Source organism: Amycolatopsis sp. NPDC050768, from assembly GCF_040654155.1.
Taxonomy (GTDB): Bacteria; Actinomycetota; Actinomycetes; order Mycobacteriales; family Pseudonocardiaceae; genus Amycolatopsis.
The window spans coordinates 1-54773 of sequence record NZ_JBFAHL010000032.1; the positions used below are offsets into that span (position 1 = coordinate 1).

Annotated in this window: 59 protein-coding genes and 1 pseudogene (1 of these 60 running past the window's edge); 45 read left to right on the plus strand and 15 right to left on the minus strand. The window is 70.3% G+C overall.

The features are described 5' to 3' along the window. Positions 1-351, plus strand: a pseudogene (locus AB0H62_RS48470) (bifunctional 3,4-dihydroxy-2-butanone-4-phosphate synthase/GTP cyclohydrolase II); the annotation flags it as partial. 84 nt (positions 352-435) lie between these two features. Continuing rightward, positions 436-1098, plus strand: a complete 663-nt coding sequence (locus tag AB0H62_RS48475; RefSeq protein WP_360592710.1) for an acetate uptake transporter — start codon at positions 436-438, stop codon at positions 1096-1098. Between the two features lie 40 nt (positions 1099-1138). Here AB0H62_RS48475 and AB0H62_RS48480 read toward each other — a convergent pair whose 3' ends face one another. The 3 genes from AB0H62_RS48480 to AB0H62_RS48490 form a co-directional block, all read right to left on the minus strand. Beyond that, positions 1139-2011 carry a LuxR C-terminal-related transcriptional regulator gene (locus AB0H62_RS48480; RefSeq protein WP_220243295.1) on the minus strand — a complete coding sequence of 291 codons (873 nt, stop codon included), beginning with the start codon at positions 2009-2011 and terminating at the stop codon, positions 1139-1141. 16 nt (positions 2012-2027) lie between these two features. Then, positions 2028-2522 (minus strand): PaaI family thioesterase, encoded by a 495-nt coding sequence (locus tag AB0H62_RS48485; RefSeq protein ID WP_220243294.1) that lies wholly within the window; start codon positions 2520-2522, stop codon positions 2028-2030. A gap of 107 nt (positions 2523-2629) precedes the next feature. Continuing rightward, positions 2630-3781, minus strand: a complete 1152-nt coding sequence (locus AB0H62_RS48490) for an acyl-CoA dehydrogenase family protein (protein ID WP_360592711.1) — start codon at positions 3779-3781, stop codon at positions 2630-2632. A gap of 441 nt (positions 3782-4222) precedes the next feature. Between AB0H62_RS48490 and AB0H62_RS48495 the strand changes: the two genes are divergently transcribed. From AB0H62_RS48495 to AB0H62_RS48525, 7 genes are all read left to right on the plus strand, one after another. Continuing rightward, the gene (locus AB0H62_RS48495) at positions 4223-4861 is read left to right on the plus strand and encodes a TetR/AcrR family transcriptional regulator (protein ID WP_360592712.1); all 639 of its coding nucleotides are present in this window, start codon (positions 4223-4225) and stop codon (positions 4859-4861) included. Positions 4862-4939: 78 nt separating this feature from the next. Next, positions 4940-6082 (plus strand): acyl-CoA dehydrogenase family protein, encoded by a 1143-nt coding sequence (locus tag AB0H62_RS48500; RefSeq protein WP_360592713.1) that lies wholly within the window; start codon positions 4940-4942, stop codon positions 6080-6082. A 23-nt stretch (positions 6083-6105) separates the two neighbouring features. Beyond that, positions 6106-7281: an acyl-CoA dehydrogenase family protein gene (locus tag AB0H62_RS48505; RefSeq protein ID WP_360592714.1), complete on the plus strand. Its 1176-nt coding sequence runs from the start codon at positions 6106-6108 to the stop codon at positions 7279-7281. Positions 7282-7293: 12 nt separating this feature from the next. Then, complete coding sequence (locus AB0H62_RS48510) at positions 7294-8913, plus strand: AMP-binding protein (protein WP_360592715.1); 1620 nt, start codon at positions 7294-7296, stop codon at positions 8911-8913. 6 nt (positions 8914-8919) lie between these two features. After that, positions 8920-9414, plus strand: a complete 495-nt coding sequence (locus tag AB0H62_RS48515; RefSeq protein ID WP_220243288.1) for a GNAT family N-acetyltransferase — start codon at positions 8920-8922, stop codon at positions 9412-9414. A 112-nt stretch (positions 9415-9526) separates the two neighbouring features. Further along, positions 9527-10555 carry an alpha/beta hydrolase gene (locus AB0H62_RS48520; protein ID WP_360592716.1) on the plus strand — a complete coding sequence of 343 codons (1029 nt, stop codon included), beginning with the start codon at positions 9527-9529 and terminating at the stop codon, positions 10553-10555. A 455-nt stretch (positions 10556-11010) separates the two neighbouring features. Next, complete coding sequence (locus AB0H62_RS48525) at positions 11011-12225, plus strand: MFS transporter (RefSeq protein WP_360592717.1); 1215 nt, start codon at positions 11011-11013, stop codon at positions 12223-12225. A 276-nt stretch (positions 12226-12501) separates the two neighbouring features. Here the strand turns inward: AB0H62_RS48525 and AB0H62_RS48530 are convergent, their stop codons facing one another. Together AB0H62_RS48530 and AB0H62_RS48535 are read right to left on the minus strand one after the other, a co-directional pair. Next, positions 12502-13275, minus strand: coding sequence for a maleylpyruvate isomerase family mycothiol-dependent enzyme (locus tag AB0H62_RS48530; RefSeq protein ID WP_220243285.1), 774 nt, complete (start codon positions 13273-13275; stop codon positions 12502-12504). Between the two features lie 40 nt (positions 13276-13315). Further along, a complete protein-coding gene (locus tag AB0H62_RS48535; protein WP_220243284.1) occupies positions 13316-13900 on the minus strand; it encodes a CGNR zinc finger domain-containing protein in 585 nt (194 codons plus the stop codon). Positions 13901-14078: 178 nt separating this feature from the next. On the opposite strand from AB0H62_RS48535, the gene AB0H62_RS48540 reads away from it, so the two are divergent. Further along, positions 14079-14792, plus strand: coding sequence for a type 1 glutamine amidotransferase domain-containing protein (locus AB0H62_RS48540; protein WP_360592718.1), 714 nt, complete (start codon positions 14079-14081; stop codon positions 14790-14792). A gap of 160 nt (positions 14793-14952) precedes the next feature. Then, positions 14953-16365, plus strand: a complete 1413-nt coding sequence (locus AB0H62_RS48545; RefSeq protein WP_360592719.1) for a pyridoxal-dependent decarboxylase — start codon at positions 14953-14955, stop codon at positions 16363-16365. 3 nt (positions 16366-16368) lie between these two features. On the opposite strand, the gene AB0H62_RS48550 is transcribed toward AB0H62_RS48545, so the two are convergent. Continuing rightward, positions 16369-16968, minus strand: coding sequence for a TetR/AcrR family transcriptional regulator (locus AB0H62_RS48550; protein WP_360592720.1), 600 nt, complete (start codon positions 16966-16968; stop codon positions 16369-16371). 144 nt (positions 16969-17112) lie between these two features. Between AB0H62_RS48550 and AB0H62_RS48555 the strand changes: the two genes are divergently transcribed. From AB0H62_RS48555 to AB0H62_RS48580, 6 genes are all read left to right on the plus strand, one after another. Continuing rightward, positions 17113-17754 (plus strand): dienelactone hydrolase family protein, encoded by a 642-nt coding sequence (locus AB0H62_RS48555; protein ID WP_360592721.1) that lies wholly within the window; start codon positions 17113-17115, stop codon positions 17752-17754. Positions 17755-17800: 46 nt separating this feature from the next. Then, positions 17801-18712, plus strand: coding sequence for an alpha/beta hydrolase (locus AB0H62_RS48560; RefSeq protein ID WP_220243280.1), 912 nt, complete (start codon positions 17801-17803; stop codon positions 18710-18712). 100 nt (positions 18713-18812) lie between these two features. Next, complete coding sequence (locus AB0H62_RS48565; protein ID WP_360592722.1) at positions 18813-19661, plus strand: NAD-dependent epimerase/dehydratase family protein; 849 nt, start codon at positions 18813-18815, stop codon at positions 19659-19661. A 110-nt stretch (positions 19662-19771) separates the two neighbouring features. Beyond that, positions 19772-20674 (plus strand): AraC family transcriptional regulator, encoded by a 903-nt coding sequence (locus AB0H62_RS48570; protein WP_360592723.1) that lies wholly within the window; start codon positions 19772-19774, stop codon positions 20672-20674. A gap of 113 nt (positions 20675-20787) precedes the next feature. Beyond that, a complete protein-coding gene (locus tag AB0H62_RS48575; RefSeq protein ID WP_360592724.1) occupies positions 20788-21588 on the plus strand; it encodes an alpha/beta fold hydrolase in 801 nt (266 codons plus the stop codon). 69 nt (positions 21589-21657) lie between these two features. Further along, a complete protein-coding gene (locus AB0H62_RS48580) occupies positions 21658-22230 on the plus strand; it encodes a TetR/AcrR family transcriptional regulator (RefSeq protein WP_360592725.1) in 573 nt (190 codons plus the stop codon). Between the two features lie 35 nt (positions 22231-22265). Here AB0H62_RS48580 and AB0H62_RS48585 read toward each other — a convergent pair whose 3' ends face one another. Genes AB0H62_RS48585 through AB0H62_RS48595 form a run of 3 tightly spaced genes read right to left on the minus strand, consistent with a single transcriptional unit; the run spans position 22266 to position 25278 of the window. After that, complete coding sequence (locus AB0H62_RS48585; RefSeq protein WP_360592726.1) at positions 22266-23141, minus strand: alpha/beta hydrolase; 876 nt, start codon at positions 23139-23141, stop codon at positions 22266-22268. After that, positions 23141-24421 (minus strand): cystathionine gamma-synthase family protein, encoded by a 1281-nt coding sequence (locus AB0H62_RS48590; RefSeq protein ID WP_360592727.1) that lies wholly within the window; start codon positions 24419-24421, stop codon positions 23141-23143. Before AB0H62_RS48590 ends, AB0H62_RS48585 begins: the two co-directional genes overlap by 1 nt. Next, positions 24418-25278: a VOC family protein gene (locus AB0H62_RS48595; RefSeq protein ID WP_360592728.1), complete on the minus strand. Its 861-nt coding sequence runs from the start codon at positions 25276-25278 to the stop codon at positions 24418-24420. Before AB0H62_RS48595 ends, AB0H62_RS48590 begins: the two co-directional genes overlap by 4 nt. A 169-nt stretch (positions 25279-25447) precedes the next feature. Between AB0H62_RS48595 and AB0H62_RS48600 the strand changes: the two genes are divergently transcribed. Beyond that, the gene (locus tag AB0H62_RS48600) at positions 25448-26161 is read left to right on the plus strand and encodes a Crp/Fnr family transcriptional regulator (protein ID WP_360592729.1); all 714 of its coding nucleotides are present in this window, start codon (positions 25448-25450) and stop codon (positions 26159-26161) included. A 23-nt stretch (positions 26162-26184) separates the two neighbouring features. Here the strand turns inward: AB0H62_RS48600 and AB0H62_RS48605 are convergent, their stop codons facing one another. After that, positions 26185-27198 carry an NADP-dependent oxidoreductase gene (locus AB0H62_RS48605; protein WP_220243271.1) on the minus strand — a complete coding sequence of 338 codons (1014 nt, stop codon included), beginning with the start codon at positions 27196-27198 and terminating at the stop codon, positions 26185-26187. 236 nt (positions 27199-27434) lie between these two features. Between AB0H62_RS48605 and AB0H62_RS48610 the strand changes: the two genes are divergently transcribed. From AB0H62_RS48610 to AB0H62_RS48645, 8 genes are all read left to right on the plus strand, one after another. Continuing rightward, the gene (locus tag AB0H62_RS48610; RefSeq protein WP_360592730.1) at positions 27435-28301 is read left to right on the plus strand and encodes an alpha/beta hydrolase; all 867 of its coding nucleotides are present in this window, start codon (positions 27435-27437) and stop codon (positions 28299-28301) included. Between the two features lie 171 nt (positions 28302-28472). Next, a complete protein-coding gene (locus AB0H62_RS48615) occupies positions 28473-29864 on the plus strand; it encodes a Rieske 2Fe-2S domain-containing protein (protein WP_360592731.1) in 1392 nt (463 codons plus the stop codon). Then, on the plus strand, positions 29861-30442 hold the full coding sequence (locus AB0H62_RS48620; RefSeq protein ID WP_220243269.1) for a 3-phenylpropionate/cinnamic acid dioxygenase subunit beta: 582 nt from the start codon (positions 29861-29863) through the stop codon (positions 30440-30442). The genes AB0H62_RS48615 and AB0H62_RS48620 overlap by 4 nt, the downstream gene beginning before the upstream one ends. Next, positions 30439-30765 carry a hypothetical protein gene (locus tag AB0H62_RS48625; protein WP_360592732.1) on the plus strand — a complete coding sequence of 109 codons (327 nt, stop codon included), beginning with the start codon at positions 30439-30441 and terminating at the stop codon, positions 30763-30765. Before AB0H62_RS48620 ends, AB0H62_RS48625 begins: the two co-directional genes overlap by 4 nt. Further along, complete coding sequence (gene hcaB, locus AB0H62_RS48630; protein ID WP_360592733.1) at positions 30762-31565, plus strand: 3-(cis-5,6-dihydroxycyclohexa-1,3-dien-1-yl)propanoate dehydrogenase; 804 nt, start codon at positions 30762-30764, stop codon at positions 31563-31565. The genes AB0H62_RS48625 and hcaB overlap by 4 nt, the downstream gene beginning before the upstream one ends. 19 nt (positions 31566-31584) lie before the next feature. Beyond that, complete coding sequence (locus AB0H62_RS48635; RefSeq protein WP_354879801.1) at positions 31585-31782, plus strand: ferredoxin; 198 nt, start codon at positions 31585-31587, stop codon at positions 31780-31782. After that, positions 31779-33005: an FAD-dependent oxidoreductase gene (locus AB0H62_RS48640; protein WP_360592734.1), complete on the plus strand. Its 1227-nt coding sequence runs from the start codon at positions 31779-31781 to the stop codon at positions 33003-33005. The genes AB0H62_RS48635 and AB0H62_RS48640 overlap by 4 nt, the downstream gene beginning before the upstream one ends. After that, complete coding sequence (locus tag AB0H62_RS48645; RefSeq protein WP_360592735.1) at positions 33002-33733, plus strand: class II aldolase/adducin family protein; 732 nt, start codon at positions 33002-33004, stop codon at positions 33731-33733. The genes AB0H62_RS48640 and AB0H62_RS48645 overlap by 4 nt, the downstream gene beginning before the upstream one ends. On the opposite strand, the gene AB0H62_RS48650 is transcribed toward AB0H62_RS48645, so the two are convergent. Beyond that, the gene (locus tag AB0H62_RS48650) at positions 33730-34524 is read right to left on the minus strand and encodes an IclR family transcriptional regulator (RefSeq protein ID WP_220243263.1); all 795 of its coding nucleotides are present in this window, start codon (positions 34522-34524) and stop codon (positions 33730-33732) included. The two genes, AB0H62_RS48645 and AB0H62_RS48650, sit on opposite strands and share 4 nt — an antisense overlap. 246 nt (positions 34525-34770) lie before the next feature. Between AB0H62_RS48650 and AB0H62_RS48655 the strand changes: the two genes are divergently transcribed. Genes AB0H62_RS48655 through AB0H62_RS48685 form a run of 7 tightly spaced genes read left to right on the plus strand, consistent with a single transcriptional unit; the run spans position 34771 to position 41010 of the window. Beyond that, on the plus strand, positions 34771-35958 hold the full coding sequence (locus AB0H62_RS48655; protein WP_220243262.1) for an ABC transporter substrate-binding protein: 1188 nt from the start codon (positions 34771-34773) through the stop codon (positions 35956-35958). An 8-nt stretch (positions 35959-35966) separates the two neighbouring features. Then, positions 35967-36845 (plus strand): branched-chain amino acid ABC transporter permease, encoded by an 879-nt coding sequence (locus AB0H62_RS48660; RefSeq protein WP_220243261.1) that lies wholly within the window; start codon positions 35967-35969, stop codon positions 36843-36845. Then, the gene (locus AB0H62_RS48665; protein ID WP_360592736.1) at positions 36842-37825 is read left to right on the plus strand and encodes a branched-chain amino acid ABC transporter permease; all 984 of its coding nucleotides are present in this window, start codon (positions 36842-36844) and stop codon (positions 37823-37825) included. Before AB0H62_RS48660 ends, AB0H62_RS48665 begins: the two co-directional genes overlap by 4 nt. After that, positions 37822-38595 (plus strand): ABC transporter ATP-binding protein, encoded by a 774-nt coding sequence (locus AB0H62_RS48670; protein WP_360592737.1) that lies wholly within the window; start codon positions 37822-37824, stop codon positions 38593-38595. Before AB0H62_RS48665 ends, AB0H62_RS48670 begins: the two co-directional genes overlap by 4 nt. Further along, positions 38592-39374 carry an ABC transporter ATP-binding protein gene (locus tag AB0H62_RS48675; protein WP_360592738.1) on the plus strand — a complete coding sequence of 261 codons (783 nt, stop codon included), beginning with the start codon at positions 38592-38594 and terminating at the stop codon, positions 39372-39374. Before AB0H62_RS48670 ends, AB0H62_RS48675 begins: the two co-directional genes overlap by 4 nt. A 35-nt stretch (positions 39375-39409) precedes the next feature. Next, the gene (locus AB0H62_RS48680; protein ID WP_360592739.1) at positions 39410-40126 is read left to right on the plus strand and encodes an alpha/beta hydrolase; all 717 of its coding nucleotides are present in this window, start codon (positions 39410-39412) and stop codon (positions 40124-40126) included. Next, positions 40123-41010 carry an alpha/beta fold hydrolase gene (locus AB0H62_RS48685; RefSeq protein WP_360592740.1) on the plus strand — a complete coding sequence of 296 codons (888 nt, stop codon included), beginning with the start codon at positions 40123-40125 and terminating at the stop codon, positions 41008-41010. Before AB0H62_RS48680 ends, AB0H62_RS48685 begins: the two co-directional genes overlap by 4 nt. A gap of 12 nt (positions 41011-41022) precedes the next feature. Here the strand turns inward: AB0H62_RS48685 and AB0H62_RS48690 are convergent, their stop codons facing one another. Next, complete coding sequence (locus AB0H62_RS48690) at positions 41023-41712, minus strand: DUF169 domain-containing protein (RefSeq protein ID WP_360592741.1); 690 nt, start codon at positions 41710-41712, stop codon at positions 41023-41025. After that, positions 41630-43357 (minus strand): hypothetical protein, encoded by a 1728-nt coding sequence (locus AB0H62_RS48695; RefSeq protein WP_360592742.1) that lies wholly within the window; start codon positions 43355-43357, stop codon positions 41630-41632. Before AB0H62_RS48695 ends, AB0H62_RS48690 begins: the two co-directional genes overlap by 83 nt. Positions 43358-43455: 98 nt before the next feature. Here AB0H62_RS48695 and AB0H62_RS48700 point away from each other — a divergent pair, with 98 nt between their 5' ends. From AB0H62_RS48700 to AB0H62_RS48715, 4 genes are all read left to right on the plus strand, one after another. Then, the gene (locus tag AB0H62_RS48700; RefSeq protein ID WP_220247019.1) at positions 43456-43902 is read left to right on the plus strand and encodes a flavin reductase family protein; all 447 of its coding nucleotides are present in this window, start codon (positions 43456-43458) and stop codon (positions 43900-43902) included. A 14-nt stretch (positions 43903-43916) separates the two neighbouring features. Further along, entirely contained in the window at positions 43917-44252 is a 336-nt protein-coding gene (locus AB0H62_RS48705) for a VOC family protein (RefSeq protein WP_220243253.1), read from the plus strand. An 87-nt stretch (positions 44253-44339) separates the two neighbouring features. Beyond that, entirely contained in the window at positions 44340-44492 is a 153-nt protein-coding gene (locus AB0H62_RS48710) for an SDR family NAD(P)-dependent oxidoreductase (protein ID WP_360592743.1), read from the plus strand. Continuing rightward, complete coding sequence (locus tag AB0H62_RS48715; RefSeq protein WP_360592744.1) at positions 44489-45106, plus strand: SDR family NAD(P)-dependent oxidoreductase; 618 nt, start codon at positions 44489-44491, stop codon at positions 45104-45106. The genes AB0H62_RS48710 and AB0H62_RS48715 overlap by 4 nt, the downstream gene beginning before the upstream one ends. A 19-nt stretch (positions 45107-45125) precedes the next feature. Here AB0H62_RS48715 and AB0H62_RS48720 read toward each other — a convergent pair whose 3' ends face one another. Continuing rightward, positions 45126-45653: a helix-turn-helix domain-containing protein gene (locus AB0H62_RS48720; protein ID WP_360592745.1), complete on the minus strand. Its 528-nt coding sequence runs from the start codon at positions 45651-45653 to the stop codon at positions 45126-45128. Positions 45654-45789: 136 nt separating this feature from the next. Between AB0H62_RS48720 and AB0H62_RS48725 the strand changes: the two genes are divergently transcribed. From AB0H62_RS48725 to AB0H62_RS48750, 6 genes are read left to right on the plus strand one after another with little or no spacing between them, the layout of a single operon-like run. Beyond that, positions 45790-46095 (plus strand): putative quinol monooxygenase, encoded by a 306-nt coding sequence (locus AB0H62_RS48725; RefSeq protein WP_360592746.1) that lies wholly within the window; start codon positions 45790-45792, stop codon positions 46093-46095. Between the two features lie 34 nt (positions 46096-46129). Beyond that, the gene (locus AB0H62_RS48730; RefSeq protein WP_360592747.1) at positions 46130-46897 is read left to right on the plus strand and encodes a hypothetical protein; all 768 of its coding nucleotides are present in this window, start codon (positions 46130-46132) and stop codon (positions 46895-46897) included. After that, positions 46894-47775, plus strand: coding sequence for a haloalkane dehalogenase (locus tag AB0H62_RS48735; protein WP_360592748.1), 882 nt, complete (start codon positions 46894-46896; stop codon positions 47773-47775). Before AB0H62_RS48730 ends, AB0H62_RS48735 begins: the two co-directional genes overlap by 4 nt. A 26-nt stretch (positions 47776-47801) precedes the next feature. Beyond that, a complete protein-coding gene (locus AB0H62_RS48740; protein ID WP_360592749.1) occupies positions 47802-48710 on the plus strand; it encodes an NmrA family NAD(P)-binding protein in 909 nt (302 codons plus the stop codon). Positions 48711-48742: 32 nt separating this feature from the next. Further along, positions 48743-49228, plus strand: a complete 486-nt coding sequence (locus AB0H62_RS48745; protein ID WP_360592750.1) for an ABATE domain-containing protein — start codon at positions 48743-48745, stop codon at positions 49226-49228. Beyond that, a complete protein-coding gene (locus AB0H62_RS48750) occupies positions 49156-49368 on the plus strand; it encodes a CGNR zinc finger domain-containing protein (protein ID WP_360592751.1) in 213 nt (70 codons plus the stop codon). Before AB0H62_RS48745 ends, AB0H62_RS48750 begins: the two co-directional genes overlap by 73 nt. Positions 49369-49409: 41 nt before the next feature. Here AB0H62_RS48750 and AB0H62_RS48755 read toward each other — a convergent pair whose 3' ends face one another. Then, the gene (locus AB0H62_RS48755) at positions 49410-49937 is read right to left on the minus strand and encodes a helix-turn-helix domain-containing protein (RefSeq protein ID WP_220243246.1); all 528 of its coding nucleotides are present in this window, start codon (positions 49935-49937) and stop codon (positions 49410-49412) included. 83 nt (positions 49938-50020) lie between these two features. Between AB0H62_RS48755 and AB0H62_RS48760 the strand changes: the two genes are divergently transcribed. Together AB0H62_RS48760 and car are read left to right on the plus strand one after the other, a co-directional pair. Beyond that, the gene (locus tag AB0H62_RS48760) at positions 50021-51607 is read left to right on the plus strand and encodes an MFS transporter (protein ID WP_360592752.1); all 1587 of its coding nucleotides are present in this window, start codon (positions 50021-50023) and stop codon (positions 51605-51607) included. A gap of 313 nt (positions 51608-51920) precedes the next feature. Beyond that, positions 51921-54773: the 5' portion of a carboxylic acid reductase gene (gene car, locus AB0H62_RS48765; RefSeq protein WP_360592753.1), read on the plus strand. Its footprint extends 654 nt past the window's final position; only the first 2853 of its 3507 coding nucleotides appear in the window; the start codon lies at positions 51921-51923; its stop codon lies beyond the right edge, outside the window.

Below are 54773 nucleotides of genomic sequence, written 5' to 3' on the forward strand. Positions count from 1 at the left end.
CTGACCGGTGACGTCTTCGGCTCGCTGCGCTGCGACTGCGGTCCCCAGCTCGAAGCCGCGCTGCAGGCCGTGGCCGACGAAGGCCGCGGCGTCGTGCTCTACATCCGCGGCCACGAGGGCCGCGGGATCGGGCTGCTGCACAAACTCCAGGCCTACCAACTGCAAGACGCCGATCAGGACACTGTGGACGCCACCGTCTCGCTCGGCGTAGCGGCGGACGCACGGGATTACGGCACCGGCGCCCAGATCCTGCGTGATCTCGGCATCCGCAGCATGCGCCTGCTCTCCGACAACCCCGGCAAACGCGTCGGGCTGGAGGGCTACGGATTGCGTGTCACCGGACGGGTTCCCTACGGCGAAGTCACCCCCGGCCGGGGGTAGCCGCTCGGGCGTGCACGACCTTTACTGGTCGCCAACCCCCCAAGGAGAACTCGTATGACCAGTGTTGTTCAGCACGACTCTCTCATCCGCGAACAGACCTTCGACCAACCGGCCGAGCGGACCGTCCCGATCGCCGACCCCGGCGCGTGGGCGATCCTGGCCTTCTCCGCCACCTCGCTCATGCTCGGCCTCTACAACGGAAACTTCGTCAATCCAGCCGGTGCCGCCCTCGTGATCCCGGTGGCCTTCTTCTTCGGCGGCGCGATCCAGATCATCGTCGCCGTGCTAGAAGTGGTGCGCGGCAACGTGTTCGGCGCCGTGGTGTTCGGCAGCTTCGGGCCGTTCTGGGTCATCTACGGCTTCATCCAGACGACGTTCGAGGAGAAGGTCGTCGAAGCCGCGACCAAGGCGAACGTCGATCCCACCGCAGCGGTGTCGAGCGGGCTCACGGTGTTCCTCGCGATGTTCGCCGTGCTCACGTTCGTCTTCCTCGTCTCGGCGCTGCGGACGGACGCGGTGCTCGTCAGCGTGCTGGTGCTGCTGCTGGCGGCACTGGTGCTCCTCATGATCGGTGTCCACAGTGGAATCAAGGGCTTCGTGCAGGCTTCCGGGTACGTCACCGTGGTGTTCGCCGTCCTCGGGCTCTACCGGGGCACGGCCGACATCATGACCGCGACCTACGGCCGGCAGGTGCTGCCGGTCTTCAAGCTCAGCTAGTGCAGCCGGACGGGGCCACGGCAGTCGTGGCCCCGTCCCCTCACAACAGACCGTTCAGCCGCGCTTGATGAGCGGCCGCCGTTCTGTTGTGGACTTCCAGTTTGCGCATCGCCGATCGGAGGTAAGCCTTGACGGTCTCCAGGCTCAGCCCCAGCCGGGCGGCGATCTCCAGGTTGCTGGCCCCCACCTCCGCCAGCCGCAGCACGTCGATCTCCCGGGGCGCGAGCGACGCAGACGCCGCGATCTCGGCCCGCGCCGGTTCACTCGTCAGGTCCGCCTGGATCCGCTCCAGCCGCGCGCGCAGCTGCGGATCGCTCGTGTCGCGGATGAGTTCGGCGAGCTCGGCGAGCGCACCCCGCGAGCGGACGGCCGCGTGACCGGGATCGCGCCGCAGCTGTCCCTCCACATCGGACTGAAGCTGCTCGGCGACCACCACGGCACTGCGCACAGTCCGGTCGCCGATCGGGTTGCCTTCCCGCACCGCGCCGTACAGAACCCCGCGCACCTCACCCCGGACCAGCACGGGCACGGCGAAGACCGACGTCAATCCCTCCTGACGCACCACGACGTCGTACTCGTGAGTGATCGCCATCGTGGACGCGTAGTCGTTGACCCGGAACGGGGTCCGGCTGCGCAGCACGCACCCGCCGAGCCCTTTCCCGGGCTGCACGACGAGCCCCCGCAACGCATCGCCGGAGTTGCCCATCAGACGGTCGAGCACCAGGTGCAGGCCGCCGGCGCCGTGGCGGGTGGTGCCGCCGAGGGCGATCGGCAGGCCGGTCACCTTCCGCAGCCGCTCCAGCCGCTCGGGCAGCAGGTCGTCGATGATGTGCCGGATCGCGCTCCCGTCGTCCACTGTGGCCGGCGGGGTGGACCACAGTGGACGACGGGAGCGCAGGTCGGGTCCGTTCATGTCCGCCTCGTCACCGTCACGCGTCGGTGGTGAACACCATGCACGAGCTCGTCGCGTGCGCGAGCAGCCGACCCTTCGCGTCGCGGATCTCGGCGTGCGCCAGCGCGGTCCGCCGGCCCCGGTTGATCACGTTGCCGGTCGCGCGGAGCGTGCCGATGTCCGCGGTGAGCGGCCGCAGGTAGTGCACCGAAAGGTCCAATGTGGTGTAGCTGCTCCCGACCGGCACCGTCGTCTGCACGGCGTAACCGGCGGCGCTGTCGAGCAGCGTCGCGGCGACCCCGCCGTGGACGATGCCGATCGGGTTGTAGAGGTGCTCGCCGACCTCGCCCACCAGCACGGCGTGGCCGGACTCGATCTCGGCGAGCCGGAAGCCCAGTGTCGCGGCGATCGGCATGATCCCGGCCTCACCGGCGTCGAGCAGGTGCCGGCTGAACTCGAGCCCGTCCATCTCGCGGCTGAGTTTGGCCATCTCCTGGGGGTCCACCCAGCTGTATGTCCGAGTGCCTTCCATGGCGGGATCGTACCTCCGATTTACTAGGATGACCTACTGTTGGTCGTCATACCTTCTTTGCCGGGGCCCCGGGCGCACCCCGGGGCCCCGCCATTCGAGCGAAAGCGTCAGAGCCCGAGCTCGCGGGCGATGAGCATCTTCTGCACCTCGCTCGTGCCTTCGCCGACCTCGAGGATCTTGGCGTCGCGGTAGTACCGGGCGACCGGGGCTTCGTTGATGAACCCCATGCCGCCGAAGATCTGCGTGGCGTCGCGGGCGTTGTCCATCGCCGCGTTGGAAGAGATGAGCTTCGAGATGGCGGCCTCGCGCTTGAACGGCTCGCCGCGCAGCATCTTCGCGGCCGCCGCGTAGTAGGCCAGCCGCGCGGTGTGCGTGCGGGCCTCCATCTCGGCGATCTTGAACTGGATCGCCTGGTACTTGCCGATGGGCCGGCCGAAGGTCTCGCGCTCGTTGGCGTAGCGCACGCACTCGTCGACGCAGCCCTGCGCGAGCCCCGTGGCCAGCGCGGACACCGCGACCCGGCCCTCGGTGAGGATGGAGAGGAACTGCGCGTAGCCGCGGCCGAGGTCGCCGAGCAGGTTCGCGGCGGGCACGTGGACGTCGTCGAACCCGAGCTCATGCGTGTCGGAGGCGGCCCAGCCGACCTTCGAGTAGGGCTTGGACACGCTCAGCCCGGGCGTGCCCGACGGCGCCATGATCGTCGAGATCTCCTTGGCGCCCTTGTCGTCCGTGCCGGTCACCGCGGCGACGGTGATCACCCCGGTGATGTCCGTGCCGGAGTTGGTGATGTAGGCCTTCGAGCCGTTGATCACCCAGTCATCACCCTTGCGGACGGCTGTGGTCCGCGCGCCGCCGGCGTCGGAACCGGCGCCCGGCTCGGTGAGGCCGAACGCGCCGAGCATCTGCCCGGTGCACAGCTGAGGCAGCCATTCCTGCTTCTGCTCCTCGGTGCCGAACCGGTAGATCGGCATGGCGCCCAAGGACACGCCGGCTTCCAGCGTGACCGCGACCGATGAGTCGATGCGGGCCAGTTCCTCCACGGCCAGGCACATCGCGAAGTAATCGCCGCCCATGCCGCCGTACGCCTCGTCGAAGGGCAGGCCGAACAGGCCCATTTCGCCCATCTTGGCCACGATCTCGTAGGGGAACTCTTCGCGCATGTAGAACTCGCCGATCACCGGCGCGACCTCGTCGCGCGCGAACGCGGCGACCGTCTTGCGCAGTTCTTCGTATTCCTCGCTGAGCCTGTTGTCGATCACGATGACTCCCTCGAGTCCAAAGGACAGTTGTTCGTTCGGCGTCACCTGGTGGCCGAGGCGGACCGCTGAACCCGGCGATTCCCCGGGGCGGTGATCGTGTGTGCGGCACTCTCGTCGCTTCGGTCACGAGCCGCGCCTGACCGGCGCACACCTGCTCGTCGCGACCCGTTGTTAGCGGTCGTTAACACGGTCGATGTTAGCGCTCGCTAACCGAGCTGTCCAGGTGACGTACAACGCTCTCCTCGGCATTTTTCGTTGGCAGACAAGGGGAATGATCGCGATCGTGGCAGAGGTGCCGGAGGCCGACAACGCGGTTACCCCCATTCAAGGGTAGCGGCGAGGCGCGGGCCGATGCATAGTGGGAGCAAGCGTAACGTTGTTCCGTATCGACGTTCCGTAACGTCAGTTCACACCAGGGAGGCAGAGTGTTACGATCGTGCTGTGCCCCGGGTGAAGCAACGCACCGAAGCGCTGCGCGAGCGCGGGCTGGCCAGTGCGCTCGCGGTGCTCGCCGAGGAGGGCGTGGCGGGGCTGACCACGCGCACGGTCGCCCGCCGGGCCGAGGCCTCGGTCCCGGCCATCTACGAGGTGTTCGGCGACAAGGCGGGTCTCATCCGCGAGGTCTTCTTCGAGGGCTTCCGCCTGCTGGGCGACGACCTGGCGGCGCTGCCGGCCACCGACGATCCGCTGGACGCCCTGCGGCACCTCGCCGAGGCGTTCCGCCACTTCGTGGTCGCGAACCCGGTGCTGGCCGAGATCATGTTCTCGCGCCCGTTCACCGACTTCGACCCCACGCAGGACGAGGACAGGGCCGGCGTCAAGGTGCGCAAGATCTTCGTGCACCACATCCGCACCGCCGTCGACGCGGGCCTGTTCGCCGCGGACCCGACGGACATCGCGCACGTGTTCTTCGCCTACGTCCAGGGCATCGCGGCCGCCGAGAGCGCGCACCGGCTGGGCGGCTCGAAGCAGTCGGTGGACCGCCGCTGGCGCCTCGGGCTCGACGCGTTGATCGCGGGCCTCGGCCAGGCCCCCGCCCCCGCTCGTCGTCGCGCCGGGGCGCGCGCCAAGAAGGCCTGAGCACCGCCGCGCTGCCGGAGCCCGACCTCACTCTTTCCCTCGGGCCCAAGCCCGTTTCAGCACGTCAGGAGATTTGTCATGGCCAGCAGTGAACCCCGCCGGCCCGGGCTCGACACCCCGCCCGACCTGCTCGACTTCACCCCGAGCGAGGACCAGCGGCTGATCCGAGACACCGTGGCTGAGTTCGCCGCCGAGCACCTGCGCGCGCGGGCGGGTGAGGCCGACACGGCGTGCGCGGCGCCGGACGACCTGGTCACCAAGTCCGCCGAGCTCGGCCTCAGCCTGCTGGGCGTGCCCGAGGAGCTCGGCGGGGTCGCCACCGCGCGGTCGGCGGTCACGGCGACCTTGGTCACCGAGGCCCTGGCCGCCGGCGACATGGGGCTGGCCGTGGCGTGCCTCGCGTCATCCGCGGTCAGCACGGCGCTCGTGCTGTGGGGGAGTGGCGAGGCGCAGGCCGCGTACCTGCCCGCGTTCGTCGGCGACACCGTGCCGGCGGCGGCTCTCGCCATCCTCGAGCCGCGCGCCGTGTTCGACCCGTTCGAGCTGCGCACGGTGGCCCGCCGCACGCCGGGCGGGTTCGTCCTCGACGGCGCCAAGTCGCTGGTGCCGCGGGCCGCGCAGGCCGAGTTGTTCGTGGTCGCGGCCGAGCTGGACGGCCACGGCCCCGCGCTGTTCGTGGTCGAGGCGAATGCGCCGGGGATGAGCGTCGAGCCCGAGCCCGCGATGGGCCTGCGCGCGGCCGGCACGGGTCGGCTGGATCTGGCGACGGTGCACGTGCCCGAAACGGCCCTGCTGGGCGACGCCGACCCGGCCGCCTACGCGGAGTGCGTGCGGCTGTCGCGCCTGGCCTGGTGCGGGCTCGCGGTCGGCACCGCGCAGGCCGTGCTCGACTACGTGATCCCGTACCTCAACGAGCGCGTCGCCTTCGGGGAGCCGGTGAGCCACCGCCAGGGTGTCGCGTTCAAGGTCGCCGACGTCGCCATCGAGCTCGAAGGCATGCGGCTGGCCACCTACCGCGCGGCCGCTCGCGCGGACGCCGGCCTGCCGTTCGCTCGTGAGACGGAGCTCGCCCGCCGGCTGTGCGCGGCCAAGGGCATGCGCATCGGCAGCGACGGAGTGCAGCTGCTCGGCGGGCACGGCTACGTCAAGGAACACCCCGTCGAACGCTGGTACCGCGACCTGCGCGCGGTCGGCGTCGCCAGCGGTGTCGTGCTCGTCTGAACCGGTACGCAAGGAGCAAGCCAGTGATCCACCTCGAAGTGCCGGCCCGACTGTCCACAGTGGTCGACCAAGCCCATCTCACCGCGGAGAAGCTGCTCCGGCCGGGTTCCCGCCGCAACGACCGGGCCGAACACACGCGCCCGCCGGAGCTCGACGCGCTGGCGCCCCTCGCCGACGGCCTGAACGCGGCGGGTGGCGGGCAGGTGACAACCGGGGAAGTCCGCAATGGACGCAACCTCGCCAGCGTGCTCGGCATCATGGAGCTGTGCTGGGGTGACGCGGGAATGCTGTTGTCCCTGCCTCGCTTGGGTCTCGGCAACGCCGCCATCGCCTCGGTCGCGAAGGGCGAGCAGGCGAAGCGGTTCGCGGGCAAGTGGGCGGCCATGGCCATCACCGAGCCGGACACCGGTTCGGACTCGGCCGCCATCCGCACCACGGCCGTGCTCGACGGCGACGACTACGTGCTCAACGGCGAGAAGATCTTCGTCACTTCCGGCGAGCGCGCCGACGTCGTTGTGGTGTGGGCGACGCTCGACCGCGCGCTGGGCCGGGCGGCGATCAAGTCGTTCGTGGTGGAGAAGGGCACGCCGGGGTTCGAGCTCGTGCGGCTGGAGCACAAGCTCGGCATCCGCGCCTCCGACACCGCGCACCTGCGCCTGGACAACGTGCGGGTGCCGCGCGAAAACCTGCTCGGCGACCCGGAGATCGACGTCGAACGCAGCTTCGCCGGGGTGATGCAGACGTTCGACAACACCCGTCCGCTGGTCGCGGCGATGGCCGTCGGCGTGGCCCGGGCCGCGCTGGACGAGACGCGCACGCTGCTCGCCGAGGCCGGCCTGACCGTCGACTACGACCGTGCCGGCCCGCGGATACCCGCGGCCGTCGCGACGTTCCTGGACCTGGAGGCCGACTACGAGGCGGCCTACCTGCTCACCCTGGAAGCGGCGTGGCTGGCGGACAACGCCCGGCCGAACTCGATGCACGCGTCGATGGCCAAGGCGAAGGCCGGCCACAGCGCCACGGACATCGCGCTGGGCTGCGTCGTGCTCGCCGGCAGCCTCGGCTATTCGGAGGACTCACTGCTGGAGAAGTGGGCGCGCGACGCGAAGATCATGGACATCTTCGAAGGCACGCAACAGATCCAGCAGCTCATCGTGGCGCGCCGGCTGCTCGGCAAGTCGTCCGCCGAACTCAAGTGATCGGAGTGGATCATGCTCTCCTACGCCCGCGGCGCCGACAGCCCGGCCCTGCTCGAAGAGACGATCGGCGCGAACTTCGAACGCACCGTCGCCGCACACGGTGACCGCGAGGGCCTCGTCGAGTTCGCGACCGGACGGCGCTGGACCTACGCCGAGCTCAACGCGGACGTCGACGCGCTCGCCAGGGCGTTGATGGCGGTCGGGGTCGAAAAGGGCGACCGCATCGGCATCTGGGCACCGAACTGTGCCGAGTGGACGATCACGCAGTACGCCACCGCGAAGATCGGCGCGATCCTGGTCAACATCAACCCGGCGTACCGCACACACGAGCTGGCGTACGCGCTCGAACAGTCCGGCGTCACGCTCTTGATCTCGGCGAGCACGTTCAAGACCAGCGACTACGGGGCCATGATCGACGAAGTCCGCGCCGGCACCGCGCTGCGCACCGTCGTGTACCTCGACACCGACGACTGGCAGCAGCTGCTCGACTGCGCGACGGGTGAGGAAGACCTGGCCGGACGCCTGGCCTCGCTCAGCCCGCACGACCCGATCAACATCCAGTACACGTCGGGCACCACGGGCTTTCCCAAGGGCGCCACGCTGAGCCACCGCAACATCCTGAACAACGGCTTCTTCGTCACCGAGACGATCGGCTTCACCCACGTTGACCGGCTGGCGATCCCGGTGCCTTTCTACCACTGCTTCGGCATGGTGATGGCCAACCTCGGCTGTACCACGCACGGCGCCGCGATGGTCATCCCGGGCCCGGCGTTCGACCCGGCGACCACGCTGCGGTCCATTCAGGACGAACGCTGCACCGCGGTGTACGGCGTGCCCACGATGTTCATCGGCATGCAGGCGCTGCCCGCGTTCGCGGAGTACGACCTGAGCACGCTGCGCACGGGGATCATGGCGGGCGCGCCGTGTCCCGTCGAGGTCATGAAGCGCTGTGTCACCGAGATGCACCTGGCAGAAGTGTCCATTGCGTACGGGATGACGGAGACCTCGCCGGTCTCCTGCCAGACGCTCGCCGACGACGACCTCGACCGGCGCACCGCGACGATCGGGCGTGTGCACCCGCACGTCGAGATCAAGATCGTCGACCCGGAGACCGGCGAGACCGTGGAACGCGGGACGCCGGGCGAGTTCTGCACGCGCGGCTATTCGGTGATGATCGGGTACTGGAACGACCCGGAGCGCACGGCGGACGCGCTCGACGCCGACGGCTGGATGCACACCGGCGACCTCGCCGTGATGCGTGAGGACGGTTACGCGCTGATCGTCGGCCGGATCAAGGACATGGTGATCCGGGGCGGGGAGAACGTGTACCCGCGGGAGATCGAGGAGTTCCTCTACACGCATCCGGACATCGAGGACGTGCAGGTGGTCGGGGTGCCCGACGAGCGGTTCGGCGAGGAGCTGTGCGCCTGCATCAAGGTGCGGGCCGGCGCGGCTCCGCTCGACGCCGACGCGATCCGCGCCTTCGCGACAGGAAAGCTGGCGCACTACAAGATCCCGCGGTACGTGCGTCTGGTGGAGCAGTTCCCCACGACCGTGACCGGCAAGATCCGCAAGGTCGAGATGCGGGCGGAATCGGCCGAGGCGCTGGGGCTTCCGGTGCCGACGCTGTGAGGTTCCATGGCGCCTGAAGCCGACCTCGCGGCGCGGATCGTCGTGCGCCGACCCGGTGCCGACGACGGTGAGCCGGTCGGAAGATTCCTCATCGGACTGTCGCTCGCCAGCCGGTACCACCGGTTCTTCTCCGGCATACGGCACATCTCGCCGGGTCTGCTCACGACGCTGACCACGGTCGCGCCCGGCCAGGTCGTCCTCCTCGCTCTCGACGGCGAGACCGTGGTCGGGCACCTGATGGCGACCGACCACGACGGTGACGGTGTGGACATCGGCATCGTCGTCGCCGAGGACTACCAGTTCCGGGGCATCGGCCGGAAACTCCTGCGGGAGATGGCGAACGCCCTCTCGGACGGCGGTTCGACGCGGGTGCGGTGCGATGTGCTCGGCGCCAACTACTTCGTCCTCGACTGGCTTCGGCGCCGGCTCCCGGACATCCGGTTCGTGCGGCACGGGGAGACGATCACCGTCCACGGAACCCTTGCCGCGCCCGAAAAATGACGACCTCAGAGGTGACGTACACCGACAGCGTCACCTGACGCTCGCGCCGAAGATCACTGTCCACATAGGTTTGCGGAGTCAACGAAAACGCGCGATCCACCAAGGAGTTCCGATGATCAACCGGAGGCAGTTCGGCCAGGCCTTCGCCGCGACAGCGGCGGCCGCGTCGCTGGCCGCGTGTTCCACCGGACAGGGCGCGCCGGTCGCCGCGCCCGGCGACGACCTCAGGGCGGGCTCCGGCAAGAACACCTCGCTCGGCCCGATCAAACAGGTCAAGGCCGGGCTGCTCGACGTCGGGTACGCCGAGTGGGGCCCGGCCACGGGCAAGCCGGTGGTCCTGCTCCACGGCTGGCCGTACGACCCGCGCAGCTACGTCGACGTCGGCCCGCTGCTCGCCGCGGCCGGCTACCACGTCTTCGCGCCGTTCCTGCGCGGCTACGGTCCGACGACGTTCCTGTCCAAGGAAACTGTCCGCAATGGACAGCAGGCGGCGGTCGCACTCGACATCGTGGCCATGATGGACGCCCTGCACCTCGACAAGGTGATCCTCGGCGGCTACGACTGGGGTGTGCGCACCGCGGACGTCATCGCGGCGCTGTGGCCGGAGCGCGTCAAGGCGATGGTCGCGGTGAGCGGCTACGGCATCAACAACCTGGCGGCCAACAAGGAGCCGCTGGCTCCGCTGGCCGAATACGGCTGGTGGTACCAGTACTACCTCGCCACGGATCGCGGCGAGCTGGGCTACGCGAAGTACCGGCACGACTTCAACAAGCTGATCTGGCAGAACGTCTCTCCGAAGTGGCACTTCGACGACGCGACCTACGATCGCACGGCGCAGTCGTTCGACAACCCCGACCACGTGGCCATCGTCGTGCACAACTACCGCTGGCGTCAAAGCCTCGCGCCGGGTGAACCGCAGTACGACGTCTACGAACAGAAACTTCAGGCCTCGCCGAAGATCGGCGTCCCGACGATCACCATCGGCAGCGACTTCGACGCCGCCGCGGCCGACGGCAAGGCCTATCGCGACAAGTTCACGGGCAAGTACGAGCACCGCACGTTCACCGGGATCGGCCACAACGTTCCGCAGGAAGCCCCGCAGCCGTTCGCCAAGGCCATTGTGGACGTCGACAAGTTCTGACCGGCCCTGTCAGAAGACGGGCTGGTGGCGTTCGATCACCGCGGCGGTGGCGGGCTCGTCGGTGTCGTTCCAGAAGGCGTGGCACTCGCCGCGGGGTTTGACGATCCACTCGGCGTCCGTCGGCGTAGATCTCGGTGCCGTTGGAGATCGCGCCGATCCGGCCGCGGACGACGTAGCTCCACTCGTCCTCGTCGGCGTGGCGGGCAGGGGGTCCCGGAAAGTCCGTTGAAGGAGAATTGTGTAGTTCTGCAGCGGGAGTTGTACTCCAGACGGTCGGCGACTGGTGTGGGACTCGCCACGAGCGAGCCGGTGAGTGGGCCGGGCTTGCGAAGATCGGCCCGTGAGCACAGGACTTCTCGCTGCCGAAATACCAAGTCGCCTCGCTCTGTGGCACTCCTGCGCTCGGAGAGCGGACGGTCCTGACCGCGACCTGGTGATCGCGGTGGTGGCCGGGCATGGCTGAGGAGTTCCGGCTGCGGTCGGTGGCGGTCGCGGTGTACGGGCCCGCCGCGTTGTTCGGGCTGGCGGAGGGCTCGATGTTGCCGGTCGTCGCGCTGAGTGCGATCGACCGCGGGGCCACGACGTCGGTGGCGGCGTTGATCGGGGCGTTGCTCGGGATCGGCTCGCTCATCACGAACATCCCGGCGGGCATCCTCGCGACCCGGGTCGGTGAGCGGAAGTCGATGTTGGTGGCGGCCGGGGTCACGGCCGTCGGGTTGGCGCTGTGCCTGGTCAACATCGGTGCGGGGCAGTCCGCGTTGCTGGTCTACGGCGCCGGCGTGCTGCTGATCGGCGCCGCGAGCGCGGTGTACGGCCTGGCGCGGCAGTCGTACCTGACCGAGGCGGTGCCGCTGCACATGCGGGCGCGGGCGTTGTCGACGCTCGGCGGGACGATGCGCGTGGGGCTGTTCCTGGGTCCGTTCGCCGGGGCCGCGGCGATGCTGGTCTGGGGGCAGGCCGGCGCGTACTACCTGAGCCTCGTCGCGGTGCTCGCCGCCGGGATCGTCGTGTACCGGGTGCCGGATCTGGAGACGACCGACGAGCACCGCGCGGCCGCGGCGGCGATCACGACGTGGGGGATGGTCAAGCAGAAGTGGCGGGTGTACGCGACGCTCGGTGTCGGCATCCTGCTGCTGTCGGGGATCCGGCAGACGCGCCAGACCGTCGTTCCCCTGTGGGCGGCCCACCTCGGCCTGTCGCCCACGGTCAGCTCGGTGATCTACGGTTTCGCCGGCGCGATCGACGCGCTGGTCTTCTACCCGGCGGGCAAGGTGATGGACCGCCGTGGCCGCCGGTGGGTCGCGGTCCCTTGCACGTTCGTGCTCGGTGCTTCCTTCGTCCTCATGCCGTTGACGCACGGGCCGGTTCTGCTTGCCCTCGTGGCCATGGTGATGGGTTTCGGCAACGGCCTGGGCTCGGGCATCGTGATGACGCTCGGCGCCGACGTCTCGCCGACCGTCGGCCGCCCGACGCACATCGGCATCTGGAACGAGCTGGCCGACGTCGGTTCCGGCCTCGGCCCGCTGCTGCTGGCGGGGGTGACCGCGCTGGCCGGGCTCGGGCTGGGGATCGTCGTCAGTGGACTGGTCGGCTTCGCCGCGGCCGGGGCGTTGTGGACGTGGATCCCGAGGACGGTGCACGGGGTGCGAAGAGTCGCCGAGCGGACGTGATCGCGGCGGGGCTCAGGCGTCGAACCACTCCTCGGCGCCGTGACCGCAGGACGCGGATCGTCGGTGGTTCGTCGACAGCCACTGTCCTCAACCGATCATGAAGTGGGGCAACGGCACCAGCGCCCGTCCGAATTCGCACAGCCAGTGCGGCACACCGCACATCCCAGAACCGCTCACGTGCGAAGGTTATCGCCGGAATGACAGAAAACGGGCTGACCGTGAGCGAAACCGGTCAGCCCGCTGTCCATTCCGTCCCAAGTCGGGGAACACCCCGCGTCAGAAGCCGGGGAACACCCGGCGCAGGTCGTCGAGCGAGAGGGCGCCGTCGACGGTCACGTCGTTGTCGTACGGAGGCTTCAAACGGCCGCTGACCAGACGGATGAACGCTTCGGCCGGGCCGTTGAACGTGGCCGAAGGCGACTCGAGGTGGTCCACCACTGTGACGGCTTCGTCGATCACCAGGCCGGCACCCGGGATGGCGACGGACCCCGGCTTCCCGAGCTCGGCCGGCTTCGCGAGGAAGTTCAGCATGAAGCCGACCGGGCCGGCCAGCAGGTCGACGAGCACCTCGGCCGAGGCGGCTTCCACACCGGCGTCGGGGTCGAAGGCCACGCGCACGTCCCACGAGTGGTTGGCCACCTCGTTGAGGCGCATGCCCAGGGCGGTCAGCAGCGAGACCGGCTCGGGCAGGAAGCCGAGATCGACGGTCAGCGCCGAGCGCTGCTCGGGCGTGAGGGCTTCGACGGTCTCGAGCCATCGGGCGTTGTGCTCCAGGAAACCTTCGGCCTGCGCGCGCGGCGCGGACGCGTCCCAGCGAGCCCAGATTGTCGGGTTGTCTTCGGCCTCCACGGTCTCGCCGGCGGCCCGGGCGATCGGCGCGCGGCCGATTTCCGCGCCACTGCCGAGGTGGGACAGGGCTTGCGCGACGGTCCATTCGGCAGCGCCGCTGGTGGTGGCCAGCTGCTCGTCGGTGAGGGTGCGGACGAGGGCGGCGAGCGTGTCGTGCTCGGTGCGCAAGGCGGTGATCGTGCGGTCCACGAGTTGGCTCATGCCACGCTCAACTCCTGAGTGGACGGCTGTGTTCCGCTGATCACCGAGCGGCGCACTCCTTTTTTCGCTCGCGGTACGCGCGCGTCGCCATCTGGCCGCTGCACGTCGTGCTGCAGTACAGCGCAGAAGAGTTGCGCGTCTTGTCGAAGAACGCCGTGTAGCACGTGTCGTTCTTGCACACCTTCACCCGCGGCCAAGCGCCCCGCGAGGCGAGGTCGGCGACCGCGCTGAGCAGGTGCGAGAACGACCGGTCGACGCCGGTGCCCGTCGGGTGCAGCTCGCACCCCTCCGCCGTGACGACCGTGGTCACAGGGAAACGCAGGGCGGCCCGCTGCAGGTGGGCTTCGGATTCGGCCACCATCGCCACGCCCTCGTCGCAGCCGACGTGCGCGCGCAGGATGCCCAGCAACGCGTCGCGCAGTTCGCGGGCGGTGGCCGCGTCGGCGTCGGTCGCGTCGGCGGAGTCACCCGCGTCGACGGCCTGGAACCACTTCGCGACCGCGGCGCCGTCGGTCAGCTGCTCCTTGGCCTGTTTGCCGTGCACGCGCGTGTTCACGTACCCGACCAGCAGGTTCGAGCTCAAACACTCGTCACCGGCGCGCGCGGGACCCAGCGTCACCTTCACAGCCGCCACCTCCGACGTCGAGTGTAGCCGACGGTGATGTCATGACCTAAGTTGTTAAGCAAGTCACACGCAAGCTCAAATCATCGTCAAGTGATATGTGTCAAGGATTAGCCTATGACACGTGATCAAGCCTGCCGCTCACTTCGGAGCGCGGGAAATCCCCAAGGAGAACGAAGACATGACCAAGCTGTTGGTGATCCTCACGTCGGCCACGAAGTGGAGCCAGAAGGACGGCACTCAGCGTCCGACCGGGTTCTGGGCCGAGGAGTTCGTGGTGCCGCACCGCATCCTGTCCGCGGCGGGCGTGGAGCTGACCATCGCGACGCCGGGCGGACGCCCCGCCCCGGCCGACGAGATGAGCCTCAGCCCGAAGGTCAACGGCGACGACCCGGCCCGCGCCGACGAGATGCGCGCGTACCTCGAAGCCCACTGCGAGCTGCTGCAGTCGCCGGCGCGGCTCGAGGACGTGGACCCGGCCGAGTTCGACGGGGTGCTGATTCCCGGCGGCCACGGCCCGATGCAGGACCTGGCCGTGAACGCCGACGTCGCCCGCGTGCTGGCCGCGCTGCTGCCGGACGAGTCCAAGGTCGTCGCGTCGCTGTGCCACGGCCCGGCGAGCTTCTTCTCCGCCGGCGACCCCGAGGGCGCCTGGCTGTTCAAGGGCCGCAAGCTCACCGCGTTCACCGACGATGAGGAGCAGCAGGTCGGCCTCGCGCAGAACGCGCCGTGGCTGCTGGAGGAGCGACTGCGTGGCGCCGGCGCCGAGTATTCCTCGGGCCCGGCTTGGGGTCCGTACGTGGTGGTCGACGGCAACCTGATCACCGGCCAGAACCCGGCCTCGGGTGAGCAGGCAGCCGAAGCGCTGCTGAAGGCGCTGGCCGAGCGCGGCTGAAACCGTGCGGGCGGCCCGCGCGCTGCCCGGGGGCCTTGACAGTTCTGAGTGCGCCAACGCAGAATGACCGCAATCTGAGTCGGGCGACTCAGATCGCGGTGCCGGCTGTCCTGCGTGGACGTCGTCGGTCCTCGACGTGCCGACGACCGCAGGAGGAACCGTGCAGGAGTCAGACTGGAAATCCGTGCTCGACGCGGCGAGCACGGCCGCGCTGGAGTACCTCGGCTCGCTGCCGGACCGGCCCGTGTTCCCGACCGCGGACCACGCGACGATCCGCGCGGCGCTCGACCACCCGCCGACGGCGCGCGGGGTCGACGCGGTGCGGGTCGTCGACGAGCTCGCTCGTGATCTCGAGCCCTACGTGGCCGCGCAGGCGAGCGGGCGCTACTTCGGTTACGTCGTCGGCGGCCTGCACCCGGCGGCGCTCGGCGCGGACCTGCTGCTCACGGCGTGGGATCAGAACGCTTCGCTCTACCCGTCGACGCCGGGTGTCTCCGTGGCCGAGGAACTCGCGGCCGAGTGGCTGGTCGACCTGCTGGGGTTGCCCGGCGAGAGTTCGGTCGGGTTCGTCACCGGCGGGCAGATGGCCACGTTCACCTGCCTCGCGGCGGCCCGACACCAGGTGCTGCGCGACGTCGGGTGGAACGTCGAGGCCGACGGTCTCGCCGGCGCGCCGCGGATCACGGTCGTGGTGAAGTCCGGGGCGCACTCGACCGTGCTGCGCGCGTTGCGGTTCCTCGGCCTCGGCGAGCGGGCGCTGGTCACCGTGGAGTGCGACGACGAGGACAACATGCGGCCCGACGCACTGGAAAAGGTGCTGGCCTCCGTGCACGGGCCGACGATGATCGTCGTCGAGTGCGGCAATGTGAACACTGGCAGCTTCGACGACTTCGCCGCCGTGGCCGACCTCGCCGAGGCCCACCGTGCCGCCGGCAACCCGACGTGGGTCCACGTCGACGGCGCCGTGATGCTGCTGGCCGCCGCGGCGCCGGCCATGGCGGCGCGCACCGCGGGCCTCGACCGCCTCGACTCCTGGTCGACCGACGGGCACAAGCTGCTCAACGTCTCCTACGACTGCGGAATCGCCATCTGCGCCAACGCGTCCGCGCACCGGGCGGCCATGAGCGTGCAGGCGGCCTACCTCGAACAGGGCGAAGGCGGTCGCGACCCGATGGACTGGGGGCCCGACTTTTCCCGCCGGGCCCGCGGGGTCGGTGTCTACGCGACGCTGCGCGCGCTCGGCCGCGACGGCGTCGCCGGACTCGTCGAGCGGACCATCGGGCTGGCCCGCCGCTTCGCCGACCAGCTCGGCGCGAGTGGTCAGGCCGAGATCGTGAACGACGTCGTGTCCAACCAGGTCCTCGTGCGCTGGCTCGCGCCCGACGGCGACCACGGCCGGCTCGCCGACGCCGTCATGGCCGGGGTTCGCGCCGAGGGCAAGGCGTTCTTCAGCGGCACGACCTACCGCGGCGAGCGGCTCATGCGCATCTCGGTTTCGGACTGGGCGAGCGACGAGGCGGACGTGGACCAGGCCGTCGAAGCCCTGCTGCGGCACGCGCGACTGGCTGTCTGAAGCTCAGGCGCGGCTGCTCTCCACGAACGCGCGCACCGACTTCAGCTGGGCGGCCAGCTCGCGGCCGTCGGGGTCGGCGCGTGCGATGGTGAGCGTGCCGAGCACGGTGGCGGTGAGCAGATCCGCGAGCACGGCCGGGTCGGCGGTGGACTCGCCCAGCTCGCGGCCGCGTTCGAGGGCGGCCAGGAACCCCGAGCGGAGCTGCTCGCGGTAGCGCCGGGTGGCGGTGGCGACGTGCTCGTCGACCGGCTTGGACATCGCCGTGGTGGCCAGGCAGCCGAAGCCCGCGTTCGGGCCGTCGAGCACGGATTCCAGGCGGGACAACGCTTCGAGCACGTCTTCGCTGCCGCGCTCGCCCTGCTGCAGTGGTGCGAGGACGTCCTGCATGAGCACGAGGTACTCGTCGACGGCTTCGCGGTAGATCTCGATCTTCGTGCCGAACGAGTTGTACAGGCTCGACGTGGACAGTCCCGTCGCCGCGGCCATCTGCTGCTGGGTGACGCCGTCGAAGCCGACGTGCCAGAACAGGGTCATCAGGCTGTTCAGGGCTTCGTGGCGGTCGAAGCCGAGCGGCCGGCCCGCGCGCGGCGATTCTGAGTTCACCCACTCAGTGTTCGTCGCCGGCGGGGGATTTTCAAGCTCACGGACCTGCGGTGGTACCCGTTGGGTATCACAGAGCGCGGAACAGGTCTTGGACGCGGCTCACGTGCCCGGCGCACAGTCGAGGTGATCGACGACGGGAGCGAGATGAGCAGGGAACCCGGGATGGACCGCGCCGCGGTGCTGTGGTCCGAAGTGGAGAGTGCGCGCGGGTCGCGGCCGCTGCTGGTGATGCTGCACGGCTGGAGCTACGACGAGACGCACTTGCACCGGCTGATCACGCCGCTGCTGCCGGCGGAGGTCGTGGTCGCGTCGGTGCGGGCGCGCATTCCGGAGGCCGGCGGGTACGCGTGGTTTCCCAGCCAGGGCAACCCGATCGGCGACCCTCAGCCGCGGGTGGCCAACGCGGCGGCGCTCGATGTCCTGGCGTGGCTGGAGGCGGTCGACGCGCCGTCGATCGGGCTGCTCGGCTTCTCCCAGGGTGGCGCCATGGTCCACCAGCTCATGCGGCAGGCGCCTGCGCGCTTCGCGTACGGCGTGAACCTGGCGGGTTTCGTCGTGCGCGACGAGCAACCCGGTGACGAGCTCTTGAGCACCACGCGGTCGCCCGTCTTTTGGGGCCGGGGAAGGGAAGACGGTGTCATCCCGGCTGCGGTGCTCGCCCGGACGGACCGGTGGCTGGCGCGGCACGCCACCGTCGAGAGCCACGTCTACCCCGGTCTGGGCCATGACGTCCGGGGCCGGGAGATCGAGGACGTCGCGGCTTTCGTCGGCAAGCAGATCCGTTAGACATCAGGGCTTTCCCTGTACCACCAGTGTTCGAGGAGGCACACCCATGCGTCACGACATCGAGTTCGATGCCGAAGGAGCGTTGCTGCGCGGCTGGTTCTACGAGGCAGAGGGGGTCGCCGGGCCCGCGCCGTGTGTGGTGATGGCCCACGGCTGGAGCTCGACCAAGCGCATGTACCTCGACCGGTTCGCCGAGGTCTTCGCCGCCGGCGGCCTGTCGGTGCTGCTGTACGACAACCGCGGCTGGGGCGATTCGGAGGCGGCGCCGGGACAGCCCCGGCACGAGATCGACCCGTGGGTGCAGGTCGGCGACTACCGGCACGCGATCACCCACGCGCAGAACCGGTCCGATGTGGACCCCGGCCGCGTGGGGGTGTGGGGCACCAGTTTCTCGGGCGCGCACGCCTATGTCGTCGCGGCGATGGACCGGCGCGTGAAGGCCGTGGTCACGCAGGCGCCGTTCGTCAGCGGCCGCGCGACCTACGCGAACCTCGCGCGGGTCGACAACCAGGTCGTCGGACCGGACGTGTTCACGGCCGACCGCCGGGCCCGCGCTCGCGGGGAAGCCGCCGCGACGATCCCGGTCATCGGCACCGACCCCGGACAGCTCGTGGGGCTGCCGACGCGCGACTCGCACGAGTGGTTCACCCGCGCGCGTGCGGAGCTGGATCCCAGCTGGCCCAACGAGGTCACGCTGCGCAGCCTCGACAACTTCTATTGCTACGAGCCGGCGAAGTACCTGCCGGAGGTGACGCCGACGCCGCTGCTGATGATCGTCGGCAGCGAAGACGGCCTGACGGGCGGCAACCTCGCGGCCGTCGCCTATTCCGGCGCGGCCGAGCCGAAGGACATCGTTTTCCTGCCGGGCGGCCATTTCGACGCGTACACGGGTGAGGGCTTCAAGGTCGCTTCGCAGGCGGCGCGGGACTGGTTCGTGCGGCACCTCGCCGCGCGGTGATATCCGGAAGGTATCACAGCGACCGAAAGAGGTCTTGGACGTACACCTCGGCCTCGACGCACAGTTGTTCTGTATCCATTGTGAGCAAAAGGGAGTTGTCATGAGGGTCTTCTTGACCGGCGGATCCGGCTACATCGGACAGGCCACGATCGGCGAGCTGGTGAAGCAGGGGCACGCCGTGGAGGCGCTCGCTCGCAGCGACCGCGCGGAGGCGACCGTGGTCGCGGCCGGCGCCATCGCGGTCCGCGGGGGTCTCACCGATCTGGCCGTGCTGAAGGACTCCGCGGCCCGCGCCGACGCCGTGATCCACCTGGCGCAGGCCGAATCGGGCGACGAGGACCTCGCCGCCGCCACGGCGATGCAGGAAGGCGTCGGCGCCGGCACCTACGTGCACACCGGCGGCACCTGGGTCTACGGCGACACCGACGGCGTCGCCGACGAGACCGCGCCCTGGAACCCGCCCGCCGCGGTCGCGTGGCGCAAGCCGGTGGAGGACGCCGTGCTGGCCCACGGCGGGCGCCCCGTCATCGTACAGCCCGGCCTGCTCTACGGCGGCGACAACCGCCTGATCGACGTCTTCATCGTCCAGCCCGGCAAGAAGAACGGCGCCATCCCCTACATCGGCGACGGCGCGAACCACTGGGCGCTCGTGCACATCGACGATCTCGCCCCGCTCTACGTCGCCGCCCTCTCCGCGCCGGCCGGCTCGGTCTACGTGGGCGTCGGCGGCGTCAACCCGACCGCCAAGCAGGTCGCCGAGGCATGCGCTCACGCCGCGGGCCTCGCCGGCAAGACCACGTCGATCCCGCTGGAACAGGCGCAGGCCGAGATGGGCCCGATCGCCGACGCGTTCGCGCTCGACCAGCAGCTCACGCCGGCCAAGGCGCAGCGCGAGCTGGGCTGGCAGCCGCGGCACACCGACCCGCTGGCGGTCTTCGCCCAGGGCTGATCCCGGCAACGCCGGCGGTGGTCTTGCCCAGCCCGATCACCGCCGGGCTCGACGTGATCGGCTTAGCATGGGCCCAGCGCGTCGACGGGAATGGCGGAGGTGGGCGGGCCGTGGGGTCGTACGAGGTGCGGGTGACGGACGCGGCCGCGGGCGCGCCGGAGGATCCGACAGGGTTCTGGGTCGAGCACGTGCGGGACAACCACGGTGCGTTGCACGTGCGGTTCGCCGAGCCGGCGGGGTTCCGCGGGGGCACGGTCGTACAGCGCGCGGGGGAGCAGCAGCTGGTCGAGTTCTGGTCCGACGCTGTGGAGTACTCGCGGACGCGCGCGGATATCCGGGCCGACGACGACAGCGGGCTGGTGCTCGTGCTCGCGGGGGCCGGTGAGCTCGTGGTGGATCAGGACGGGGCGGACGTCCGGTTGCGGCCGGGGCAGGGCGTGGTCGCCGGGAAGAGCCGGCCGCTGGTCCTGCGGCACGCGGGTCGGGCGCGGGGGTGGGTGCTGAATCTGGGCGCGGGCCGGGCCGCGGGGGTGGTCGACTGCAGCCAGGGGCTGGGGGCGGTGGTGCGCACGATGGTGCGGACGCTCAGCGCCCAGCGTTCGACGCTCGACCGGGTGGAGTTCGTCCGGGCGGCGGAGTCGATCGCCGGGCTGGTTCCGTTGTGTGTGCGGCCGGATGGCCGGACCGGGTCGTTGGCGGCGGTGGAGGGCGCGGTCCGGGTGTACGTGGCCGAGCACGCGACGGACCCGGATCTCACGCCGGCGGGGGTCGCGCACGCGCTGGGGTGGTCGTTGCGGCAGGTGCAGCTGGCGTTGGCGCGCGCGGGGACGAGCCCCGGCCGGTTGATCCGGGAGGCGCGGCTGGGGCGGGCGATGGAGGTGCTGCGCCGGGCGCCTGGAGCCACGGTCGGCAGCGTGGCGTTCGCGTGTGGCTTTCGGTCGGCGACCAGTTTCGGGGTGGCGTTCAAGCAGCGCTACGGAATGACGCCGGGTGAGGCGCGCGAGTCCGGCTGAGGCAGACGGGGTTTGCGTGTTCGGAGAGCGGTTGTGCGCGAATGCGAGATCCGGGCTGACGGAGTGCTCCTAGCGTCGGGAAGTCACGCCACCGCAGCCAGGGAGACCGCGCCATGCCGACCATCGACGTCAACGGGACCAGCCTCGCCTACACCGCGGCCGGCCCCGAGTCCGGGACCGCGGTCGTGTTGAGCCACTCGTTGTTCTTCGACCGCACCATGTTCGCGCCGCTGGCGGAGATCCTGGCCGGCGAGGGGTTCCGGACCGTCGCCTACGACCACCGCAACCAGGGCGGCAGCGCGCCGGACCGGCGGGACCGGCTGGACATGGACACGCTCGCCGCCGACGCCGCCGCGCTGATCGAGGCGCTGGGGCTGGGGCCGTGCCATTTCGTCGGCAACTCGATGGGCGGGTTCGTCGCGCTCCGGCTCGCCGCGCGCCGGCCGGATCTCCTGCTCACCGCGGCCGCGCTGGGATCGTCGGCGGAGGCGGAGAACCGGCTGGAGGAGTACCAGCAGCTCTTCGGCGTTGTCGAGGCGCACGGGCCCGGCGTCATCATCGACGTCCTCCTGCGGGTCATGTTCGGGGCGACCAGCCTCACCTCGCGCCCGCAGCTGTGCGATCCGTGGCGAACGTTCATGGCGCAGCTGCCGCCGGCGATCGCCGAGAGTGTGCACGGCGTGATCCACCGCTCGGGCATCGAGGCGGAGCTGGCCGGCTGCGCGACGCCGGTGCTGGCCGTCGCCGGCAGCGAGGACGAGACGTACCCGCAGCCGATCTCCGGCCGGGCCATCGCCGAGGCGAGCGGCGGGCAGTACATGGTGGTGGCGGCAGCCGGGCATTCGGTCGCCCTGGAGCAGCCTGAGCGGGTGGCCGAGCAGCTGCTCGGCCACTTCGCCACGGTGCGGCGGTGACCACAGTGGACCACACTCGCCGGTGGCGTAAGATACGGTTCGTAACTTACTGCGGGCTGGAGGGGTTTCGTGGCCGGACGGCGGATGTCGTACGACGAGCGGCACGGCCAGCTGCTCGACACGGCCGCGGCGGTGGTGCGCACGGAAGGGGCCGACGCGCTGACGTTGGCGCGCGTGGCCGAGCAGGCGGGCGTGACGAAGCCGATCGTCTACGGGCACTTCGAGACGCGCGCCGGGCTGGTGAAGGCGTTGTACCAGCGGGTCGACGAGCAGCAGTCCGAGGCGGTGCGGGTCGCGTTCGACGCGAAGGCGCGCACGCCGGAGGAAGCGGCCGCGCTGCTGGCCGAGGCGTACGTCGGGTGTGTGCTGCACATCGGACAGGAGTACGGCGCGATCACGGCGGCGTTGTCGACCAGTCCGGACATGGAGGAAGTGCTGCACGCCGGGCGTGAGCGATATGTGGATCTGTATCTCGAAGCGCTGCACCGGTTTGTGCCGGGCGAGCTGGACCGGACCGTGATGCTCGGGGTCATCGGCTCGGCGGAATCCCTGTCGCGGGAAGCGATCGCGGGCCGGCTGCCGGGGCCGCAGGCGATCGACGCGGTGGGGCGCATCATCCTGGCTGTGGTGCGGGACAGCTGAAGCCGCCCGCGCGAGTGAGGTGCGCGGGCGGCTGATCAGGCTGGGGTTGCGGCGAGTCGGGCGATCGCGTCGGCTACGCGGTCGTAGAGCTCGCGGGGCAGGTTGTGGCCCATGCCGGGGATGACGAGCAGTTCGGCGCCCGGGATGGTCGACGCGGTGTCCTCGGCGGCGGCTGAAGGAATGAGGGGGTCGTCGGCGCCGTGGATGACCAGCGTGGGCGCGGTGATGCGCAGGAGCTTCGCGCGGCGGTCGCCGTTGGCCAGGAGGGCGGCGAGCTGGCGTTGCAGGCCCGCCGGGTCGTGGTCGCGGTGCACTGTGGACAGCAGCGTGGCCCGGAGTTCGGCGTCGTCATACGGGTAGGCCGGGCTGCCCAAGGCTTGGGCTGCAGCCGCGACGTGGTTCAGGTAGACCTCCTCGTCCGAGGGGTCGGGCGCCGGGGCGGTGAGTGCGGTGATGGCTTCCGGTGTCGCGGGAGGCAGCGCGGGATTGCCCGTGGAAGACATGATGGACGTCAACGACCGTGTCCGATGTGGATGGTCGGCCGCGACGAGCTGTGCGATCATGCCGCCCATCGAGGCGCCGACGAGGTGCGCGCGGTCCACGCGCACCTCGTCCAGCACCGCCACGACGTCGGCGGCCATGTCCTCGAGACAGTAGGGCAGTTCCGCGGACCCGGCCGACACCGCGCCCAGGTCCGGGACGCCGGCGTCGGGGAAGTGGGTGGACAGGCCGGCGTCGCGGTTGTCGAAGCGGATCACGAAGAACCCGCGCGCGGCCAGGGCCTGGGGGAAGCCGTCGTCCCACTTGGTCAGCTGGTCGCCGAGGCCCTGGACGACTACGAGCGGCTCGCCGGAGTCCGGGCCGACGGTGTCGTACTCCAGCGCGCAGCCCTCGGCTGCGGCCCGCGGCATCAGAAGTCCAGCGCTTGCGTGAGGTCGGCGATGAGGTCGTCGACGTTCTCGATGCCCACCGAGATCCGCACGAGCGAGTCCGTCAGCCCGATCTCCTCGCGCAGTGGCGCCGGCACGCCCGAATGCGTCGTGGACGCGGGGTGGCAGATCAGCGTCTCGGTGCCGCCCAGGCTCACGGCCAGCTTGCACAGCTGCAGGCGGTCGAGGAACGCGAACGCCTCGGGCTCGCCGCCCTTGACGTAGAAGGAAAACGTGGATCCCGGCGAGGTGGACTGGCGGTCGAACACGGCTTTGCGCGGGTCGTCGGCGGTGAGGAAACCGAGATAGTCGACCTGGGTGATCTTGTCGTGGTCACGCAGGAACTCGGCCAGGCGGCGCGCGTTGGCGGCCGCTCGCTCAGCTCGGATCTGCAGTGTTTCCAATGACCGCAGCAGCATCCAGCACGTGTTCGGATCGAGCTGGGTGCCGAGGGCGCTGCGGGTCTGCACGATCCGGCCGACGTGTTCGGCGCTGCCGGTGACGCCGCCCGCGATGAGGTCGCTGTGGCCGCCGGCGTATTTGGTCAGCGAGTAGACGGCGAGATCGGCGCCGTGGCGCAGAGGTTGCTGGAACATGGGGCCCAGCAACGTGTTGTCGACGATCACCAGTGGCCGCTTGCCCTGCCGGGTGCCGACCAGGTCGGCGACGTCGGACAGCACCTTGAGGTCGATCAGTCCGCCTGTCGGGTTGGCGGGTGTTTCGGCGAAGAGCACGCTCACGGTGCCCTGCTCCATTGCCGCGTGGGCGGCGGCCTCGACGTGTTCCGGATCGGTGCCGTCGGTGAAGCCCGCGGAACCGATCCCGAACGCGGAAAGCGTGTTGCGGATCAGTGTTTCCGTGCCGCCGTAGAGGGGGCGCGAGTGCAACACGACGTCGCCGGGCTTGCAGAACGTGAGCAGCGTGGTAGCGATCGCCGCCATGCCAGAGGCGAAGACGGCGCCGCGCTCGGCGTCGTCCCAGACGGCGACCCGGTCTTCCAGGATCTCGAAGTTCGGGTTGTTGAAGCGGGAGTAGACGAGGCCGGCCTGCTCGCCGTCGCGGGCCTGGCGCCGGCCGGACGTGAGGTCGAACTGGTCCTTGCCCTGTTGCGCGGTTTCGAAAACGAACGTGGAGGTGAGGAAAACCGGTGGTTTGAGTGCGCCTTCGGACAACGCGGGTGAATATCCGAACCCCATCATGAGCGTTTCCGGACGCAGCGTGCGGTTGCCGACCGTGCGCTGCTTGTAGTTCGACGACTTCACGCGTCCTCCCCGGAGTGCGTGGCGGCGCGGAGCACCAGCAGGATCCCGTTCGCGTGTTCGGGTGCCACCACCAGACCGCGTTCGGTTGTCATGAAAGGAATACCGGATGTGCGAAGGTGCGCAGCCGCGGTGTTCTCGTCGAACACCTTGACCGCCAGCACTGTGAGGCCGGTCGGCGGCAGGTCGATACCGGGGTAGGTCTCTTCGAACGACGCCGGACTCAGGTAGACGATCGGGCTGCCGCCGGTCGGTACCTCGTAGGACCCGGCCATGTGCGCTTCGGGTTCGGTTTCGAACACGCGGGCAACATTCGCGGCGGACGTCTCGGCGTCCTCGGCGACGATCGCGACGTGGTCGATGCCCCAAGCCGTGTTGGGGTGCTTCATCAGCTCGGAGATCCACGTGTGCTCCGGCGTCAGGATCTGGCTGGAGAACAGCTGCAGGTATCCGGTGACGTCGGTGAGCCGTGCGATCGAGAACACCGCCTCGGTCTCGGTGCCGTCGGGCAGTTCGACCGGCCTTCGCACGGTCTGGGGTTCCGTCGTGGCAAGGCCCGTCGCCTGCCATTCGGCGGCCGCCGCCGCGGTGTCGTCCGTGCGCAGCGCGACGGCCGCGATGCCCTCGCGCACGCTCAGCGCGGCGCGGATGTCCTCGTTGTACTCGGTGGGTTCCCACACGCCGAGCAGCTCGAAGTAGTCCTGTTCGAACAGGACGTTGTGGTTGCCGGTGCCCATTTCGGTGGCGTGCCGGCCGAAGGGGGACACGGTGAACCCCAGGCGGGTGAACGTGTCACGCGCCCGGTCGAAATCCCGGACCAGCACGCAGCAGTGGTCGATGCCGTTGAGATGACTCCGCATGGCCTTCTTCCTGTCGGATCGCCGGCTCGAACCCGGCTAAGTTACGAAACGTAGCTTACCTTTCGTAACTTAGCTGTCAAGGCGGGCCGGCGACCGCGTTTGCCGTGGTCGCGGCGGCAGGTAAAGTCGAGTGGGTTCGAAGCCGACCGGCCGGCCAGGAGGTACCGGGATGCACGCGGTGCACAGCGGCGGGGCACTGGGCGGGTCGCTGGAGGCGTGGCGCCGCAGCCACCTCGCCGAGCTGCCGGCGGGCGTCCGCGACGCGATGCTCGCGGAGGCCTTCGTCGTCACCGTCCCGGCCGGCAACGTCATCGGCGAGAACAACCGCCCCACGCTCGCGTTGATCCACTCGGGACTCACCCGCGTGGTCCTCAGTGGACCCGACGGCCGCACGGCCACCGTGCGCTACGCCGGCGCGGGTCAGATCCTCGGCCTCACCTCGGCGATCGCCAACGGCTCGCCGTGGCTGGGCTACGCCATCACCGAATGCCGCATCACGTTCCTCAACCCCGAGACCCTGCGCCGCTTCGGCCAGACCGACGCGCGCGTCGCGTGGTCGCTGGCCCGCCAGATGGCGCGCGTCTGCTACGAGGTCATCGACACCCTGGGCGCCAACGTCTTCGGTACCATCGATCAACGCGTGAGCCGGCACCTGCTGGAGCTGGCCGTGCGGCAGCCGGAGGGCCTCGTGGTGATGGCCGACCAGCACGAGCTCGCCCAGTCGGTCGGCTCGGTCCGCGAGGTGGTGGCGCGCTCGCTGCGGTCCCTGCGCGAGCGCGGCGTGCTGCGCCGGCTGCCGAAAGGCGGGCTGTTGATCGTGCGGCCCGAGGTCCTCGAGGGTGTGGCCGCGGGGCTGGACACGTCGAAGACCTCGGGCGAATAGGCCGGGCGACTCGAGGGGATGGGTCAGTCGCCCAGTTTCACGAGGACCTTGCCGTTGTTGCTGCCGTTCAGCAGGACCTGAATGCCGTCGGGTGCGGCCTTCAGGCCGTCGATCACGTGTTCCTGGCAGCGCAGCTCGCCGGCGCGGACGCGGGGCAGGAGGTCGGCCTCGACTTCGTCGAAGCGGGCGGCGTGGTCCATGTAGATGAAGCCCTCCATGCGCACGCGGTTCGGCAGCAGGTGGAACCAGTTCCGCAGCGGGACGGGGCCGCCCTTGTCGTAGCGGGACACCGCGCCGCACAGGACGACGCGGGCGTTCACCGCGAGGTGGGGCAGCAGGGCGTCGAGGATCGCGCCGCCGACGTTGTCGAACACCACGTCCACGCGGTCGGGGGCGAGCTCGGTGATCGCGGCCTCGACGTCCTGCGTGCGGTAGTTCACGCAGTCGAGGGCGCCCAGTTCGCGCACGAGATCGCACTTCTCCGGCGTGCCCGCGACGCCGATCACGCGGGCGCCGGCGGCCACGGCGAGCTGCACCGCGATGGAACCGACTGCGCCGGCCGCGGCGGTGACGACCACCGTTTCACCGGCCCGAGGCCGGCCGATGTCGTGCAGGCCCAGCCACGCCGTCTGGCCGGAGATGCCGAGCACGTGCAGCGCGGCCTGCAGCGGCACGCCGTCGGGCACCTTCCGCAGGGTCGAGCCGTCGACCACGGCGTCCTCCTGCCAGCCCAGCAGTCCGGACACGCGGTCGCCGGTTACCAGGCCCGGGTACCGCGACTCGGTGACGACGCCGGCGCCCAGCGCACGCATCGCCTCGCCCAGAGGTGCGGGTGGCAGGTAGTTGCGCACGTCGTTCATCCAGCCGCGGGTGGCGACGTCCAGCGACAGCCACCCGACCTTCACCGACACCTGGCCGTCCCGCAACGCGGGCACGGGCGCGTGGTCCTCGTAGCGCAGCACCCCGTCTTCGAGCGGCCCGGTCGTGGTGGCGGGCCGGGCGGCGAGGACATAGCGCCGGGTGTGTGTCATCGACATGGGCTTCTCCTCAGAGCGCCCTCGCGTACGGGCGCGGATTTCAGCACGGCCAGCCCAGGGTTCACCGGCTTGATCGAAACCGCAGTGACCTGGGTCGGGTCGCGGCTGCACCCAGGTCGGGAACCCCAGGTCGAGAAGGGGGCGTGTGCCTCGAGTTACACCCGGACGGAAGCCAGGTCGCTGACGAGCACGGGGCAGAACCGCGATTCTCGGGGACCCACCGAAGAGGAGGACCCGTGGCCGAGCGCTCGAGCCGATTCGTCACCGTCGACGGCATGCGTACGCACTACCTCGAGGCGGGACCGGTCGACGGGCCGCCCGTGGTCCTGCTGCACTCGGGGGAGTACGGGTCGTCGGCCGAAGGCTCGTGGACGGAGACCATCCCGGGCCTGGCCGACGCCGGGTACCACGTGTACGCGCCCGACTGGCTGGGTTACGGCAAAACCGACAAGGTGATCGACTTCGCCGACCCCAAGGGCCGGCGGGTGCGGCACATCGCCGCCACCGTCCGGGTGCTGGGCATCGAGTCCGCGGCCTTCGTCGGGAACTCGATGGGCGGCACCTACCTGGCCGAAGACCTCGCGACCGAGACCCCGCTGCTCCCGGTCGCCGCGGCGGTGCTGGCGAGCGGTGGCGGGTTCATCCCGTTCAACGAGGCCCGCGCCGCCATCCAGGAGTACGACCTCACCGAAGCCGGGATGGCGAAGATCCTGCGCACGGCGATGTACTCCAGCCGCTGGGCCGACGATCCCGAGTACGTGCGCCGGCGCCACCGGATGAGCCTCGAACCCGGCGCGTGGGAGTGCGCCGCGTCCGCGCGGCTGCGGCCGCCGAAGCCGCTGACGCCGGACCACGGCGGCGAGAACTTCGGCAAGAAGGACCCGATCGCCTACGAACGCGTCCGCGTGCCGACCCTGGTGATCGCCGGCGCCGAGGACCCCCTGCGCGAGCCCGGGTACGCGGACGAGATCTCCGCGCGCCTCCCGGACGCCGAGCTGCGTGTGTACGCCGAATGCGGCCACCTGCCCAACATCGAGCACGCGCAGCGGTTCGTGGAAGACGTCCTGGCCTTCTTCGCGCGCCGGTACCGCAAGCCCGAGTAACCGACCAGCCTCACCGTGAGCGCCGCCGAGCTGTCTTCGGCGGCGCTCTTCGGCGTGTCCGGGCTCGCACCTCGAGGCCCACCCCGGCGATTGACTCCCGATCTCTGCGTCTGCTCTACTGTTCAGAGATTAGTTCTGCTCTACAGAGTTTTGGTTTGAGGAGAGTCGACGATGACGGATCAGTCCGGCACCCTGTCCGACGTGCGGCGCGGGATGATCCCGGCGCACATCTACAACGACCGGGAGATCTTCGAGCTGGAGCGGGAGCGCGTCTTCGGCCGGGCGTGGCTGTTCGTGGCCCACGAGTCGGAGATCGCCAAGCCCGGCGACTACGTGGTGCGCCGCGTGCTGGACGACTCGTTCATCGTCACGCGCGACGAGAAGGGCGAGATCCGGGCGCACTTCAACATGTGTCTGCACCGCGGGATGCAGGTCTGCCGTGCGGAGATGGGCAACGCCTCGCACTTCCGGTGCCCTTACCACGGCTGGTCCTACCGCAACGACGGCCGGATCGTCGGGCTGCCGTTCCACCAGGAGGCCTACGGCGGCGAGGCCGGGTTCAAGCGCAAGGGCCAGCGGCTGCTGCCGGCGCCGAACCTCGACACCTACAACGGGCTGATCTTCGTCTCGCTGGACCCGGAAGCCCCGCCGCTGGTGGACTTCCTCGGCGATTTCCGCTTCTACCTCGACTTCTACACCAAGCAGAGCCCCAGCGGCATCGAGCTGCGCGGCCCGCAGCGCTGGCGCGTGAAGGCCAACTGGAAGATCGGCGCCGAGAACTTCGCCGGCGACATGTACCACACGCCGCAGACGCACACGTCCGTCGTGGAGATCGGCCTGTTCCGCGAGCCGAAGGCGGAGAAGCGCAAGGACGGCGCCACCTACTGGGCCGGCAACGGCGGCGGCACCACCTACAAGCTGCCGCCGGGCGGGTTCGACGAGCGCACGCGCTACGTCGGCTACCCGCAGGAGATGGTCGACCGGATGAAGGCCACCTTCTCGCAGGCCCAGCAGCAGGTGATCGGCGAGGACGGCTTCATGATCTCTGCCGCTTCGGTGTTCCCGAACCTGTCGTTCGTGCACAACTGGCCGCGCGTCGCGGATTCCGACGACGTGCTGCCGTTCATCTCCGTCCGCCAGTGGCAGCCGATCAGCGAGAACGAGACCGAGGTGCTGTCCTGGTTCGCGGTCGACGCGGAGGCGCCCGAGGAGTACAAGGCCTTGTCCTACAAGGCTTATCTGATGTGCTTCGGGTCCACCGGCATGTTCGAGCAGGACGACGTCGAGAACTGGGTCTCGCTCACCAACACCGCCGCCGGCTCGATGGCGCGGCGCCTCAAGCTCAACAGCCGCATGGGCATCCTCGAAGACGACACCGAGGTCGTCCCCGCGCTCACCCCGGAGCAGTTCCACGGCCCGGGCGTCGCGCACACCGGGTACGGCGAGTACAACCAGCGCGAGCTGCTCAACCGCTGGGCCGACTACCTCGAACAGCCGGCGAAATCGGCCACCGCCCTGGAAGTCGGCGCGCCGGCCGAGACCGCCGAGGCGGTGCAGGCATGACCACCGAGACGCACTCCAGCCGCTCGCCGCTCGGGGCGCACGCGTCCCGCATCCTGCGCACCGGCCGGCCGCTGCCGTTCGACGACGCCCGCCACCTCCGGGCCCACCAGTGGCTGGTCGACGAAGCGTGGCTGCTCGACGCGCAGGACTACGAGCAGTGGCTGACCACGCTCACCGAGGACATCCACTACCTGATGCCGGTGCGCGTCACCACCGCGCTGGGCGCCGGGTTCGACACCGCGCCGGGGATGGCGCACTTCGACGAGGACAAGTACTCGCTGTCGCGGCGCGTCGCGCGGTTCATGACCGAGCACGCCTGGACCGAGGACCCGCCTTCGCGCCTGCGCCACCACCTGTCCAACGTGCGCACCTTCGCGACCGAAGACGACAACCACCTCGTCGTGGAGTCCGCGACGCTGCTGTTCCGCAGCCGCGGCGACGTGCTGTCCGGCTCGATCGTCTCCGCCGGGCGCGAGGATCTGCTGCGCAGCACGCCCGACGGCTGGCAGCTCGCGCGGCGCACGATCCTCGTCGACGATTCGGTGATCCGCATGCAGAACCTGGCGATCTTCCTGTGAGCCTCTCCTGGGAAGGCGAGGCCGAGGACGCCCGCGCGGCGGCCGCGGCTGCCGCGGAACACGACGAACTGGTCGCCCACACCACGGGCGAGGTCATCCGGCTCGGCAACGAGTTCGCCGAGATCCTGGTGCGGCGCGTCGACACGCGCAACGGTGCCCGGCTGCTGATCGAGTCGCCGAAGTCGGGCCAGTGGGTGTCGTTGTGCCCGCTGGAGCTGGAGGCGCTGACCTGGCAGAACACCGAGACGTTCTCCGCCATGATCGGCCACCCGTTCGGCCCGCTCGTGGCCACCGAACCCACCGACCCGGGGGAGGACTCGTGACGGGCTGGCTGGAGGGCCGCCGCGCGCTCGTCGTCGGCGCCGGTTCGGGCATCGGCCGGGCCGTGGTCGACGCGTTCCGCTCGGAAGGCGCCCGCGTCGCCGTGCTCGAACGCGATGCGGCCAAGGCGGCCGCGCTCGAAGCCGAGGTCCCGGATGTGCCGGTCACGGTCGGCGACGCCACCACGCGAGTGGCCAACGACAGCGCGGTGGCCGCCGCCGTCGCCGCGTTCGGCGGCCTCGACGTGCTCGTCAACTGCGTCGGTGTCTTCGACTTCTACCGCAGCATCGAGGACCTCGACGCCGAGGTGCTCGACGACGCGTTCGACGAGATGTTCCGCACCAACGTCAAGAGCCACCTGCATTCGGTGAAGGCTGCGCTGCCCGAGCTGAAGCGCTCGGGTCACGGCGTGGTGCTGCTGACCGAGTCGACGTCGTCGTACTACCCGGGGCGCGGCGGCGTGCTGTACCTGTCGTCGAAGTTCGCCGTGCGCGGGCTCGTCACCGCGCTCGCGCACGACCTCGCGCCGGAGATCCGCGTGAACGGCGTCGCGCCCGGCGGGACGCTGGGCACCGACCTGCGCGGCCTGCCCAGCCTCGGCACCGCCGAGCGCAGCCTCGGCGACGCGCCGCGGCGGGCCGAGGAGCTCGCCGCGCGCGTGCCCCTGCACGTGGCGCTCAGCGGCGAGGACCACGCGTGGAGCTACGTGTTCCTCGCCTCCGACCGCGCTCGCGGCATCACCGGTCAGGCCGTCCACCCCGACGGCGGCATCGGTGTTTCCGCGCCCCGCAAGCGATCCTGAACCCGAAACGGAAAGACCGATGGCCAAGCTCACCGCCGACACCGACCTCTGCCAGGGGTACGGCAACTGCCTCACCACCGCCGAAGACGTCTACGACATCGACGACGACGGCAAAGTCGTCCTGCTGACCGAAACCATCCCCGAGGCCGACCGCGCCCGCGTCGAAGCGGCCGCGCGCAGCTGCCCGGTCAAGGCACTGGGGGTGGTCGACGGATGAGCACGGTCGTGATCGTCGGCGCGTCGGTGGGCGGCGTCCGCACGGCGCAGGCGCTGCGGGCGCAGGGCCACGACGGTCGGATCGTCCTCGTCGGAGCCGAACCGCATCTGCCCTACGACAAACCGCCGCTGTCCAAGCAGTTCCTCGCCGGCGCGTGGGAGCACGACCGGCTGGCGCTGCTCACGGAGGAGGAAGCCGCCGCCGACGGCATCGAGCTGCGGCTCGGCGTCGCGGCGACGGGCCTCGACCCGGTCGCGCGTACGGTCGAGCTGGCCGAGGGGACCGACCTCGGCTACGACACCCTCGTGATCGCCACCGGCGCCACCGCGCGGCCGTCGCCGTGGGCCGCCGAATCCGGGGTGCACGTGCTCCGGACCCTCACCGACGGCACGGGCTTGCGGGCCGCGCTCGCCGAACCGGGGCCGCTCGTGGTCGTCGGCGGCGGGTTCATAGGCGCCGAGGTCGCGGCCACCGCCCACGCCGCCGGCCGCGAGGTCACCGTCGTCGACCCGCTGCCGGCGCCGATCGCGCGCGTGCTCGGCGACGAGGTGGGCCGGCTGGTCGGCGACGTGCACCGGCGCCACGGCGTCGAGACGCGCTTCGGCACCGGCGTCCGGGCGGTGTCCGGGCGGGTGGGCGCGCTGGAGATCACGCTCACCGACGGGACGGTGCTACCCGCGGGCACGGCAGTCGTCGGCATCGGCGCGGTGCCGGCGGTCGAATGGCTCGCCGATTCGGGGCTGGAGCTGGACAACGGCCTCGTGTGCGACGAGTTCTGCCGCGCCACCGGGCACCCGGAGATCTTCGGCGTCGGCGACGTCGCCCGCTGGTTCCACGCCGGCCACGGCGAGCACGTGCGCGTCGAGCACTGGACCAACGCGGTCGAGCAGGCGGCGTGCGTGGCGCACAACGTCGTCCACCCGGAGGAGCCGGTGCAGTACCGGCCGACCGAGTACGCGTGGAGCGACCAGTACGACTGGAAGATCCAGATCGCGGGACGGCCGAACCGGGCGACCGGCTTCGAGCTGGCCGGAGATCCCACCACCGATCCACCGCGGTTCGCCGCGCTCTACCGCGACGAAACCGGCCGGCTTTCCGCGGCCGTCACGGTGAACTGGCCGAAGCTGCTCGTCGCCGCGCGCCGGCTCATCACCGCCGGAACCCCCTACGAGGAAGGACTTTCCGTGCTGGACAAGCTGATCGCCCCGGTGAGCGCGGCATGACCGAGTTGCAGCAGGAACGGCAGCTCGTCTCCGACGCCTGCCGCGTGCTCGCCGCCCGCGGGCTGGCGGAAGGGTTCCTCGGCCATGTTTCCCTGCGCATCGATGACGAACGCCTCCTCGTCCGCTGCCGCGGGCAGCAGGAGCGGGGCCTGGCGTGGACCACGCCCGAGGACATCCGGCTGGTCGACCTCAACGGCGCGGCCGCGGCGTCCGGGGAGCTCGACGGCTGGTCGGTCCCCAACGAGCTGCCCCTGCACACTGAGGTGCTGCGCGCCGATCCCGAGGTGAAGGCCGTGGTGCACGCGCACCCGCCGTCGGTCGTCGCGGCGGACCTGGCGGGGCTGGCGATCCGGCCCATCGTGGGCGCCTACGACATCCCCGGCGCCAAGCTCGCGGCCGGCGGCGTGCCCGTGTACCCGCGTGGGGTCCTGGTCCGCAACCGCACGCTGGCGAAGGAAATGGTCTCCGCGATGGCCGGCCGGCCGGTCGTTCTGCTGCGTGGGCACGGCCTCACGAGCAGCGGCGGTTCGGTGCAGGAAGCGGTGCTGCGCGCGTTATCTGTGGACACGCTCGCACGGATGGCGCTGGACGTGGTGAGTGCCGGCGGCCGGCTCGCCGACCTGCCGCCCGAGGACCTGGCGGAGCTGCCCGACCTGGGGCCGGCCTTCAACGAGGGCGTGGCCTGGCGCCACGAGCTCGCCCGGCTCGGCCAGTGCACCAGCTGTTAATGCAACAGCGGCGTGGCTTCGGCGACCGTCTCCTTGAGACGTTCGCCGATCTGCCGGACCTCGGCGCGCGACAGCCGCCCGACCGGCAGCGAGACGTTCAGCGCGAGCCGCGCGGGGAGGTTCCCGGCGGGGAAGGCGACGGCGACCGACGCCACGCCCTCTTCGCTCTCCTCGCTGCTGGTCGAATAGCCGCGCCGGCGCACACTCTCGATCTCCAGCTCCAGCTCGCTGCGCGTGCCGATCGAGTTGGGCGTGAGAGTCTCCAGCTGCTCGTCCGGGTACATCCGGTGCAGGTCCTCGGTGGACAGCTCGGCGAGCAGCGCCTTGCCGGTCGAGGTGCAGTTGGCGGGCATCGCCTGGCCCAGCCGCGAGGCGACCCGGACCGCGCGCGGGCTTTCGATGGCCTCGATGAACCGCACCGTGGTGCCGTCGAGGATCGCGAGGTGCACGGTCTCGGCGAACTCGTTGTTGAGCTTCTCGAGGAACGGGCGCAGCGTCTCGCGCACGTCGAACCGCTGCAGGATCGCGAAGGCGACGGCCGTGAGCGAGGTGCCCGGCCGGTAGGTCTTCGTTCGCGCGTCCTGCCGGATGAAACCGCGGTACTGCAGCATCGCCAGCAGGCGGTGCGCGGTGGAAGAGGCGACACCCAGGTACTCGGCGACGTCCGTCATCCGCAGCTCGGGGCGATCCCCCAGCAGCAGGAGGATCCGAAGCGCCTTGTCGACCGAGTCGATCGGGTACTGCGGTGCGGGCGAGTGCGCGCCGGCGGGGTCGAGAGCGGGCTTCTTCATAGCAGAATCGTACGGCAAGCGGCGAAGCCGGCGGGGCGCGGTGATCACCGCGCCGCAAGCGGTCCGCGCCGGGAACGCTTGCCCGGCAGGCAAGAACTCGAGAACGACTCACCTTTGCGGGCAGCGGAAAACGCGGTCCGCAACCGTTTCGAAACGCTGGGAACGCACGGCGAACCTGTGGCTTGACCCGGTTCTCAACCTCTGTTAGACAGAGCGCACTTCTTCATCGCAGAAGACTGGTGAACCATGACCGTTGCTGTTCAGTTCTCCCCGTCGTCGAGACCGTCCCCACCACGGCGCCGCTTCGGCTTCGTGTTCGCGGCTCTCGCACTCGCCACGGCCGGCTGCTCCGCTTCAGCCGCTTCAGACGACTCCGCCTACACCCTGGGCCTCATCACCAGCCAGACCGGCACCGGCAGCCAGCTCGGCGTCGGTGAGCTGCAGGGCGCGCAGCTGGCGGTGGACCAGATCAACGCGCGCGGCGGCGTCAACGGCAAGCCCCTGCGGCTGCGCACCGCCGACGACCAGAGCAATCCCGCGCAGGCCGTGCTGCAGACGCGCAAGATGCTCGGCAGCGTCGACGCGCTCGTCGGACCGTCGCTGTCGGGTCCGTGCCAGGCCGTGATCCCGCTGGCGTCCAGCGCGCAGCTGATCGACTACTGCCTTTCCCCCGGTGTGAAGCCGAAACCGGGCTCGTACCAGTGGTCGGCCAGCGCGCCGACCGACACGCTCGCCGAGCGGCTGCTGGCGTACTGGAAGAGCCAGGGCATCACGCGCGTCGGGCTCATCTACACCACCGACGCGAGCGGTCTCGACGGCGCGCACGCGATCCAGTCGGCCGCCGCGCACACGGGCGTTTCCGTGGTGGGACAGGCCAGCTACAGCCCCACCGCGGTGTCGGTGACCTCGCAGCTGCAAGCCACCACCTCGGGCCAGCCGCAGGCGCTGGTGGTGTGGAGCAGCGGCGCGGCCGCGGGTGTCGCGTTCAAGGGCATCGACCAAATGGGACTCAAGCTCCCGGTCGCGACCACTGACGGCAACCTCACCTACGCGTTCCTGCGCCGCATCGCCGACTACACGCCGGACACGTTGCTCATCCCGGCCACGCGCGACTTCTGGTGGCAGCAGCAGAACCCGAGCACCCAGGTGCAGCAGCTGGAACGCGGCTACCACGACGAGTTCCGCGCCCGCTACGGTGCCGACCCCGACTTCGGCCCCGGCGTCGCCTACGACGGGGTGCTGCTCGTCGCGCAGGCGCTGGAGAAGGCGCACGGCAACGTCGCCGCAACCCGTGACGCACTGGAGAGCCTGCGCGGGGTCTCAGGTGTCGTCGGCACTTATTCGTTCGCCCGGGACAACCACCGCGGGATCGGCGCCGACGACGTCGGCATCGTGCGCGCGACCGGTGGCCGGCTGACCTTCGTGGGGAGATGAGCACGGCCATGTCCGGACTGATCCAGGTCATCGTCGGCGGCCTCGCCGACGGGGGCGTGTACGCGCTGATCGCGCTGGGCGTCTCGCTCGTCTATTCGATCAGCCGCATCATCAACCTCGCCCAGGGCGGGTTCGTGGTGCTCGCGGCGCTGCTGGCCGTGTCGATCCAGCAGTGGCTCGGTGTGCCACCGCTGGTCACCGTGGTTATCGTGGTGCCACTGTTCGCGTTGCTCATGGCGGTGGTGGAACGGCTGGTGATGGCGCCGGCCGCGGCCCGCGCGACGCCGGACCGGATGCTGCTGGTCACCGTCGGGCTGTTGCAGGCCATCGGCGGGCTGCTGCTGCTCGTGTGGGGCAACCTGCCGTACACGATGCAGCCCTTCAGCGGAGACACCGCGATCACGATCGGCGGCGTCCGCATCGTGTCGCAGTACCTGTGGATCATCGGCGCGCTCGTGGTGACGGTGGCCGCCCTGTGGTTCCTGGTGCAGCGCACGAGCCTCGGGCTGACGATGCGCGCCACGGCGAGCAACCCGGAAGCCGCCGCGCTGCAAGGGATCAACGTCGGGCGCATCCGCCTGATCGCGTTCAGCCTCGCCGGCGCGATGGCGGCGCTGGCCGGCACCACGGTCATCCCGGCGACGTTCCTGCAGTTCTCCACGGTGACGCCGTACGCGGTTGCCGGGTTCATCGCGGCGGTCGCGGGCGGCCTCGGCAGCACGGCCGGTGCCGTCGTCGGCGGCCTCGTTCTCGGTCTGCTGCAAGGACTTTTCAGCCGCTACACCAGCGGTGACCTCGCGCAGGTGATCGCGATGGCCGTGCTCATCGTGCTCCTGCTCGTGCGACCGACCGGGCTGCTGGGCAAGACGAGCGAGGTGCGCCGATGACCACGCAGGAAAAGACCACTCCCACCACCGCGGCCCGCCCGCAGGCCGGCCGCGGTCGGTCACCGCAGCGGCTGGTCGTCGCGGCCGTGGCGGTGGTCGTCGCACTCGTGCTGCCGTTGCTGGTCCCGGGCTGGCTGGGCCTGCTCGTGATCGCCGGGATCTTCTTCCTGATCGTGCTCGGGCTCAACCTGCTCATGGGTTACGCGGGCCAGGTCTCGTTGGGACAGACGCTGTTCATGGCGATCGGCGGCTACGGCGCGGGCCTGCTCACGCTGCGCTGGCACTGGCCGTCGCTGGTGGCGATGATCGTGATGGCCGTGGTCTCCGCTGCGGTCGCGGCCGGGCTGGGCACCGTGTTCCTGCGGCTGCGCGGCTACTACCTCGCGCTGGCGACGCTGGGGCTGGCCGTGATCACCGAGTCGCTCGCGTCCGGGCTCACCGGGTTCACGGGCGGGCCCTCGGGCCTGGTCGGCGTGCCGAGCCTGCGCCTGGGCACGTTCGACGTCTTCAGCGACCAGGCCAACTACTACCTGCTGCTCGTGGTGTGCGGGCTCGGCGCGTGGTTCGTCGGCAACCTGCAGCGTTCCCAGACCGGGCGGGCGCTCTCGGCCATCGCCGCCGACCCGGCGGCCGCGACGATGCTCGGCATCAACGCGGCCCGCTACAAGACCAGCGCGTTCGTGGTCTCCGCCGTCTACGCCTCGCTTGGCGGCAGCCTCTACGCGTTCTACCTGCGGTTCATCTCGCCGGAAGTGGTCGGCGTGACGGTGGCGCTGAGCATCGTGATCATGCTCGCGCTCGGCGGCGCGCGCACGATCGTCGGGCCGCTGCTGGGCGCGCTCGTGATCCAGGGGCTGCCGGAGGTGGGGCAGAGTTTCGCGTCCTGGTCGCCGTTCGTGGCCGGGGTCGTGCTCATCGTCGTGATCACCTACCTGCCGCGCGGGATCTGGGGCGCGATCAAGAAAGCGGTGCAGCGATGACCACCGAGACCCAGCTGCTGGCCGTGCACGGCCTGACCCGCCGCTTCGGCGGCGTGACCGCGGTCGACGACGTGAGCTTCACCGTCGCCCCCGGCACCGTGCGCGCGATCATCGGCCCCAACGGCGCCGGCAAGACCACGCTGCTCGACCTCATGACCGGGTTCACCGCGCCCGACGCCGGCCGCGTCGAGTTCGCCGGACAGGACATCACCGGCGTCCGCCCACACCGGCTGCCCACGCTCGGCCTCGCGCGCACCTTCCAGTCGGCTCGGCTGGTCGGCACGCTGACCGTGCGCGAGAACGTGATGCTCGGCGGCTACCGCTTCACCCGTGCGCGGTTCCTCTCCGACGGCTTGCGCCTGCCGGGCACCCGCCGCGAGGAACGCGCCCTCGGCCGCCGCGCCGACGAGCTGCTGGAGTTCCTGGAGCTCGGCGCGTACGCCGACTCCCTCGCGGGCGAGCTGCCCGCCGGTGCCCAGCGGCTGGTCGAGGTCGCGCGGGGACTCGCGGGCGGGCCGACGTTGCTGCTGCTGGACGAACCGGCGGCAGGGCTCGACGACACGGAGACCGGTGAGCTCGCGGCGGCGCTGCGCGCGGTGTGCGCGGGCGGCATCTCGCTGGTGGTGATCGAGCACAACATCGAGCTCGTGATGACCGTGAGCGACCACGTCACCGTCCTCGACGCCGGCCGCGTGATCGCCGACGACGTGCCGCAGCGCGTGCAGGCCGACCCGGCCGTGATCGAGGCCTACCTGGGAGTGAAGCCATGAACCTCACCGTCCGCGGCCTCGACGCCCGCTACGGCTCCACCCGCGTGCTGCACGAGGTCTCCTGCGAGGTCCCCGACGGCACCATGGTCGCGATGATCGGCGCCAACGGCGCGGGCAAGACCACGCTGCTCAAGTGCCTCGCCGGGCTGCACCGGCCATCCGCGGGGGAAGTCACGCTGGGCGGCGAACCGGTCGCCGGGCTCCCCGCGCACGAGGTGGCGCGCCGCGGCGTGTGCCTCGTCCCGGCCGGGCGGCAGCTTTTCGGCGACCTGACCGTCGCGGAGAACCTGCAGGTCGGGTTGCACGGCACGGGAGTGCGCGGCACAGCGGCGACCGAGCGCCTGGAGCGCGTCTACGGCCTGTTCCCGATCCTGCGCAAGTTCGCCACCCGCCAGTCCGGGCTGCTGTCCGGCGGGCAGCAGCAGATGCTGGCCATCGCGCGGGCGCTCGTGCGGGAGCCGAAGGTGCTGCTGCTCGACGAACCGTCGCTGGGCATCGCGCCCTTGCTGGTCACCGAGATCCTCGGCGTGCTGCAACAGCTCGCGCGCGACGGCGTGACGATCCTGCTCGCCGAGCAGAACGCCGCTGCTGCGCTCGGCATCGCCGACCACGGCGTGGTGATGGAGAACGGCACCATCACCCGCACCGACACCGCGGCGGCCCTGCTCGCCGACGAGGACGTGAGCCGCCATTACCTCGGCACCGCCCGCGACGCCGTCGCCGTGGGTCACGCCCGCGCGTTGCCCGCCGGGTTGCGCGAACCGCTGCAGACCACTTAAGACTGTCCACAGTAGAAGCTCAACGAGGAGTTCCCATGAAGATCGTGCTCGTCCACGGCGGGTGGCAGGGCGGCTGGGCGTGGGACGGCGTGGCCGAACAGCTGAGTGCCGCCGGTCACGAGGTGTTCGCCCCGACTCTGCGCGGCCAGGAGGACGGCGACGTCGACCGCTCCGGCGTCACGCTGACCACCATGGTCGACGACTTGATCGATCGGATCGAGCGGCACGGCTTCGACCGGTTCGTCCTCGTCGGCCACAGCGGGGGCGGCCCGGTGATCCAGCTCGTCGCGGAACAGCAGCCCGAACGCGTGGAACGCACCGTCTTCGTCGACGCGTGGGTGCTGGCGGACGGCGAGTGCATCAACGACCTCCTGCCGGACGAGCTCGTCGGCGCGGTCACCGCGCTGGCCGGGCAGAGCACCGACAACTCCGTCACCCTGCCGCCCGAGATGTTCCTGGGGGCGTTCATGCAGGACGCCGACGAGACGCTGGCCGCGAGCGTCGCGGCACGGATCGTGCCGAGCCCGCTGGGCTGGCTCACGGAACCTGTCCGGCTGACGCGGTTCTTCACCTCGGGTGTCCCCAGCAGCTACGTCTTCCTGCAGCAGGACCAGGCTGTGCCGAAGACGGCCTACGAGCAGTCCGCCCATCGCCTGGCCGACCCGCGGATCGTCGAGTGCCCCGGCAGCCACGAGGCCATGCTCACGCACCCGGTCGAGCTCGCGAAGGCGTTGCTGGAGGCCACCGCGTGAGGCACCGCACCGGTTTCCTGGCGCCGCTGTACTACGACGAGCTGCGGCCGGACCACGCCCCGGCTCGCAGTGTCGTCCTCGTACACGGTGGCAGCGTGACCGGTGCGTGTTATCTGTCGACTCCGGACGGTCGCCCGGGCTGGGCCCACACTTTCGTCGAGCACGGCTACCGGGTGCTCGTGCCGGACTGGCCCGGCACCGGGCGCAGTACGTCGCCGCCGCCGGACAAGGTCACGGGTGAGGTCGTCTGCGCGGCGCTCGGGGCGTTGCTCGAGGCGCAGGACGGGCCGGTGGTGCTCGTCGTGCACTCGATGTCGGGGCCGTTCGGGTTCCGCCTGGCGGCCACGCACGGGGACCGGATCGCCGCGCTGGTCGCGCTCGCGCCCGGCCCGCCCGGCAACATCCAGCCGGAGCCGACCGTGCTGGACGAGACCGAAGACGACGTCGAGATCCAAGGCTTGGCCCTGCGGTGGCGGCTCCCGAAGCGCGGCCTGTGGTGGCCGGACGACGCGTTCGCCCGGGCGAAGATGATCGGTGCCAGCACACGGTTTCCGGCCGACGCGGTGGCGACGTACAGCCGGCAGCTCGGCCCCATCCCCGCCGGGCTGCTGGCGCAGCGCCAGAACGTCCGCGGCAGCCAGCTGCGCGGGGCCGGCCGCTTCGACGGCAAACCCGTGCTGGTGCTCACCGGCGACCGCGACACGGATCACCCGCGCGCGGCCGACGGCGCGACGGCCGAGTGGCTCTCCGCGCACGGCGCCGACGTCACCTACCGCTTCCTCGACGATCCGGAGCACACGGGCAACGGCCACATGCTGATGAGCGAGGACAACAGCGAAGTGCTGGCGGAGCTGGTCATCGCGTGGCTGGACCGGGTTTTCTGAGCGCACTTGGTCTCAGGCGAAGCGCTGGGCGTCGGCGCCCGCGTACTGGGCCATGCGCGCGTCGAGCCTGGCGTGGTGCTCGAGTTGATCGATCAGATCGGGCAGCAGTGAGCCGGGGAACACACACGTCGCCTCGTCGGCCCGGATTCCGGTGCGGGCGCGGCTGAGCGCGCAGCCGACACTGGCGGCGACCCGGCCCTGCTTGGCCATCGCGACGATGTGGCACTGCGGCTTGCCCTCGACCGGCAGATCCGGCACGGCGTCCTTGATCGTCATCAGGCCGCGGGCGTTGGTGCGGATCAGCACGACGTCCGGGGTTTCGGTCGTCGAGCCGAGCGGGGCGTAGTGGACCGACTCGGTGCGCTCGGTGACCACGGGCAGCGTCACCACGTCGTCGTGGCCGACCCAGCCGGCTTCGAGCAGCGCTTGCACATCGTCGTTGGCCGCGACCTCGTCCAGCGTGCGGAAGCCGTGGGTGAGGCTGCCGACGCTGCAGTTGGCGTGGTCGGCGGCGTACGTCGTGACCGGGGCGTGTGCGCCTTGGACCCAGAAGACGCAGCCGGCGGGCACGGCGCCGGTGCGGCCGTGCTTGTTGGCGGGCGCCATCGGGAGGCCGGACTCAGCAGCAGGCGCAGGGCGGTCGGGGGATCGATCCGCCGAACGGAAGGTCAAGGCGACCGGCGCCGCCGCGAGGTGCAGCACCTTGGTCAGCCGGGCGGCGACCGCCGGCCAGTCCGGAGTGGACGCTGGCCGATTTGGCGCCTGGTTCGACGAGCTGGAGCCGGGGGTGGACATCGTGGCCTCGTTCCGTGCCGATCGGGATGGTGGTGGCAGTCGGTGGGACAGGGAAGACCTGGAGCTCGTGGTCGCCGATGACGAGGTCGACCTCGATGGTGTGGCGGTCGAGCGCGCGCCAGCGTTCGTAGGGCGCGCCGTCGCAGCGCAGCACGCAGGTGGCCGTGTCGGCGACCTGGGAGACGCGGAACGTGGTCGCGCGGCCGCGGTGTGAGGACGTGGCCGCATAGGTGCCGATGTGCAGGATGCCGGTCTCGCTGTCGTTGTACGCCATGTCGATACCGAGAGAGGGGAAGTCCACTTCGGACACCGTGGGCTGGTCGAACTTCACCAGGTTCGGCTCGGTGAACACCCGTGACCACGCACCGGGTCCGCCGATCTCGGCCATCATCAGCAGTCCGTTGAGCTGACCGCGCGGGAACGGCTCGTCGAGGCCGAAGCCCCAGCCGAAGTCGTCGGCCGCGGAGCCGAAGAAGCCGGGGCGGAAGTGCTCTTCCGCGTAGGCGTCGAGGTTGGCGAACGTGACATAGTCGCCGAACTCGCGCGCCAGCACGATGCCCAGCAGCAGGAACCGCGGGTCCGGGAGCGTTCGGACGGGGCGCGTCGGGTCGCTCCAGCCGATCTTGTCCACGGCGGTGCGGTACAACGCCTCGGCGAGCACGGGGTTCTGCGGCAGCATGTACACCGCGATCGACAGCCCCGACGTCGGGCCGGCGCGGTGGACGTAGTCGGCGAGCGGGTCGTAGTAGAGCGCCGTCCACTCGACGGTGCCGCTCGCGGTCATGCCGAGGTAACGCTGCTGGAGGATCTCGACCCAGTTGCCGTAGACCCAGTGGTCACCGCCGCCGGTGAGGATGTCGTGCATCCGCAGGCCCAGGCCGGCCGCGCTGAGGCAATACGGCCAGACCTTGGTGTTCTCGCAGTGCGGGCCCTCGGGCCGTTCGGTCCACTGGCGCGTGAGCAGCGCGTTGATGCCGTCGTGGGTCCAGGAGTACGTGGTGTCGTCGAGGCCGGCGACGCTGAAGGGCTCGTTCCACTTCCGGTCGCGCGAGACGTAGCCGTGGAAGCCGAGCAGCAGGTTGAGCCAGCCCTTGAAAAAGAGGTTCCCCTCGGCGCCGACGGGATCGGGGGCCAGCCCCCACGGTTCGACGCCGTTGGCCGTCCAGCCGGGCATGTCGTACTCGCCGGCGAGGTGGCGGGGGAGCCAGAGCTTGATGAACTCCTCCGGGTAGTGGGCGCGGTCGGGGTCGTGCCCGAGCTGGGTGAGCCAGTCGATGGCCGCCCAGTGCGTGGTGTGGCGGCTGAGCAACCCGTCCATGATGTCGACGTACACCTCGCGCCACGCGGGTGTCACGTCGGCCATCATCGGGACGGCGTAGCTGGACTCGGAGAGGTCGAAGCGGGCGAAGTTCAGCACGGGCGGGGTGCTCTTGTCGTCCCACCACGGCGCGGGCCTGCCACTCGAGGACCAATCGTCCGGGGTCGTGGCCTTGCGGTGCAGGAACCGGAGCCAGCCGCGGGCGCGCTGGCCGAGCCGGTGGTCGTCACCCATGGTTCGCTCCCTTCACCACTTGCGTTTGTACCACGGTTTTTCCGGCGTCCCCGTCGCCTTCTTCCGGGCGCGCCACCGCGGTCAACCGCCCGCGTAACCTGGGTTACTCGTGCCTTTGCCCACCGGCCGCCGCCGGGCCGGACGGCGCTCCCGTTGGCCTCGCGGTGAACTCGTTCACGTCGCTGTCGCTCGACCCGCCGCTGGTGTTGTTCTGCGCCGGGCTGTCGTCCACGACCTGGCCGCACATCCGTTCCGCCGGCCGGTTCCTGGTGCAGATGCTGGCCGCCGACCAGCACGACGTCGCCAGGGTGTTCGCGCGCTCCGGCGGAGACAAGTTCGGTGGCCTGGCCTGGCATTGGCGCGACAGGCTGCCCGAGCTCGACGGGATCGCGGCGGCGCTGAGTTGCTCGATGGACGGCGTGTACGCGGGCGGTGACCACGAGATCGCCGTCGGCCGCGTCGAAGCCGTCGAGACGTTCGATCGGCGGCCGCTGGTGTTCCACGACGGTGACCTGCACGCCCTGCCGCTCGCTCGGGCGAGCTGAGCCGAGGAGACGGTGTGAACTCGATCAGGTTTTGCGTCCTGCCGGTGTCCGATGTGGCCACTTCGAGGGCCTTCTACGCCGCGCTCGGCTGCGTCGAGCGCGGGGTCGACGGCGACCGGTGGGCGGGGATGTCCTCCGACCACGTCGCGCTTTCCCTGTGCGGTCCGGCGGATCCGAAACGTCCGGCACAGCCCGCGTTCGCCGTGCTGGTCGACGATCTCCCGGCCGCGCTGGCCCAAGCGCTCGCGGCCGGCGGACGGGCGTTGCCGGACGGCGACGGCCGCGTCCAGCTGACCGATCCGGACGGGAACTACGTGATGCTGATCGAACGGGGCACACCTTCGGGCTGACGGTGCTTGCGCCGAAGCCCAACTCCGGCTGGTGTCCACTGTGGCTCAACCGGGCCAGAACCCACTTATCCGACAAGGAGAACCACCATGTCGTCCGTCCTCATCACCGGTGCGTCCAAGGGCATCGGCCGCGCCATCGCGATCGAGCTGGCCGGGCGCGGGCACCGTGTGATCGCCACCGCCCGCCGTCCGGAGACGCTCGCCGACCTGCCTGTCGACCAGCGCCTGCGCCTCGCGTGACCGACCAGGAAAGCGTCGACGCGGCCATCCGCGAGGCCGGCGAGATCGATGTCGTGGTCAGCAACGCCGGGGAAAGTGTTCGCGCACCACTGGAAAGCGTGCCGCTCGACGAGGTCGCGCGGCTGTTCGAGCTCAACACCCTCGGCGCGTTGAGGGTGGTGCAGGGCGTGCTGCCGGCCATGCGCGAGCGGGGATCGGGGCGCCTGGTGTTCGTCTCCAGCATCCAGGGCCGGATGGTGCTGCCGATGATCGGCCCGTACGGCGCGACCAAGTGGGCGCTGGAGGCGCTCGCCGAGACGCTCGCCATCGAGACCGGCCACTTCGGCATCCGGGTGAGCCTCGTGCAGCCCGGCGCGGTCTCCTCTGGCGGCGGCGAACGCGCCAAGGTGCATCTGAAGGACAACGACCCCTATTCGGCGCTGTACCAGGAACTCCCGGTCCTGCGCGGTGAGGTCGTGACGCCGGAGGCGGTGGCCGCGACGGTCGCCGACACGATCGAGCAGCCCGAACCGCCGCTGCGCGTCCCCGCCGGTGCGCCCGCGAAGCAGGTGCTGGAGGCGCGCAAGGTGGCGCCGGAGGACAAGCCGTTCCTGGCCGTGCCCGTCAACTGGTAGTCAGCCCTTCAACCGGTAGTCAGCCGCGCGACGCCGAGATCGGCTCGAGGAGCCGCCGTGGGACGTTGAGCGCGGTGGACACCGGGTCGAGCTCGGCGTCGGTCGGCTTGAAGCCGGGGCCGGGCTCGATGCGGGTGTCGCCGGCCGCCACGAGCTCGCCGCACTTCTCGCACCGGCCCTCGTGGTCGAGCAGCGCGCCGTCCGCGTCGTGGCGCAGCGCGCGCTTCACCCCGGCCGGCGAGTAGAAGTCGTCGCCCCAGTTGATGAGCGAGCGGACGATCGGCCAGAGCGCGACGCCCTTGTCGGTGAGCACGTACTCGACGGTGCCCGCGCTGTCGTCGCGCGTGAGCACGCCTTCGCGGACGAGGAGCTTCAGCCGGGCCGTCAGCACGGCACGCGGGATGCCGAGCTGGGTGGCGAAGTCCCCGAAGCGGCGCACGCCGTAGAACGCGTCACGCACGATGAGCAAGGTCCACCGCTCGCCGACGATCTCCAGGGCTCGCGCCAGGGAGCAGTTGCGGTCCGCGTAGGTGCTGGGAAGGGACATACGGGCAGTCTACTCCGCTGGTTCGCTCACTGAACTGGAGTTGTGCTACAGTCGGCCGCAGTTCATTGACTGAACTGCGATTGCTTCTGTTGCTCAGCCTCTGTCAGCGCTTGTCGGATTCCCAGGAGAACCAGCGATGTACCAGTTCCTCGTTTCCTTCACCGTGCAGCCGGACCACCGCGACGACTTCGTGCGCGTGGCCCGCAAGACCGGCGTCGACTCCCTGGCCAACGAGCCCGGCTCGATCCGGTTCGAGGTCATCGCGGACGAGGAGAACCCGGACGTCTTCTACCTCAACGAGGTCTACGCCGACGTCGACGCGTTCACCACCCACGCCCAGGGCCCGTACTTCGGCGCGTTCTTCGCCGAGGCGAGCACCTACGTCGAGGGTCCCGTGTGGCTGATGAAGGGCAACCTGGTAGGCGACAAGGCCGCCGTCTGAGTCTGCTCGTAAGACCGGCGGAAGGGCTGGATCGGTGAACGAGGGTCAGCACACCGGGTTGCTGGATCTGGTGCTGGAAACGCACGGCGGCCGCGAGCGGTGGAGCAGAGCCCGGAAGATCCGGGCGCACCTGCACCTGGTCGGCCCCACGTGGACGGGCCTGGGCCAGGAGAAGACGTTCGCCGGGATCAGCCTGGCCGTCGACGTGCACCGGCAGCGCACGGTGTTCACCGACTTCACCGGCCCAGGGCTGCGCGGGGTGTACACGCCGAAGCGCGTCACGATCGAAGACGCCCACGGCGTCGTGCTCCAGGAACGCCGCACGCCGCGCGAGTCCTTCCCGCCGCGGGCGCGGGGCATGCGGTGGGACGCGTTGCACGCCCTGTATTTCGCGGGGTACGGCATGTGGAACTACCTCACCAACCCGTACCTGCTGACCCTGCCCGGCGTGCTGACCGAGGAGCTCGAACCGTGGCACGCCGAGGGCCACCACTGGCGACGGCTGCACGTCACGTTCCCCTCGTACCTCGCCACGCACAGCACACAGCAGACGTTCTACTACGACGAACGCGGCCTGCAGCACCGTGTCGACTACGCGCCCTACGTGCTGGGCAACTTGCCCGCGACGCACCACACCGAGGCGCACCAACCGGTTTCCGGCCTGGTGTTCCCGACGCACCGCTACGTGCTCCCCGTCGTGGACGGCAAGCCCGCGTCGAAACCGACCATCATCGTCGACTTCAGCGACCTCGCCGTCGAGTTCGCCGGCGAAGCGCAGTCCTTCGAGGGAGGGCAAGAGTGAACACCAAGCCGTACGCCGAGAAGAAGTTCGCCGACGTCAACGGGGTGCGCATGGCGTACCTCGACGAGGGCGAGGGCCCGGCCATCGTGTTCCAGCACGGGAACCCGACCTCGTCCTACCTGTGGCGCAACGTGATGCCGCACCTGGAAGGCCAGGGCCGGCTGATCGCGTGCGACCTCGTCGGCATGGGCGACTCCGGCCGGCTGGAGCCGTCGGGCCCGGACCGCTACTCCTACTTCGAACAACGCCAGTACCTGTTCGCGCTGTGGGAGCACCTCGACCTCGGCGACGACGTCGTATTCGTGCTGCACGACTGGGGTTCGGCGCTCGGCTTCGACTGGGCGTGCCGGCACCAGGACCGCGTCGCCGGGATCGCGTACATGGAGTCGATCGTGGCCCCGATGACGTGGGCCGACCGGCGGGAGTCGTTCCGCGCCACGTTCCAGGGTTTCCTTTCCCCCCAGGGGGAAGCGATGATCCTCGACGGCAACGCGTTCGTCGAGCAGGTGCTGCCGGGCGCGGTGCTGCGCGACCTGAGCGACGAGGAGATGGCGGTCTACCGCGCGCCTTACCGCACGCCGGGGGAGAGCCGCCGGCCCACGCTGAGCTGGCCGCGTCAGCTGCCCATCGAAGGTGAGCCGGCCGACGTGGTGGCCATCGTCGAGGAGTACGGCCGGTGGCTGTCGACCTCGGAGGTGCCCAAGCTGTTCGTGAACGCCGAACCTGGCGCGATCCTGAGCTCCCGCCAGCGGGAGTTCTGCCGGACTTGGCCCAACCAGACCGAGCTCACGGTGCCCGGCATCCACTTCGTGCAAGAGGACAGCCCGGACCTGATCGGCTCCGCGGTCGCGCACTTCGTCCGCGGTCTGTCCCGATGAGCTCCGGCATTTCGAAAGGTGTTGCAGTGTCCCACGACGACAGGCTGTTCCTGGTGACCGGCGCGACTGGCAAGACCGGGGGCGGCGCGCTCAAGCTGCTGCTCGAAGGCGGCCACCGCGTCCGCGCGATGGTGCACGGCGAGGACGAGCGCTCCCGCGCGCTGGCGGAGGCCGGTGCGGAGGTGGTCGTGGCCGACCTGCACGACCTCGACGGGATGACCACCGCCCTGCAGGGGGTGACCGGCGCGTACTTCTGTCACCCGATCCTGCCGGGCCTGGTGGAGTCGACGGTGATCTTCGCGCAGGCGGCGACCGAGGCCGGGGTGCGCTCGGTGGTCAACATGTCGCAGATCTCGGCCCGTCGCGAGGCCGGCAGCAACGCGGCCCGGCAGCACTGGCTGTGCGAGCGCCTGCTGGACCGGACCGATCTGCTCACCACGCACATCCGGCCGACGTTCTTCGCCGAGTGGCTCAAGCTGTGGTGGGAGAAGCGCGACGGCGAGGGCTACCTGCGCCTGCCGTTCGGCGAGGGCCGGCACGCTCCGATCGCCTCGGCCGACCAGTCGCGCGTGATCGCCGCCCTGCTCCTGCAGCCCGAGCCGCACAACCGCGCGGCGTACTCGTTGCACGGTCCGGTCGAGCTGAACCACCACGACATCGCCAAGGCCATCGCGACGGAACTCGGCCACCCGGTGCACTACGAACCGATCAGCGTCGACGAGTTCTCCGCGTCAGGGCTCGACAAGGGCGCGGACGCGCACCTCGTGCAGCACCTCTCGAACGTCGCGATCGACTACCGCAACGGCGTGTTCTCCGGCACGAACGACGTCGTCGAGAAGATCGGCGGCCGCCCGCCGCTCTCGGTGGCGGACTTCGTCCGCGAGAACCGCGCCGACTTCGCGACCAGCGGACCGCGTTTCGTCCCCGCACCGTGACGCGGGCGGCCTGACCGATCGAGGAGAGTCCGTTGTCCTACGCGGTGGATCAGGAGCCTTCTGAGCGGCGAGGGGTCGCCACGGCTTGGCCGGCCGGCGAGCGGTTCGGCATCGCCGCCGCGCCGAGCGGGCTCGCGCTCGTCCAGGACGTGCTCAACACCCGGCCGAGCCCGCGGAAAGGGTTCGTCGATCTGCTGTCCACAGTGGGCTCGGCGCAGCGGTGGGCGGCCGCGGCGATGGCGGAATGGGCTGAGGCCGAAGGACATCGCCGACGCCGGGTTCAGCTCAGGACCGCGGATGTCGACGAGCTTCGGCAGCTCCGGGAACAACTCGCGGCCCTCGTGCGGACCGAGGACGAGCCGGTGCTGCCCGCGTTGTCCGGGCTGACGCTAACCGCGGGCACCACCACCGACGGCCGATTGGACCTCGAACCGACTGGGAGCGGGTGGCAGCTCGTCGGCGGCGCGGTGCTGCTCGAGACCACCGCGCCGGCCGGCTGGACGAGTGGCGGAGCCTGAAGATCTGCCGTAGCTCGGCGTGCCCGATCGCGTTCTACGACCGGTCACGCAACAACAGCCGCGTCTGGCACGACGTCACGGTCTGCGGCAACATCGCCAACCTGCGGGCTTCCCGCGCCCGGCGTCGGCGGGTGGTGTGATGAGCGCGCTGCAATCGTCCACACTCGACACTCGGGGAAAGCTACGCCCGCCGCGCCCGCTTGGCGTCGCGGGAGATCTGCGCCTCGGTGTCCTCCATGGTGACGTCGTGGCCCGCCGCGCAGCGCACCGCGGCGAGTAGCGGTTCACCACAGCCGGCGTGCACCAGTTCGACGCCGCCGGTCGGACCCGCCAAAGTGCCGCCCCACTTCATCATCGCGACCACCACGGGGAACAGCGAACGGCCCTGCTCGGTCAGCACGTACTCGTGGCGGGTGCGCGATCCGGGCTCGCGGTAGGGCTGCTGGCGCAGCAGGCCGTCGTCGACGAGCTGCTTGAGCCGCTTCGCCGCGACCGCGTCGCTCAGGCCGGTGCGCCGGGTGAGCTCGTCGAAGCGCCGGCCACCGTAGAACGCCTCGCGCAGCAGGATCATCGCCGACCGGGTGCCGACGAGCTCCAGCGCGCGCTCGATCTTGCACCAGCCCTCGGCAGTCCACGCGTCGCGGTCGACGAACCGGCCGACGCGCGTCACCACGGGACGGTCCGCCTCGGGCTCCTGTGTGTGTGCCATGACAGTCAGTGTACCTGTCTAGCTTTGACCATAGTCAGGCTGTTAGCGTGCTGGCTATGCATTTGGAGAGTCAGCAGGTGTCCGTGACCAGGTCAGGGACCGCGAGACCCGAAGCCGAAGCTTCCGCGCGAGGCCGGTGGTGGGCCCTGGCAGTGGTCTGCCTCGGCGTGATGATGGCGTTCGTCAACGTCTCCTCGATGATCTCCGCGCTGCCGGCCATCCAGTCCGATCTGCACACGTCGTCGGCTCAGCTGGTGTGGGTCAGCAGCGCGTACACGCTCGTCGTCGTGAGCCTGGTGCTCACGGCGGGCACGCTGGGCGACCTGATCGGCCGCCGCGCGGTGTTCCTCGCCGGGGTGGTCGTATTCGCCGCGAGCAGCGCGCTGGCGTTCTTCTCCGACAGCGCGGGCTTGCTGATCGCGGCCCAGGCGCTCATGGGCGTCGGCGGCGCCGCGATCCTCCCCGCCAGCCTGTCGATCGTCAGCCACTCCTTCACCGATCCGCGCCAACGCACGAGCGCGATCAGCGTGTGGGCGAGCTGCTCGGGGCTGGGCCTCGCGATCGGCCCGCCCGTGGCGGGCATCCTCCTCGACCACTCGAGCTGGCACGCGGTGTTCCTGACCAACGTCGTGCTCGGCATCGTCACGATCGCGCTGACGCCGATGCTGGTCCCGGAGAGCAAGCACCCGACGCGGCGGCTCGACCCGGCCGGCGTGGTGCTGGGCACGATCGTCGTCGCGTCGGCGACGTACGCGATCATCGAAGGCGGATCCGTCGGCTACGCGGCCGCGCAGATCATCGCGGTGTACGTGATTTTCGCGGTGTCACTCGCGGCTTTCGTCCGCGTGGAGCTGCGCCACCATGACCCGATGCTGGACCTGCGGCTGTTCAAGAGCCCGTCGTTCGCGGCGGTCATGGGCGTCGCGACCACCACGATGTTCGGCTTCGTCGGGATCTCGCTGGTGAGCGTGCTATATCTCGAACGCGTGCAGCACCTGGGCGCGCTGGCCACCGGCGTACGGATGCTGGTCATGTTCGGCACCTACATCGTGGTCAGCGCCGTGGCGGCCCGGCTGGTGCGGCGCGTCGGCGTCGTCACCATGCTCACCGGCGGGCTGGTGATCATGGGTGCCGGTGCGCTGCTTCTGCTGGTGACGGGGCCAACGCCGGGGTTCGGGCAGGTGTGGCCCGGCCTGCTGATCGTCGGTATCGGTTCCGGTCTGCTGGTGGCGCCCTCGACCGCGGCCGCGGTGAACAGCGTGCCCGCGCAGCAGGCGGGCATGGCCAGCGCCGCGGTGAACATGTTCCGGCAGCTGGGCAGCGTGCTCGGCCCGAGTGTGCTGGGCACGATCGTCACGACCGAGTTCCCGAAGAACCTGTCCGACCGGCTCCTCGACGCCCGCGTGCCCGCCGGGGTGACCCGCCAGATCGTGGACGGCGCGAGTCACGGCGGCAGCACCGCCGGAGTTCCGGCCTCCCTGAAGACGACGGTCACGAGCTCCGCGGCCTCCGCGTTCACCGACGCCGTCCACTCGGGACTGACCGTGGGCGGCATCGTCCTCGTGGTCATGGCGGTGCCGACCGTGGCCTTCGTGCGGCACACGGCTGCCCGCCGTCGCGGAAGGAGCACGGACATGACCGGGTCGCCGCGCGGATCTACGAGCAGATGAGTTTCGTCCGGAGCCCCGATCCTCTGTTCACGGTCGTCCGTCCGCCGGAGTCCTGAAAGCGTTAGTCAAAAGCACGATCAATCCTCCGAAACCGTCCTGGCAGAGTGGCCAGGACGGCCTTTGTGCTGTCCTCCTTCGGGAATTTCGCCGGTCGGAAAAAATACTCGATCCTTTTTCCCGACTAATACGACACGGCGCCCTGAAGATCACATTGGGGGATGGCAAAAACTTTCCACCCCGTAGTAGGTTGTGTTCCTCAACCCTCTTCCTGGCCTGGATTCCGGCCGACCACACACTTTCGGGGAGGAAAGTCATGACCACCACCTATCCACGCGACGCCCGGGAGCAGTACGAGCGGCGGACGGCGCAGCTGTGCGAAAATGATTCACAGGTTCGCGACGCGATTCCCCGGGCCGACGTCCGCGAGGCGGCGTTCCGGCCGGGCCTTTCGCTGGCGGAGACCGTGGCCGCCGTCATGGCGGGTTATGCCGATCGGCCCGCGCTGGGCGAGCGCGCGCGGGAGACGTTCACCGATCCGGCCACGGGCCGGACCGAGGTCCGGTTGCTGCGGCGCTTCGAGACGATCAGCTACGGCGAGCTCTGGGCCCGCGCGACCGCCGTCGCGAGCGAATGGCACCACGACCCCCACACGCCGCTGCGCCGGGGCGATTTCGTCGCCACACTGGGTTTCGTCAGCTCCGACTACGTCGCGGTCGAACTCGCCTGCATCCGGCTCGGCGCGGTTTCCGTGCCACTGCAGGCCGGGGCTGCCGCGGGTGCCCTCAAGCCCATCGTCGAGGAGACCGGCGCCAAGGTGCTCGTCGCGAGCCCGGAGTACCTCGGCACGGCCGTCGACCTCGTCCTCGCGAGCCCGTCGGTGCTCCGGCTCGTGGTCTTCGACCACACCGCCGAGCTCGACGGTCACCGCGACAGCGTCGAAGCAGCGCGGACACGCCTTTCCGAGGCGGGCAGCGACGTCGCGCTCGATGTCCTGCCCACCGTCGTCGAACGTGGTCGCGCGCTCCCGGCCGCGCCCCTCGCCACCGCCGATCCCGCGGACGCCGATCCGCTCGCGATGCTCATCTACACCTCGGGCAGCACCGGCACACCCAAGGGCGCCATGTACACCGAACGCGTCTCCCGCGAGCTGTGGCGCGATTTCATGCCCGGCCGTGACAATCCCGCGATCGTGCTCGACTTCCTGCCGATGAGCCACGTCGTCGGCCAGAACGTGATGGCCAGCACGCTGGGGTGCGGCGGAACCGTCTACCTGGTGGGCAAGAGCGACCTGTCCACCATGCTGGAGGACTACTCGCTGGTGCGCCCGACCGAGCTGCTGGTCGTGCCGCGGATCTGCGAGATGCTGTTCCAGCACTACCGCAGCGAGCTCGACGGCCGCGTCGCCGCCGACGGGTTCCGCGAGGGCCTCGACGAAGAGGTGAAGACCGAGCTGCGCGAGAACACCCTCGGCGGCCGGATCCTCTGGGCCGGCTTCGGGTCCGCGCCGCTTTCGGCGGAGCTGACCACGTTCATGGAGTCCCTGCTGCACGTCCCGATGCACGACGGCTACGGCGCCACCGAAACCGGCGGTGTCGTCATGCTCGACGGGAAGATGTGGCAGCACCGCGTGTCCGGCTACCGGCTGCTCGACGTGCCGGAGCTCGGCTACTTCTCCACCGACCTGCCGCACCCGCGCGGTGAGCTGGTGATCAAGGGCGGCACGCTGGTCACCGGGTACTACCGCCGGCCGGAAACCACGGCCGAGGTCTTCGATGCCGAGGGCTACTACCACACCGGCGACATCATGGCGGAGCACAGCACGAGCGAGCTGGTGTATGTCGACCGGCGCAAGAACGTGCTGAAGCTGTCGCAGGGCGAGTTCGTCGCGGTGTCCAAACTGGAGGCCATGTTCGGGGCGGCGCCGCTGGTCGAGCAGATCTACGTCTACGGCAGCAGCGAACGCTCCCACCTGCTCGCGGTGATCGTGCCGACGCGGGCAGCGCTCGCCGAGAGTGACCCCGCGGCACTGAAGCGCCGATTGAGCGATTCGCTGCAGCAGGCGGCGAAGGAGGCCGAGCTCAACTCGTACGAGATCCCGCGCGACTTCCTGGTCGAGACCGATCCGTTCAGTACCGTCAACTGTCTGCTCACCGGGATCAAGAAGCTGCAGCGCCCGGCGTTGAAGAAGCACTACGGCGAGCGTCTGGAAGCGCTGTACGCCGAGATCGCCGACCGCGAAGGCAGCGAGCTGCGGGAACTGCGGCAGCTGGGGCGCGACCTGCCGGTGGTGGAGACGGTGGCGCGGGCGGCGGAAGCCCTGCTCGGGGCGTCGGCGGCGGAGCTGGGCCCGGAGGCCCACTTCGGCGACCTCGGCGGCGACTCGCTGTCGGCGCTGTCGTTCTCGAACCTGCTGCGCGACATCTTCGGTGTCGACGTTCCGGTCGACGTGGTGATCAGCCCGGCCAACGACCTGCGCGCGATCGCCCGGCACATCGAGGACGCGCGGAAGCCGGGCGTGAAGCGGCCGACGTTCGCCACGGTGCACGGCGCCGAGAGCACCGTCGTCCACGCCGCCGAGCTCACGCTCGACAAGTTCATCGACGCCGAAACCCTGGCGTCGGCCCGGAATCTGCCTCGGCCCGCGGGCACCGTGCGCACGGTCCTGCTGACCGGAGCCAACGGTTACCTCGGCCGCTTCCTCTGCCTCGAATGGCTGGAGCGCCTCGCCAAGACCGGCGGCAAACTCGTCTGCCTCGTGCGCGGGCGCACCGCGGAAGCGGCGTACGCGCGGCTCGAGGAAGCGTTCGACACGGGCGATATCGCTCTGCTGCAGCACTTCCGCGAGCTGGCCGCCGATCACCTGGAGGTGCTTGCCGGCGACATCGGCTCGGCCGACCTCGGTCTCGAAGCGCCGGCGTGGCGGCGGCTGGCCGACACCGTCGACCTCATCGTGCACCCGGCCGCGCTGGTCAACCACGTGCTGCCCTACGACCAGCTGTTCGGCCCCAACGTGGTGGGCACCGCGGAGCTGATCCGGCTCGCGATCACCACGCGGCTCAAGCCGGTCACCTACCTCTCGACCTTCGCCGTGGCCGCGCAGGCCGCTTCGGGTGACGAGGTGTCGGACATCCGCGAGACGAGTCCTTCGAGGACACTCGACGACAGC

What these genes read in the sequence shown, in the direction of transcription:
- AB0H62_RS48695 (WP_360592742.1), bottom strand. Translation starts at nt 43,357, where the DNA reads ATGGGTGACGACCACCGGCTCGGCCAGCGCGCCCGCGGCTGGCTCCGG.
- AB0H62_RS48500 (WP_360592713.1), top strand. Translation starts at nt 4,940, where the DNA reads ATGGCCAGCAGTGAACCCCGCCGGCCCGGGCTCGACACCCCGCCCGAC.
- AB0H62_RS48635 (WP_354879801.1), top strand. Translation starts at nt 31,585, where the DNA reads ATGGCCAAGCTCACCGCCGACACCGACCTCTGCCAGGGGTACGGCAAC.
- AB0H62_RS48595 (WP_360592728.1), bottom strand. Translation starts at nt 25,278, where the DNA reads ATGCGGAGTCATCTCAACGGCATCGACCACTGCTGCGTGCTGGTCCGG.
- AB0H62_RS48555 (WP_360592721.1), top strand. Translation starts at nt 17,113, where the DNA reads ATGAGCAGGGAACCCGGGATGGACCGCGCCGCGGTGCTGTGGTCCGAA.
- AB0H62_RS48475 (WP_360592710.1), top strand. Translation starts at nt 436, where the DNA reads ATGACCAGTGTTGTTCAGCACGACTCTCTCATCCGCGAACAGACCTTC.
- AB0H62_RS48755 (WP_220243246.1), bottom strand. Translation starts at nt 49,937, where the DNA reads ATGGCACACACACAGGAGCCCGAGGCGGACCGTCCCGTGGTGACGCGC.
- AB0H62_RS48600 (WP_360592729.1), top strand. Translation starts at nt 25,448, where the DNA reads ATGCACGCGGTGCACAGCGGCGGGGCACTGGGCGGGTCGCTGGAGGCG.
- AB0H62_RS48665 (WP_360592736.1), top strand. Translation starts at nt 36,842, where the DNA reads ATGACCACGCAGGAAAAGACCACTCCCACCACCGCGGCCCGCCCGCAG.
- AB0H62_RS48670 (WP_360592737.1), top strand. Translation starts at nt 37,822, where the DNA reads ATGACCACCGAGACCCAGCTGCTGGCCGTGCACGGCCTGACCCGCCGC.
- AB0H62_RS48615 (WP_360592731.1), top strand. Translation starts at nt 28,473, where the DNA reads ATGACGGATCAGTCCGGCACCCTGTCCGACGTGCGGCGCGGGATGATC.
- AB0H62_RS48620 (WP_220243269.1), top strand. Translation starts at nt 29,861, where the DNA reads ATGACCACCGAGACGCACTCCAGCCGCTCGCCGCTCGGGGCGCACGCG.
- AB0H62_RS48640 (WP_360592734.1), top strand. Translation starts at nt 31,779, where the DNA reads ATGAGCACGGTCGTGATCGTCGGCGCGTCGGTGGGCGGCGTCCGCACG.
- AB0H62_RS48510 (WP_360592715.1), top strand. Translation starts at nt 7,294, where the DNA reads ATGCTCTCCTACGCCCGCGGCGCCGACAGCCCGGCCCTGCTCGAAGAG.
- AB0H62_RS48480 (WP_220243295.1), bottom strand. Translation starts at nt 2,011, where the DNA reads ATGAACGGACCCGACCTGCGCTCCCGTCGTCCACTGTGGTCCACCCCG.
- AB0H62_RS48575 (WP_360592724.1), top strand. Translation starts at nt 20,788, where the DNA reads ATGCCGACCATCGACGTCAACGGGACCAGCCTCGCCTACACCGCGGCC.
- AB0H62_RS48720 (WP_360592745.1), bottom strand. Translation starts at nt 45,653, where the DNA reads ATGTCCCTTCCCAGCACCTACGCGGACCGCAACTGCTCCCTGGCGCGA.
- AB0H62_RS48485 (WP_220243294.1), bottom strand. Translation starts at nt 2,522, where the DNA reads ATGGAAGGCACTCGGACATACAGCTGGGTGGACCCCCAGGAGATGGCC.
- AB0H62_RS48515 (WP_220243288.1), top strand. Translation starts at nt 8,920, where the DNA reads ATGGCGCCTGAAGCCGACCTCGCGGCGCGGATCGTCGTGCGCCGACCC.
- AB0H62_RS48725 (WP_360592746.1), top strand. Translation starts at nt 45,790, where the DNA reads ATGTACCAGTTCCTCGTTTCCTTCACCGTGCAGCCGGACCACCGCGAC.
- AB0H62_RS48565 (WP_360592722.1), top strand. Translation starts at nt 18,813, where the DNA reads ATGAGGGTCTTCTTGACCGGCGGATCCGGCTACATCGGACAGGCCACG.
- AB0H62_RS48560 (WP_220243280.1), top strand. Translation starts at nt 17,801, where the DNA reads ATGCGTCACGACATCGAGTTCGATGCCGAAGGAGCGTTGCTGCGCGGC.
- AB0H62_RS48645 (WP_360592735.1), top strand. Translation starts at nt 33,002, where the DNA reads ATGACCGAGTTGCAGCAGGAACGGCAGCTCGTCTCCGACGCCTGCCGC.
- AB0H62_RS48520 (WP_360592716.1), top strand. Translation starts at nt 9,527, where the DNA reads ATGATCAACCGGAGGCAGTTCGGCCAGGCCTTCGCCGCGACAGCGGCG.
- AB0H62_RS48540 (WP_360592718.1), top strand. Translation starts at nt 14,079, where the DNA reads ATGACCAAGCTGTTGGTGATCCTCACGTCGGCCACGAAGTGGAGCCAG.
- AB0H62_RS48660 (WP_220243261.1), top strand. Translation starts at nt 35,967, where the DNA reads ATGTCCGGACTGATCCAGGTCATCGTCGGCGGCCTCGCCGACGGGGGC.
- AB0H62_RS48675 (WP_360592738.1), top strand. Translation starts at nt 38,592, where the DNA reads ATGAACCTCACCGTCCGCGGCCTCGACGCCCGCTACGGCTCCACCCGC.
- AB0H62_RS48680 (WP_360592739.1), top strand. Translation starts at nt 39,410, where the DNA reads ATGAAGATCGTGCTCGTCCACGGCGGGTGGCAGGGCGGCTGGGCGTGG.
- AB0H62_RS48655 (WP_220243262.1), top strand. Translation starts at nt 34,771, where the DNA reads ATGACCGTTGCTGTTCAGTTCTCCCCGTCGTCGAGACCGTCCCCACCA.
- AB0H62_RS48650 (WP_220243263.1), bottom strand. Translation starts at nt 34,524, where the DNA reads ATGAAGAAGCCCGCTCTCGACCCCGCCGGCGCGCACTCGCCCGCACCG.
- AB0H62_RS48605 (WP_220243271.1), bottom strand. Translation starts at nt 27,198, where the DNA reads ATGTCGATGACACACACCCGGCGCTATGTCCTCGCCGCCCGGCCCGCC.
- AB0H62_RS48530 (WP_220243285.1), bottom strand. Translation starts at nt 13,275, where the DNA reads ATGAGCCAACTCGTGGACCGCACGATCACCGCCTTGCGCACCGAGCAC.
- AB0H62_RS48585 (WP_360592726.1), bottom strand. Translation starts at nt 23,141, where the DNA reads ATGCCGCGGGCCGCAGCCGAGGGCTGCGCGCTGGAGTACGACACCGTC.
- AB0H62_RS48525 (WP_360592717.1), top strand. Translation starts at nt 11,011, where the DNA reads ATGGCTGAGGAGTTCCGGCTGCGGTCGGTGGCGGTCGCGGTGTACGGG.
- AB0H62_RS48710 (WP_360592743.1), top strand. Translation starts at nt 44,340, where the DNA reads ATGTCGTCCGTCCTCATCACCGGTGCGTCCAAGGGCATCGGCCGCGCC.